The organism is Terrabacter sp. 2YAF2, assembly GCF_052114705.1.
Lineage (GTDB): Bacteria > Actinomycetota > Actinomycetes > Actinomycetales > Dermatophilaceae > Terrabacter.
In genome coordinates this window covers 1-43,270 of record NZ_JBFRFG010000028.1, presented here as the reverse complement: position 1 = coordinate 43,270, position 43,270 = coordinate 1, and the positions used below count along the sequence as shown (strand labels likewise).

Genomic DNA, 43,270 nt, shown 5'->3' with positions numbered 1-43,270 from the left:
TACTCCTCGGCGGGGGAGACCCATGTGAGTGTCGATGAGCTGGCCGGGGTCACCGGGGTCGACACGAGCGCGGGCGCGACCGGGACCGGGACGGCCTTCAGTTCCGGGTCGGTCACCACGGCCCAGCCGAACGAGATCCTGTTCGGGGTCGTAGGGGTGGAGTCTGCTGCGACCGTGCCGGCCTGGGCGGCTGGCTGGAGTGGGCTGCCGAACCTGAGCGTGTCCACTGATGACCTGGCGACGGCCTTCCGCGTCACGACCGCGACGGGTGCCTACACCGCGTCGGGCACCAGCGGAGGCCAGTGGATGGCCGCCATCACCGCCTTCAAGACGAGCTGACCTGACACCAGGTAGTCCTTCTTCCGGTGACGAAGGGCCCGGGCGGCGTCCCGTCCGGGCACTTCATTGCTGCCGGCTCGAAGTCGAAGACCTACGTCTCGGCCGGAGAGTCGAGGATCTCTAGTCGATCCGGGCGATCGGAGCTCCCTGCACCACGCTGGCCTCCTCGTCGACGAGCAGATGGACGACGCCGGCCACCGGCGCGATCACCTCCGCGGCAACCTTGTCGACCTGCACCTCCGCGATGAGCTGGGCGGCCGAGACGGTCGCGCCCTCCAGCACGAACCACGTGGCGAGCACCCCCACGGCCTGCGGCGACTCCTTGGACAGGGCCGGGAACAGGACGTCGGTCATATGGCCACCGCGCGGCGCACCGCCTCCTCGATCCGCTCCGGCCGCGGCAGCACGGCGTACTCGAGCACGTGGGCATACGGGATCGGGACGTCCGGCACGGCCACCCGCTGCACGGGGACCCGCAGCAGCGTCGGGTCGTGGTCGGTGACCGTGGCCACGACCTCACCCGACAGCCCGAACGAGCGGTAGTCCTCGTCGACGACGACGAGCCGGCCGGTCTTGGACACCGACTCGAGGATCGCCTCGCGGTCGAGCGGTACGAGGCTGCGCAGGTCGACGACCTCGACGTCGATCCCGTCGGCGGCGACCTTCTCGGCCACGTCGAGCGCGTGGTGCACCGACAGCGAGATCGTCACGACCGTGACGTCACGGCCCTCGCGCGCAACGGCCGCCTTGCCGATCGGCACGACGTGCTCACCTTCGGGCACCTCTCCGATCGAGCGGGCGTTCTTCGCCATCCAGGGCAGACCCATGACGCCCTTGTGGAACATGTAGACGACAGGGTTGTCGTCGCGGATCGCGGACGTCATGAGGCCCTTTGCGTCGGCTGGGTTGCTCGGCACGACGACCTTCATCCCGGGCAGGTGCGCGAACGTACCCCAGAGGCACTGCGAGTGTTGGGCGCCGTCGGAGTAACCGCCGCCGACGGCCGTGGTCAGCACCATCGGCACCGTGACGTGGCCGCCTGACTCGAAGTGGATCTTGGCCATGTGGTTGTAGATCTGGTCGAGGCAGACGCCCATGAAGTCGGCGAACATCAGCTCGACGATGGGTCGCATGCCCTCGACGGCGGCGCCGATGCCGAGCCCGATGAAGGCGCTCTCGGAGATCGGGGTGTCGATGATGCGGTCAGGGCCGAAGCGGTCGACCAAGCCCGTCGTCGAGCTGAAGATGCCGCCGTAGGCGCCGACGTCCTCGCCCAGGTAGACGACCGCGGGGTTGCGCTCCATCTCCTGGGCGATCGCCTCGACCATGGCCTTTGAGGTCGTCAGTCGGCGGTTGGTCGCCGGGGTGGGGGCAACGGGGGTGTCAGTGATGGTCATCGTCGTCTCCTCAGGCGAACACGTGGGACGTCGCCGACGCGGCGTCGGGCAGCGGGCTGTTCTTGGCGTAGGCAACCGCGTCCTCGACGCGTTCGCTGGCCGCGGCCCGGATCCGCTCCACGGCGTCGTCGTCGAGCAGCCCGGCATCGCGGAGCCGGCGCTCGTAGCGGGGGATGGGATCGTGCTCCGGCACCTCGGCCAGCTCGGGCCGGTAGCCCTGCGCGTCGCCCTCGAAGTGCCCCCACATGCGCAGGGTGTGCACCTCGATGAGGCTGGGGCCGGCACCGGATCGGGCACGAGCGACGGCCCGCTGCGCGGCGGCATACACGGTCTCGACGTCGTTGTCCTCGACGCGCTCACCAGGTATGCCGTAGGCCGCGGCGCGGTCGGCGTTCGACGGGATCGCAGTGGCCACGTCGCGGGGCACCGAGATCGCCCAGTCGTTGTCCTCGACGACGAAGACGACCGGCAGCGACCATCGCGCCGCGAGGTTGAGCGACTCGTGGAAGGCGCCCTGGTTGGCGGCCCCCTCGCCGGTGACCGCTACGGCGATCCGGTCGGTTCCCTTGCGCTGGAAGGCGAATGCCTGGCCGAGAGCAGGCGGGTAGCCCTCCGCGATGATGCCCGAGCAGGAGAAGTGGGTGGCGGGGTCGAAAAGGTGCATGTGACCGCCGCGCCCACGCCCGAGGCCGGTCTCGCGCCCGAAGATCTCCGCGGTCATCCGATGCAGGTCCATGCCGTGAGCGATCGCGAGGTGGTGGGGGCGGTGCGTCGCGGTCACCGCGTCGTCAGTGGTCAGATGGGCGCAGACCCCGGCAGCGACAGGCTCCTGGCCGGCGGACAGGTGCATCTCGCCGGGCACGAGCCCCTTGCCGATGTCGAAGCCGGGCCCCTTGTCGGCGTGGTACTCGCGAAGGATGGCTTCCTCGTAGGTCCGGCACAGGACCATCGTCGAGTAGAGCCCGAGACGAGCCTCAGCGTCGAGCGTGTCGCCGGGAGCGAGCTCGTCGGTGGGGGACGGGGGTTGGGCGTGCGTCGTCATGACGACCTCCAGATGCCCGGGCGATGGTGGAGGGATGGCGCCTCGGGGAGTGGGGCGACGAGACCGGCGCGGCCGTCCCGGGGAACCGGCTGGCCACTGTCCAGCGTAGGCATCCTGCGCGCCGCCGTTGAGCAAAGCGGAGGATTCTCAGGCAGGCTACGGCGCTGCCTTTCACGCGCGAGCCCGTGCACAGGGTGCGTCGTGGTCCCGCGTAAAGGCTTTGCGCCCCAGTGGAGTTCATCGCAGTGGCGCAAGGCTGTGAGCCCGGTCCAAGTCTTCGTATCGAGCACTTTGTCGGTGGATTCGGCGTAAACGTGTCTTCTCGTTCTTTGCCTTCGGGCCGTGCCGCGCCGGTCCTACAGTGGTCTGTCCCCCCGGCCGCTTTCGGCCGTGACCGGAAGCGCGCCACTCACCCACGGGCCGAGGAGGCCTGGCATGAAGAAATCCCGTTTGTCGCATCGAATCCGGTTGGTGGTCGCCGCTCTCTGTGCCGCGGCGCTGGCCCTGTTCCTGGTTCCTGGGGTCGCCGCCCAGGCCAGAACGAGTACGGATCGTGACGTCCGCACCTGGAACGTGCAGGTCGGTCAGGAGTCGCCCGACGACGCCATCCAGGGAATGGCGTTCCTTCCGGGCACGATCTGGATCAATGTCGGAGACCGGATCACGTGGACGGCGATGGCAGGGGAGATCCACACGGTGACGTTCCTGGCGAAGGGCCACTCGCTGACGCCCTTCGACCCCTCGGACCCGACCATGCTGTTCCGTCAGGGCGGCCGGCACTATGACGGCGTCTCCTACTACAACTCGGGCATCATGACGGACGAGTCCGATTCGGGCTTTTCGGCATCGCGCACCTACACCCTCACCTTCGACAAGGCCGGCACCTTCACCTACTGGTGCCTCGTCCACGGCACGATGATGAAGGGAGTGGTGAATGTCCGAGCTGCCGGCACGCACTACCCCTACTCACAGGCGCAGTACGACCGGTCGAGCGCCGCGCAGGCTGAGCGGATCCTCGCAGACGGCCGGAGGCTCTGGTCCAAGACGGCGGCACTCGCCACGAACCGGACGGTCTTCGCCGGCGCCGATGACGGCGTGGCCATGGTCATGCGGTTCATCAGGCCGACGGTGCACGTGCGCGTCGGCCAGAGCGTCACGTTCCGCAACGTGGGCATGGCGGCGCCACACACCGTCACCTTCGGACCGGAGAAGGCCAACATCTTCGTTCCGTATGGCGACCCCACCCACTTCAGGGGTGCTCAGCTGAACTCGGGCATCATCCCGCCCGGTGGGTCCTTCACCGTGACGTTCACCAAGGCCGGCACGTACGCCTACATCTGTGCCCTGCACGACTATCTGGGCATGACGGGCACCGTGGTGGTCAGCAACCGGTAGACGGCTCACCACTGAGCCGCGCACGGGCCACGCGCCCACGGCGGACTCAGCGCCGGAGAGGGGCTCGGACTCGTTCGAGCCCCCCTCGCGATGGCGAGCAGTTCACGCAACGACGCTTGCAGCCGTGAACTGGTCCGCGGGCATGGGCGTTCGAAGTCGCCACGTGATGGCGATGGGCCGCTCGCCCCTATGTTCCACGTAACTGGCCTCGCCGAGGAAGAGGTACGGTGCGCCGCCGCCGAAGTCGGTCACCTTGGACTCTCGGACGAAGAGCAGCACGTGCGAGCCCTGTCGCTCATGGTTGAGGTAGCGCTGCCCCGTCTTCGACGCCACGGTGGTGCCTGACTGCGACTCCCAGTGGAAGAGCGTCGGGCTGATGGCGTAGTCGCGATACATCGTCGTGGGGGAGTAGTCGGCTTCGGACTTGTTCAGGGTGATGAAGAACGCGTCCGCGTCGGCGGCCGCCGAGAACAGCACTCCTTCGCGGAAGCTGTTCGGCTTGCGGCCCTCGAGAGCGACATAGTCAAGGGCTGCCACAGCCTCTTCACGGGTGTAGCGGGCGTGGACGCGAAGGGGGCGTGGCGCGAGGTCCCCGGTGAGGGTCCCAGTCACGTGCGAGGCGCGCTGCAGCCCGAGTTCCACCACTGCCCTGAGGTCCTCGAGGACGGCGCGCTCGTGATGCAAGGCGTGGAACGCCTCGTCGTACGACCCGAAGCCGCCACCGTCGGGGAAGAGCGAGAAGAAGAGCATCCGGGCGAATGCCTGTAGCTGCGGGTCAGCATCGCCATAGGTGTGCGCGTCATCGGACAACCACCAGAGGTACGCACCAGCGCGGCTGGGGTCATCGACGTGGGTGAGGGTGCGCACCCGCTTCAGCAGCGTGGTCTCGAGCGCGCCGCCCTCAGGTACGCCGACGCCTGCCTCGCGGCGCAGCCGCGTCCACGACCGGTCTGACCTCACGACATCCGCCAGCTCGACTCCGGAATCAGCGAGGAAGACGCTGAGGTCGGTGGTCGGGTGGGCGCGTAGTTCAGCGGTGATCGCGGTCCATCGGTTGGACGCCTGTTCGCGGATGTTGCGAAGGACGAGCTCCTCGCTGAGTCGGTCGAGGACGAGCTGGGTGCCGGCCGGCAGGAACGGGAAGCCCTCCTGGATCTCGCGCGCGAGCTGAGTGCGAGTGGCTCCTGTGATGGCGCGGAACCTCTGGTCGAAACGGAACTCCTTGCGGTGGTGTCCCACGAAGTCCACGGCTGTCAGGACTGCTTTTCCCGGGGCCCGTCGCAGGCCACGCCCGAGCTGTTGGAGGAAGACCGTCGAGCTCTCCGTGGGACGCAGGAACAACACGGTGTTGATCGAGGGAACGTCGACGCCCTCGTTGAAGACGTCGACCGTGAAGAGTGCCTGAACCCGTCCAGCCCGCAGGTCCGCGACATGGCGCTCACGCTGGGCTGCCGGGGTGTCGCCCAGGACTGCAGCCGACGCGATGCCAGCTCGGTTGAAGACATCAGCCATGTAGCGTGCGTGATCGCGGCTGACGCAGAAACACAGAGCGCGCATGCCGTCGAGGTCCAGCACCTTGTCGCGAAGAGCCTTGAGGATCAAGCGGGCTCGCGCGTCGTTGCCGGTGAACAACTGCGACAGCGACTGGACGGCATACGCGCCGTTGGTCCAGTCGACAGAGCGCAGGTCGGTGCCGTCGGCGACCGCGAAGTAGTGAAAGGGCGTGAGCAGCTCTGCCTTCAGGGCGTCCCACAGTCTCAGCTCCGCGGCGACCCGGCCGTCGAAGAACGCCCGCACGTCGGTGCCGTCACCGCGCTCCGGCGTCGCGGTGAGGCCGAGGAGCTCGTCGGGCCGGAGGTGGTCGAGGATCGCCTTGTAGGTGCGAGCCTCTGCGTGGTGGAACTCGTCGATGACGACGACCGAGTACGCATCGGCTGGGAGATTGGTGATGCCGTATGCCGTGAGCGACTGGACGGATGCGAAGACGTGACCCCATCGCTCAGGGCGGGCGCCGCCGACGTAGAGCTCACCGAAGTCGGCGTCGTTCAGAACCTCTCGGTACGTGCGCAGGGACTGTTCGAGGATCTCTCGACGGTGAGCGACGAAGAGCAGTGTCGGTCGGTTCCCTCCTCGTTCGCACAGGCGTCTGTAGTCGAGGGCGGCCACAACGGTCTTGCCGGTTCCCGTTGCTGCGACAACGAGATTCCGATGCCGACCGTGCACGATGCGCTCAACGTCCAGCTACTCGAGCATCTCGGTCTGGTGGGGATAGGCGCGCACCTCGAGACCAGAGAGCGACAGGGTGACGCGGTCGTGGGTGCGGCGACCCGAGGCCTCGGCCAGCGCATCGTCGAGGCGGTCCCGGTCGCGTTCGGGGTCATAGCGCTCGAAGGTCGCGTCGTGCCAGTAGCTGTCAAAGGTCGCCCGGAACTTCTCGATCAACGACGGAGTGGCGATCGCAGAGAGTCGAACGTTCCACTCCACTCCGTCCAGCAGGGCCGCACGCGACAGGTTGCTCGATCCGACGTAGGCCGTGTCGAAGCCGGTGTTGCGTCGAAACAGCCATGCCTTGGCGTGGAGGCGAGTCCGCAGTGCGTCGTACTGGACCCTCACCTCCGCGCCGAACTCGCTGACGAGGCGGTCCAGGGCCGCTCGCTCCGTGGCCCCCATGTACGTCGTGGTGATGATGCGGAAGGGCACCCCACGATCGCGGAGCTCACGCAGCTGGGTCTCGATCACGCGAATCCCGTGCCACTTGACGAAGGCCATGATGACGTCGACGCGATCTGCGGTCGGGATCTCCGCTCTCAGCTCATGCCCGATCCCCGGCTCGCCTGAGGCATTGGTCAGGAGAGCGGCGTCTGACAGCGGCGTGGCCGGTCGGAGAGTCGACCGGTGCGGGTGATGGTTGCCCGCGTAGGACACGGTCAGCAGCTGGCGCGATGTGTCAACGACCGCGTCCTCGTCGGAACCGAGAACGCCCAGCACTCGGTTGACCAGGCTCACGCGAAGCTCCGGGTTTCGCTCACTGCGCAGAACGCGGGCCACCGCCTGGGCCACGTGCCGGCTGAGGACCTCCGGCTCATCTGCGTCGGCCACCGCTGCCCGCGGTGCGTCGACGTCTCCAGCCTCGTCGAGGCGCTTCTGGAGATGAGCCGTGATGAGACTCTCGTAGACGCCCTCGAGCAGACTTCCCCCGTCACTGGTCATGGCGGGCAGCTTGCCACGGCAAGGGGCGCAGAGCGGCTCGCTCGGGGCCGTGTCGAAGGGGTCGACGTCGAGCGGCTACGAGACGCTCAGACCCCTGGTGCGCAGGGACCCTTTCCGAGCGCGGCGAGCCCTGCCCTGTCCCCGGCGCCGAGCTGGCCCGCGAAGAGCGGGCCCGAGGGACCGCCACGACTCGGGGTGCGCTCACCCCCGAACATCAGCTGTGCAGGGTCGGTGACGTGAGCCGCTCCGAGGACGTGACCGAGCTCGTGCATGATCACACCGCGGGCACCGTTCGAGCTGCCGGCGGAGACTCCTGACATGAGGGTGGGAGTGTCCAGCCAGACGGTGCCGGTGACGTAGGTCAGGCGTCCGTGCGTATCGCGCCATGGGCGGCCGCCACCCAACCCCGCCACGCGCCCGGCGAGCCCAGGAGACTCGCTCTCGTCGCTCCACGCGATGAGGACAGGCGCCCAACGCTGTCCATAGCGTTCTGGCTGGAACGCCTGGCGCTGCTCGGAGGGTGCTTCGTCGGTGAGGCCGTCGTTGACGAACTTCAGTCCCGTGGCCGCCGATATCTGGGCAACGGCCTCGTCGACGAGGCGGGCGCCCCCTGGACCCGCGGCGGCTGTGCGCGTCACATAGTGGATCGGGCGACAGGGATCGAACGTGACGGGCTCGTCAGTACCCGTCTGCATCATGGAGAAGCCATACGTTTCGCTACCGGCGGGTGCTGCGTGCACAGGTGGCAGGAGCCGCGTCCCGGCGAACTCGACACCCGCCGGCGGGATGCCCTCGCCCATCGGGCGCTCGGCCCGAGCCGGGAACAACCGGGCGACGTTGGCGGGACCCCACAGGGCCGCGACCACGATGAGCACCACGACTCCCGTCCCCAACCGCGGATGCCGAAGCCACCACGGACCGGTCGCGGCTGCCCGTCGTCCTGACCTCTGAGCTGTCGGCGTCCAGTCACGGGGTCCGACGGCTGAGCCGGCAGACGAGGGCCACAGCACGGCGCCTCCGTCCGAGGTTGCGTCGAGCCGATCCAGGCGTTCGAGTGCCTTGGTCATGCGACGTCGCCGTCGCCCCGGTCCACCCGTCAGCGCGTCGACGTGACGACGCCACCCCCCTGAAGCCATGTCGGCAGGCTAGGCACCTTTGAGACGAATCGCGCCGGTTTCGGTAGAAGTGCCCCGTACGTCCGTGGACGGTCGCGCCCCACCAGCCGCGACGGGATCGAGCACGTCGTGGGCGTCGACGTCGGCAGAGCCGCGGCAGCGCTGCTCGTCGTGGAGGAGGAGGTGGTCGTGGAGGCCGACGAGCTGCTCGACGAGACGCTCGCACCGGACGCGGTCGTTGCGGGGGGAGCGGATCCGCCTGACCCACAGGCGCCCAGCGTCGTGGAGACCGTGGCGGCGACGGGTGAGCATGCGCAGCCGCCCGATGCTGCTCGTCATCCTCCCTCCCCTCCACGTGAGCCTCGATTCCATTGGACGGCCACCCGCTCGAAGCGGAGCGCCGATGTGCCCGACCTGACAGCTCCGTCGCGCGGTGGCAGCCGCCTCACGACATCGGCCAAAGCCTCGACGCGAGCAGTCCGCGGCGGGAGCATGGAAGCATGTCTCGTCTCCGGACGGTGACGCGTCGCCTCCCTCTGACGAGCACCCTCGTGGTCGCCGTCTTCGTGCTGTCGCTGTGGTCTCGAGCCCTGTGGAGTCCCCTCCGCGGTCAGCCGTTGCGCGACTCGGCGACCTACGGTCTGCCGGCCCTCCACCAGGGCTCGTGGTGGACCGTCCTCACAGGCGCGTTCTTCGCCGTGGAACCGCAGCAGTACGTGCCGATCCTGCTGGGGCTCATGATCTTCGGAGGTTTCACGGAGTGGCGGCTCGGGACCTTGCGGTGTGCGGTGGCCCTGTTGTCCTGCCACGTGGTCGCCGTCGTGGGTGCGGCAGTCCTGCTGGAGGTGACCCGAGACCACGGCTACGAGTGGACCACCGCGCTCTCCCTGGTCCGGGACGCCGGTCCGTCGGCGGGTTTCCTCGGCGCGGCCGCTGCCGCCTCCGTCACCCTGACCCCGCCCTGGCGCGGGCGCGTCCGCACCCTGCTCGTGGCGTACGTCGTGCTCTTCGTCATCCACATGGGGGCGTTGGCCGACCTCGAGCACGTACTGGCAGTGGGGTTCGGCCTGCTCCTCGGTCCGTTCCTCGTCGGCCGCGCGCCGTCGCTGACCTTCAGGCACCTGACCCGCCGGGACTTCCGGCTGCTCGCCTCCGGCTTCTTCCTCGTCGCTGCCGCCGAGGTCCTCCTGCGGCCCTTCACCACCGCCGACGGTCCGTTCGCGGTCACCATGACACCGGAGGCGCGGGCCGAGCAGCTGACCCAGACCGACATCGTGCTCGGCGTCGTCCAGGCCGTGCTCTGGCTCTGGCTCGCCCGGTCGCTCTACAAGGGTCGGCGCTGGGCCTGGCGCTGGGCGGTGGGGCTGCTGGTCGTCGTCATCGTCATCCAGATCCTCAACCTCGGCTACATGGTGGTGGTCGGGGAGCGAGGCCTGCTCGCCGCCGGCTGGGAGCTCCTCGGCAACGCGCTCGGCCTCTCGGTCTGTCTCGTGGGCCGCCACGCCTTCCGCAACCCGTCCGTCCGCCGAGCGCGTCGCACCAGTGGCAGCCTGGTGGCGCCGGCGGACGACGACCAGCGCTCGCGGGCCACGCGGCTGTTGCGGGAGGAGGGCACGGTCAACCGGCTCGCGTGGATGACGACCTGGCCGGAGAACCGGTGGTTCGCGCCGCCCTCGATGCATGGATACGTGGCGTATCGCGTGCACGCCGGCGTCGCCCTCGGCCTCTGCGACCCCGTCGGCTCCTCCGAGGAGGAGCGGTCGGAGCTGCTCGGCGAGTTCGCGAATGCCGTGCACGGGCAAGGCCTGGTGCCCTGCCTCTTCACCGTGACCGCCGAGACCTCGCGCCACGCGCGCGCCCAGGGCTGGCACTCGCTCCAGGTGGCGGAGGAGGCGTGGATCGAGCTGCCCACCCTCGACTTCGTCGGCAAGTCGTGGCAGGACGTCCGGACGGCCATGAACCAGGCCGCCAAGCTCGGGATCCGCTTCCGGATCGGCCCGCTCGCAGACATGCCGCGTGGGATCCAGATGCAGGTGAAGGCCATCTCGTCCGAGTGGGTCGAGGACAAGGGCCTGCCCGAGATGGGTTTCACGCTCGGCGGGGTCGACGAGGCCCTCGACCGCAGTGTCCGCGTCGGTCTCGCCATCGACGGGGACTCGACGGTGCACGGCATCACGTCGTGGATGCCGTTCCATGCGAGCGGAGGGGGTGACCCCGCCGGCTGGACCCTCGATGTCATGCGGCGACTGCCTCGTGGCTTCCGCTACTCCATGGAGTTCCTCATCGCGTCGGCCTGCGTGACCTTCAAGGAGGAGGGCTGCCCCGTGGTCTCCCTCTCCGGAGCGCCCCTCGCCCGCACCTCTCCGCCTGCCGGTGAGGAGTCCCTCGACCGGGGCACGCTCGACAGCTTCCTCGACCGGCTCGGTGCGTCTCTGGAGCCCTACTACGGATTCCGTTCCCTGCAGGCCTTCAAGTCGAAGTTCCAGCCGCGCTACGAGCCGCTCTACCTCGTCTTCCCCGACGAGGCAGCGCTCCCGCGCATCGGACTGGCGCTCAGCCGCGCCTACCTGCCGGACGCGGGGATGCGCGACTTCGTGACCCTGGCACGCTCGAGTCGAGGGTGACCGGCACCGGCGACGCCGGACGTGCTCAGGCGCCGTGGGGCTCGACGAGGCCGCTCTCGTAGGCCAGCACCACGAGCTGCGTCCGGTCACGAGCCCCGAGCTTCATCAGCAGCCGGCTCACGTGCGTCTTGGCGGTCGCCGGTGTCACGAAGAGCTGCTGGCCGATCTCCTGGTTCGACAGGCCGCGCGCGACGAGGACCAGCACCTCCTTCTCTCGCTCGGTGAGGCCGTCCAGGGACCCCATCGCTTCCCACCGCGCCACGCCGGGCGACGCCTGCCGGCGCACGAACTCCGCGATGAGCTGCCGCGTGACGCTCGGCGCCAGCAGCGACTCGCCCTGTGACACCACCCGGATCCCGTCGAGCAGCTGGGCCGGTGGAGTGTCCTTGAGCAGGAAGCCGCTGGCTCCTGCGCGCAGCGCCCCGAAGACGTAGTCGTCGAGGTCGAACGTCGTCAGCACGAGGACACGCGTCCCCACGCCGAGTCCAGCGATCGCGCTCGTTGCCTCGAGCCCGTCCATGACGGGCATCCGGATGTCCATGAGCACGACGTCGGGCTCGAGCTCGCGCACCAGCGCCACGGCCTCCGCGCCGTTCTCACCCTCGCCGACCACCTCCAGGTCGGGCGCGGAGTCCACCAGCAGGTGGAAGGCGCCCCGCACGAGCGCCTGGTCGTCCACCACCACGACCCGCACCGGCGCGCTCACGACGACCCCCCGGCATACGGCAGCCGGGCCCGCACCCGGTAGCCCCCACCCGGACGGGGTCCCGCCTCGAACTGCCCGCCGTAGAGCTCCACGCGTTCGCGCATCCCCAGCAGACCGTGTCCCGACCCACCGCTCTGCGGCGGCCCGAGGTGCTCCTCCGGCCGGCCGCCGTCGGTCACCTCGACCTCGACCCCGTTCTCGCCACAGGAGATTCGCACGTGCGCGACTGCGCCGCCGTGCTTGATGACGTTCGTCAGGGACTCCTGGACGACTCGGTATGCCGCCAGGTTGACGCCCGCGGGCACGTCGGCGACGGTGCCGCTCGACTCGAGGGTCACCCCCAGCCCGGCCGCCCGCGTCTCCGCGACCAGGCCCGGGATGTCGGTGAGTCCGGGCATGGGACGCGTCGCGGCGACCTCGTCGCCCCGGCGAAGCACCCCGAGCATCCGGCGCAGATCGACGAGCGCGTCGCGGCTGGTGGTCTCGATGACCGCGAGAGCCTGTCCGGCAGCCGCCACGTCGGTGTCGATGACATGACGCCCCACGCCCGCCTGGACCGCGACGACGGACATGGAGTGGGCGACGATGTCGTGCAGCTCGCGCGCGATGCGCAGCCGCTCGGCCGCCACCGCCGCACGGGCGCGGTCCTCCCGCTCGCGCTCGAGCAGCCGGGTCCGCTCCTCCATCGCCGTCCAACGCAGACGCCGCTGTCGCAGGTTGTCACCGGCGAGCCAGGCGACCGCCGTGGCGAGCAGCGTCGACACGACGTCGCTGGGCGTGACCACGCCGGCCGGCTGCGCGGCGAGGGCCACGACGAAGGCTGCCACCGACGCCGCGAGCGCGACGAGCGAGTCCCGGCGACCGCCGTGCAGGGCGAGCCCGAACAGGAGCACGAAGACGCTCACCCCCGGGAACGCCGCGTAGTGCAGCAACGAGAAGGCGAGCAGAGCTGCCAGGACCACCGCGAGAGCCCCCCACGGGTAGCGGCGGTGCACGGCATACGGCGCCGTCAGCAGCAGGGCGAGCGCCCACGCCCAGACGTCCGCCGGCCGCTGGGCAGCGCCTGGGGTGGCGCCGAACGAGAGGACCAGCACGACGAAGAGCCCGACGGCCACGACGGCGTCGGTCAGCCGCGGGTCGAGGCCTCGCCGAGGTCGGGGCATGCGCCACTCCATACCTGCACAGTAGGGAGCGACCGACCGCGTGGGATCGGCTTCGGGGCGTACGCCTGAGGGTGTATGCCGTCGTGCCCGCCGTCCTGCAGCCATCCCCGAGGTGCAGGCGGAGGATCGGCCGCCCGGCCGACGACTCGGGCGACCCCCGGACCGGATCGTTGGTGTCAGCCACACCGGCACCGAAGACAGGAGCTCACCACCATGCCCACCCTCTCGTTCCACCAGCTCAGCAAGCAGTACGGCTCGGTCACGGTCCTCGACCGCTTCACCGCGACGGCGTTGCCCGGTCGAGTCACCGCGTTCCTGGGCGTCAACGGCGCGGGAAAGACCACCAGCATGCGGATCATGCTCGGCCTGGCCGAGCCGACCAGCGGGACGGCGACCATCGACGGGGTCCGTTACAGGGACCTGCCGCACCCGACCCGCGTCGTCGGCGCGGTCCTCGACCAGGGATTCCATCCGAACCGCTCGGCCCGCAACCACCTGCGCCTGACCGCGAGGCAGGCCGGAGTGCCTGCGAACACAGCCGATTCGCTGCTCGAGCGTTTCGGTCTCGGGGCTGCGGCGGCCCGTCGGGTCGGCGGGTTCTCACTGGGGATGCGCCAACGGCTGGCCCTCGCCTCGGCGCTCGTGGGTGACCCGTCGGTCCTCATCCTCGACGAGCCGCTCAACGGTCTCGACCCGGACGGCATCCGCGAGATGCGTCACTTCCTCCGGTCCTTCGCGGACGCGGGCGGCACGGTCTTCCTCTCGAGCCACCTGCTCACGGAGGTGGCAGCCGTCGCCGACGACCTCGTCGTCATCCACGGCGGCACCCTTGCCGCAGCCGGGCCGGTCGACGCACTCGTCACCGACGACACGGACCTCGAGTCCGTCTTCCACACCCTGATCCACCCCACCGACACGCAGGAAGTCTGGTCATGAGAAACCTTGTCTCCCTAGAGCTCTACAAGCTCCGAACGACCCCCGCAGCCTGGGTCAGCCTGGCCGTCACCCTGGTGCTCGGCACGGCATCGGTCGCGTCGAACGCGCTCGTTGCCAGCCCGGGCGGGCCGGCTTTCGGCTCCACCGACCACGTCAACCACGCGCTCTCCGTCTCGGCGCTCACCTCCATGGTGATGCTGGCGGTCGGCGTCCTCATCGTCGCTGGGGAGTACCGCCACCGGACGGTCATGCAGACCTTCCTCGCCGAGCCACGCCGGATGCGGGTGCTGGCGGCCAAGGCGGCGACCGCCCTGGGTCTCGGCGCGATCCTCGGCGCGGGCACGTTCGGCATCGCCTACGGGGAGGCCCTGGCGATCTACGGCGCTCGTGGCGTTCACTCGCTGCCGGTCGACGTCGCCCAGCTGTGGATCGGCGTCACCGTGGCCACCGCCCTGTACGGTCTCGTCGGCGTGGCCCTCGGTGCGCTCACGCGAAACACCGTCGCTGCCATCATCGGCGCCATCGCCTGGGTGATGGTCATCGAGGCCGGCATCCTCGGCAGCCTCGTCCCGGACGTCGCCCACTGGCTGCCCGCCGGCGCTGCCATCGCCCTGACGAGCGTGGGCACGGCAGCCCAGGGCGCACTGAGCCCGACGGCTGCGGCCCTGGTGCTCGCGGGATGGGCGCTGCTGATCTCGGGGATCGCGGCGCGGTTCAGCCTCCGGCGCGAGGCGCACTAGCAGCTCCCTCCAGCACGCCACAGCACCGCGCAGCACCGCACAGCACCGCAGGGACCGTGCACCACGTCGATGGTCGACGTTGTGCACGGTCCCTTGCCGTTGCGGGTGGAGGATGAGGCATCGGCAACGTTGCATCGCGCGAGAGGACTGTCATGGCCATCCCGAGTCCCGGCTACTCGATCACGGTCCGGGTCGAGGTGCCGGCCGCGGCCAACGCGACCGCGGCCCTCACGACAGCCGTCGCCTCGACGGGTGGCGCGCTCACTGCCCTCGACGTCGCGGAGAGCCGGACCGATCGCCTCGTCGTCGATGTCACCTGCGACACGAGGGACGAGGCCCACGGGCACCTCATCACCGATGCGATCGCGGCCATCCCCGGTGCCGTGGTCCGCAAGGTCAGTGACCAGACGTTCCTGCTCCACCTCGGCGGCAAGATCGAGGTCAACCCCAAGGTGCCGCTCAAGCACCGCGACGACCTCTCGCGCGCCTACACGCCCGGAGTCGCGCGCATCTGTCTGGCCATCGCCGAGCACCCCGAGGACGCCCGCCGCCTGACCATCAAGCGCAACACCGTCGCTGTCGTCACCGACGGGTCGGCGGTGCTCGGTCTCGGCAACATCGGCCCGCTCGCAGCCCTGCCGGTCATGGAGGGCAAGGCGGCGCTCTTCAAGCAGTTCGGCGGCGTCGACGCGTGGCCTGTCTGCCTCGACACCCAGGACTCGGACGCCATCGTCGCCACGGTGCAGGCGATCGCGCCTGTCTACGGCGGCATCAACCTCGAGGACATCTCTGCGCCAAGGTGTTTCGAGATCGAGGCTCGACTGCGGGAGCTGCTCGACATCCCCGTCTTCCACGACGACCAGCACGGCACGGCGATCGTCGTCCTCGCGGCCCTGAAGAACGCGCTCCGGGTCGTCAACAAGTCCATCGACGACGTGCGCATCGTCGTCTCCGGCGTCGGCGCGGCCGGTCACGCGATCATCCGCCTCCTGCTCACCCAGGGCGCGCGCGACATCGTCGCGTGTGGCCGCACGGGTGCGGTACACAACGGCGGAGAGGGGATGGAGCCCTTCCGCCAGTGGATCGCCGACCACACCAACCCCCGGCGTCAGAGCGGCACCCTCAAGGAGGTCCTCGTCGGCGCCGACGTCTTCATCGGCGTCTCGGCGCCGGACCTGCTCACCGGCGACGACATCGCGACGATGGCGCCGGACGCGATCGTCTTCGCCCTCGCCAACCCGGTCCCCGAGGTCGACCCGATCGCCGCCAGCGAGCACGCGGCGGTCGTGGCGACCGGTCGCTCCGACGCGCCGAACCAGATCAACAACGTCCTCGTCTTTCCCGGCTTCTTCCGCGGGCTCCTCGACGCCCACGTCTCCGAGATCACCGACGCGATGATGGTCGCGGCTGCCTCGGCGATCGCCGACTCGGTCCATCCCGGCGAGCTCAACGCGAGCTTCATCATCCCGAGCGTCTTCGACGCCAGCGTCGCCCCGGCGGTGGCGGCCGCCGTGCTTCGTGTGGCGGGTCCGGCCCGGCTCTGACCATGCAGACACGTCAGCTCGGTCGCGCCGGTCGTCAGGTCTCCGTCGTCGGTCTGGGCTGCTGGCAGCTCGGCGCCGACTGGGGCGACGTCGACGAGTCCGACGCCATGGCCGTCCTCCACGCGGCGGTCGATGACGGCGTCACCTTCCTCGACACCGCGGACGTCTACGGGGACGGCCGCAGCGAGACGCTCATCGGCAGGCTCCTCGCCGAGCGCCCCGACGCAGGGCTCACAGTCGCGACGAAGATGGGCCGCCGGGCCGATCCCCACGTGCCCGAGGCATTCACGATCGAGGCCTTCCGGGCCTGGACCGACCGCAGCCGTCGCAACCTCGGCGTCGACCGCCTCGACCTCGTCCAGCTGCACTGCCCGCCGACACCGGTCCTCTCCGACGATCGCGTCTACGATGCCCTGGACACCCTCGTCGACGAGGGTGCGATCGCGGCATACGGCGTCTCGGTGGAGACGTGCGACGAGGCGCTCACTGCGGTCGCCCGACCCAACGTCGCGACCGTGCAGATCATCCTCAACGCCTTCCGGCGCAAGCCGCTCGAGCAGGTGCTGCCCGCTGCTGCGGCCGCCGGGGTCGGGGTCATCGCTCGCGTGCCGCTCGCGAGCGGGCTGCTGTCGGGCAGGTACGACGAGAGCACGACCTTCGCGCCCGGGGACCACCGGACGTACAACCGTGGCGGTGACGCCTTCGACGTGGGGGAGACCTTCGCCGGCGTGCCGTTCGAGGTCGGAGTGCGGGCCGCGCGGCGGGTGACGGCACTGGCGCTGCCGCACCCTGCCGCCCAGGTGGCGCTGCGCTGGATCCTCGACCAGGCCGGCGTCAGCACCGTCATCCCCGGCGCCCGCAATGCGGCACAGGTGCACGGCAACGTGGCTGCGGCGACCCTCGACCCGCTCGGCGACGAGGTCCTCGACGGGCTGCGGGACATCTACGACGAGGAGATCCGCGAGCACGTCCACAGCCGCTGGTGACCTGGTCGGGTCGTCACCGCGCTCTCAAGAGGTCGATGAGCGACCGTGCCTCCTCGTCGCAGGCGGCACACCCGCGCAGGTGCGTGGTCATCGCATCGTCGCGGTGCTGCGGGTCGTGGACCGACGCCTCGGCATAGGTGTCCATCTGCTCGAAGCACTCCTCGCACGAGAGCCAGGGCGTCGTGTCCTGCAGGAGCGACTCGACCGCCTGCTCGGTCAACGCAACGGGTCGCGGTCGGGGGCGGGGTCGGGGTGTCTGGCTCATCGCGTGCCTGCCGAGGGGGTGGGGTCGTGATCTGTCTGGGGAGTCCGGGGTGAGTGTGCCTGTGACGCAAGGAGATAGCCCTTGGCGGTGAGCTCGCGTCGGAGGCGGGAACGCACGTCGTGGAGTGTCTTGTAGAGGGCCCCGCGGCTGGTGCCGAGTCGTTCGGCGAGGACGTCGATGGGGACTGCATCGACGAGGAGCGCGACCGCGATGCGTCGTTGGTAGGGGGTGAGGACCCGGCTCATCGCCTGGGCCACTGCGCCCGCGAGGTCGGTGCCTTCCGCGGACAGCTCCGGACCGTCGTGTGCAGGTGACGGCTGCTCGAGGTCGCGCAGCTCGACCTCGCGGTGCTGCCACTGCAGGCGCCGCACCTCGGTCGCCGCCTGGAGGATGGCGAACTTGAACGCCCACGTCGTGAAGCGGCTCCTGCCCTGGAAGGTGTGCAGCTTGCCGAGGAGCGCGGTCATGGCCTCGTCCGCCGCCTGGTTGACGATGACGTCAACCGCACCGGGCGAGGGGTCGGGCAACGCTGCCCGCATGCGCCACACCTGGTGACCGGCCGCGCGGATCATCAGCGAGTGGAGCTCGCGCAGCGCCGACACCTGGCCAGGACCGGTGCCGCCGAGCGCGGCGACCCAGTCCACGGTGTCCGCCTCGCCGATCCGAGCGCCGGCAGAGTCCCCGTCCGACGATGAGCGGACGCCGACGGAGGACGGGTCGTCCCTTTCCACGGCCGTCATCAGCTCGCCCTCGGCTCGTCGATGTGTACAGCGGCGTCCACGTCGTCGAGAGGCGAGAGGATCCGTGCCGCGAGCTCGGGCGGGCAGCCGGCGTCGACGAGCTCGAGCAGGGCGTGCAGGTCGATGTGCTTGCCGGCCAGCGACCTGGCCAGGGCGGCCGGGAACCCGGCCTCGCGCAACCGGCACCAGCGCCACTGGGCGACGTCGAGCGGGGGCCCTGACGAGCGGCAGGGCGCCGGTGATGGGCGGGGGCGGAACTGGTCGGTGATCATGCTCTGTTTGCCGCCGCGAGCGGCTCCCGTCTTACCGGCGACGGACCTCGCACCGCCGGTAAGACCTGTGGTCCCTGACCGCGCTAACACTCCGTCAGCGTCCCACCGTCGCGCCTCGATGTCCTCGATGTCCTCGAGAGCGGCAGGTCGGACACCGCGTCACCTGTCCAGGAGGACACATGGTCACCATCGGAAGCCACCGCTCGATCCTCGAGCGCCAGGCACGCACCCCATCGCAGGGCAGCGACCCGGCATACCAGGCGTACGCCGTTCTGCGGACGGCCTTCGTGGTCGCGCCGATCGTCTTCGGACTCGACAAGTTCGCGAACGTCCTCGTCGAGTGGGACCAGTACCTCGCTCCCGTCCTCTCGCGGCCACTGCCGGTCACGCCACACCAGGCCATGTATGCCGTGGGCGTCGTCGAGGTCGTCGCCGGCCTCGTGGTGGCGTTCCACCCTCGTCTGGGCGCTCTCGTCGTGGCCGCCTGGCTCGGCGGGATCATCGTCAACCTGCTCCTCCTCCCCGGCTTCTACGACGTGGCGCTGCGCGACTTCGGGCTGCTGCTCGCGGCCGTGGCGCTGCAGCGGCTGGCCACCCGCTTCGACCCGCGGCCCCTGACGTGGCCGCTGCGCCGCGGCTGAGCCGTCATGCCCGCACCCCAGGAAGGACCCATCCCGTGAATCCGTCACTCTTCCGGCCAGAGGCCACGCCCCCGGCGCACCAACGCACTCGCACATGGTCGGGCACCGGCGCCGTCGCGGAACCGGACCTCGAACGTGCAGCGGCCGGAGCGCGCATCCTGTTGGAGGCCCTGGGCGTCGACCTCGACAACGAGTCCTTGGCCCGCACGCCGGAGCGGATGGCGGCCTCCCTGGCCGAGCTGATGAGCCCCAGACCCTTCCACCTGACGACGTTCCCCAACGACGGCGGCTACGACGAGCTCATCGTCGCGAGAAGCATTCCGCTCCGATCGCTGTGCGAGCACCACATGCTGCCGTTCGTCGGGACCGCCCACATCGGCTACCTGCCGGGCACGCGCATCCTCGGGCTGTCGAAGCTGGCTCGGGTCCTCGAACACTTCGCCTCGCGCCCGCAGGTGCAGGAGAGGCTGACGGTCCAGGTGGCCGACTGGTTGAGCGCCCAGCTCTCACCCGTCGGCGTCGGCGTGGTCATCGAGGCCGAGCACCTGTGCATGACCCTGCGGGGCGTGCAGGCTCCGGGGACCACGACCATCACGTCGAGCCTGCTCGGAGTCCTGCGTGAGGACTCCCGCTCCCGCGCCGAGTTCCTCGCCCTGACCCGGTCGCCCGGCTGAGCGGCATACGGATCGACGCAACCGGCTGACCGCGTATGCCGTCCGGTGGCAGCCTGAGGGGGACGCGAGGTCCACCCGCGCCGCGTGTCCCGCGCCAAGGGGCAGTCCCGGAAGGACAACGGCCATGATCGCGGTCATCGGCGGCACCGGCCGCCTCGGTCGTCTCGTGTCGGCACGCCTCGTCGAGGCAGGTGAGCACGTCCGAGTCGTTGCGAGGTCGGCGACGAGCACCGCGGTCCCGGGGATGGAGTTCGTCGCCGCCGACCTGCGCGACCCGTCGACCCTGGCGCCCGCGCTCAACGGCGTCGACACGGTCGTGGCGGCCGCCCACGGCATGTCGCCGGCCGCGGGGGAGTCGCCGGCCGAGGTCGACCGCGACGGCAACATCGCCCTCATCGAGGCATCGAGGACGCGTGGAGCCGATGTCGTCCTCGTCTCCGTCGTCGACGCGTCGGCGCACCACCCGATGGAGCTCCACCGGATGAAGTGGGCGGCCGAGCAGCACCTGCGGGCGAGCGGCGTCGCCTGGACCATCGTGCGAGCGTCGGCCTTCGCCGAGATGTGGATCGAGATGCTCGCCGAGACGGCGGCCGGTGGCAAGGGGCCGCAGGTCTTCGGCGACGGGACCAACCCGATCAACTTCGTCAGCGTCGAGGACGTCGCTGTCGCCGTCACCCGTGCGGCCACGGACCCCTCCCTGCGCGGGCAGGTGATCGACGTCGGGGGACCTGACGACCTCACCCTGAACGAGCTCGCAGGGATGGTCCGCCCAGACGTGGCTCCCCGTCACCTGCCACGTCTGGCGCTGCAGGTCATGGGTCAGGCCGCCCGACCCGTCCGACCGTCGATGGCCCGTCTGGTGCGCATGAGCCTGGCCATGGATCGCGCCGACCTGCGCTTCGACGCGTCAGCCGGCCACGCGGCATACCCCTGGCTGCCGTGCACCCCGGTGCACGACCTCGCGCACGCAGCGACCGGCTGAGACCGGGGTGAGCTCAGGCCGCGTGGCGGCGCGGGGAGCTCGAGCGGACGACAGCACCAGGTCGAATGACGTCGTCGCTGTCGACGCGCGCCCCGTCCCAGACGTGCGCGTCGGCGCCGATCTTGGCACGCGCACCGATCCGGGCGTCCCGGCCGATCACCGCGCCGGGAGCGACGTGCGCGGTGGTGCCGACGCTGGCCCCGTCGTGGACGACCGCGCCGCGGTCGATCCAGGCGCCACCGGCGATACGGGCGCCCTCTCCGACGACCGCTCCACGGTCGACGTAGGCGTGCTCGCCGACGAAGGCCGTCGGGGCGACGTGGGCGTGCGACTCGACGAATCCGCCACCGTTGTCGTGGCGGGCGTAGCGCAGCATGGTTCCGTTGTCCTCTTCGAACTCCTCATACTTCCTTCGCCTCATGGTGCACCCCCTTCTGGTCCGGGCATGAGCACTCTGCCCACGCGTTCCTCGTGCGGATCAACGTTCAAGTAAGAATGAAGATTCCGCGGTCACCGGCGCTTCTGCACCGGCTCTCGATCAACGTTCTTACCCGCACCGACAGTTCCAGCCACGCCCGATTCGTCCCGTCTCACCAGGCGACCAGGCGCCTCTGGCGGTGTCGGCAGGGCGGCATACGGTAGACGAATGAACTTCCGATACCTCGGCAACAGCGGACTCAAGATCTCCGAGATCACCTACGGCAACTGGCTCACGCACGGCTCGCAGGTCGAGAACGACGTGGCCACCAAGTGCGTCCGGGCCGCGCTCGATGCCGGCATCAGCACCTTCGACACCGCCGACGTCTACGCCAACACCAAGGCCGAGAGCGTCCTCGGCGAGGCCCTGAAGGGCGAGCGGCGCGAGAGCCTCGAGATCTTCACGAAGGTCTACTGGCCCACCGGCCCCGGCGGCAAGAACGACACCGGGCTGTCGCGCAAGCACATCATGGAGTCGATCAACGGGTCGCTCGAGCGGCTCCAGACCGACTACGTCGACCTCTACCAGGCCCACCGCTACGACACCGAGACGCCGCTCGAGGAGACGATGCAGGCCTTCGCCGACGTCGTCCGCCAGGGCAAGGCGCTCTACATCGGCGTCAGCGAGTGGACGGCAGACCAGATCCGCGAGGGCGTCACTCTCGCGAAGGAGCTCGGCTTCCAGCTCATCTCGAGCCAGCCGCAGTACTCCATGCTGTGGCGCGTCATCGAGGACGAGGTCGTGCCGACGTGCGAGGAGCTCGGCGTCAGCCAGATCGTGTGGAGCCCCATCGCGCAGGGCGTCCTGACCGGCAAGTACCAGCCCGGCCAGCAGCCGCCGGAGGGCTCGCGTGCCGCCGACGAGAAGGGCGGCGCCGACATGATCAAGCGGTTCATGAACGACGACGTGCTGACCCGCGTGCAGAACCTCAAGCCGATCGCCGACGAGGCCGGCCTGACGATGGCCCAGCTCGCCGTCGCCTGGGTGCTGCAGAACCCGAACGTCGCAGCCGCGCTGGTCGGCGCCTCGCGTCCCGAGCAGGTCGCCGAGAACGTCAAGGCCGCCGGCGTGAAGCTCGAGCCCGAGCTCATGACGAAGATCGACGACGTCCTCGGCGACATCGTCGAGAAGGACCCGGGCAAGACGAAGGAGACTGCGCCGCAGCAGCGCGTCGCCTGACGCTCGCTCCCTGAGCAGGGCATCACCACCGAGGGCGTATGCCGTCCGCCGCGTTCCGCTGGGACGCGCCGGACGGCATACGCCCTCCGTGTCACCCCGAGCGGCTAGCGTCGCGCCATGGTCAGGGTCACGGGGGAGACACCGCGCTTCGCGCACGAGTCGGAGCGGGTCGTGTGGGACCTGCTGCAACGGCAGAAGGACGCCGACTGGATCGTGCTGGCCAACCAGCGGCTGACGACCGCGAAGAAGGACCATGAGCTCGACCTCGTCGTGCTCATGCCAGGCGAGGGCGTCGTCGTCGTCGAGGTCAAGGGCGGGTCGGTCTGGGTCGACGAGCAGGGGCAGTGGCGCCAGGGCAACCGGCGGGACAACCTCGTCCATCCCGTTGACCAGGCCCGCGACGGCAAGTACGCCCTGCGTGAGTACGTCGAGCGCGACCCCCGGTGGCGCGACTCGTCCCGTCGGCGCATCCGGTGGGGCCACGCGATCGTCTTGCCCTTCAGCGATCTCGCGGACGACTTCGCCACGCCGGACTGTCCTCGGTGGACCATCTCGGGCAGGGGCGACCTCGACCACCTCGCCGAGCGACTGCGCGACGTCGTGGCTCGGCAGGAGACCGCGTGTCGTCGCCCGGATGAGGACGACCTCGACCTCGTCGTCGAGATCCTGGCCGGACGGAGCCTCCCCCTCCACGACGTGGCCGCCGAGGCCGACGACCGCGAGGCTGTCGCGGACCGCCTGACGCAGGAGCAGGCCGCCCTCCTATCGGTGACCCGGCTCATCAACCGGATGGAGATCCGCGGGGGAGCCGGCAGCGGCAAGACGATCCTCGCCCTCACCCAGGCCAAGGACCTGACCCGCGGGCAGGGAGAGCGCAGGTCGCAGCGTGTCGCTCTCGTCTGCTACTCGATCGGGCTCTCGCAGTACTTCAAGCGACAGCTCGCCGGGGTGCCGCGCCACCACCGACCCGCGTTCGTGGGGTCGTTCGAGGACCTCGCCAACGAGTGGGGCATCGACACGGCGTCGCACGACCGCAACGACGCCGTCTTCTGGGAGCGAGACCTGGCGGCGCGCATGACCGAGATCGCCGCAGGCCTGTCTGACGGCAAGAAGTTCGATGCCGTGATCGTCGACGAAGCACAGGACTTCGCCGACCACTGGTGGCACCCGCTGATGAAGGCGCTGCGCGACGAGGACGAGGGCGGCCTCTACGTCTACTCGGACGAGAACCAGCGGATCTTCGCCCGTTTCGGTCAACCACCGGTGCCGCTCGTCCCGCTGGTGCTCGACCACAACTTGCGCAACACCCAGCAGATCGCTCGGGCGTTCGGGCCGCTCGCCCCCATGCGGATGCACCTGCGCGGGGGGCCGGGCGCCGACGTCCGCTTCGTGCCGTGCGCTCGCGAGGATGCGATCAGCAGCTCCGACGACCAGGTGGACCTGCTCCTCGAGGAGGGCTGGCAGCCGCAACACGTGGCGCTGCTGACCATGGGATCACGCCACCCCGCGCAGGTCGAGCGGCAGGAGGCCGACGGACACGTCGGCTACTGGCGCTCCTTCTGGGACAACGACGATGTCTTCTACGGCCACGTCCTCGGCTGCAAGGGCCTCGAGCGTCGGGCCGTCGTGCTCTGCGTCAACGCGAAGAACACCGATCGCGCACGCGAGATGCTCTACGTCGGCATGTCCCGTGCCACGGACGAGCTCGTCGTGGTCGGCGAGCCCGGCTTCATCCGCGAGATCGGCGGCGACCAGGTGGCGCACCGACTCGGCATCTGCTGATCTTCGTCGTCGAAGCCTGAACAGGCTGGGGACAACTTCGACGGGCCGGCGGCCCACCGGACGACCATGGCGGCCATGACCTTCGAAGACCTGCCCCCTCGGGCCAACGAGATCCCTCTGACCAACCGACGCGTCGCAGCGGACGTCATCGACCTCATCATCAGCGACGCGGACCGGGCAGCCGGGTGCGTCGCCGTCATGATCTGCGACTCCGAGGACCGAGGCATCCAGCCGGTCGTGCTGCATGACGTGCCGCCCGATGCCGAGGCCGGCGGCTTCGCCCAGCTGCTCGACATGCTGCTGCCGCTCGTGGCCGGGAACGACGGCGCGGTCCTCATCGGCCGAGGGCGACCGCATGGGACCGCGCCGAACGACACCGATCGAGCGTGGCACCAGATGGCGATCGACCGGTGTGCCGACCATGACGTCGACCTGCTCGGCTACTACCTCGCGACGGCCGATGGCGTCTTCAGGCTCCCCGAACCGCTCTCGGCGGTTTCCTGACGCCGAAGGGGATGGTCAGAAAGGCGGGTGATCGTTCCCCAGAGACCTCGACGATGAGGTACTGCCCTTCCGGGTGGAGGGCGCCCTTGCTTCGTCGCGGACCGCCTCGAGCCAATCCTTCGGGCAGGTGTCGTAGATGCGGGCGGCCTTGGTGCGCCATCGAACTCGATCGCCGTCGCGCCCCACGAACCAGTGCCCGTTGGTGTGCAGGTTGTGGTGCGCCCGGTGCTTGCTGGTGAGGTTCGCGACCTCTGTCGGGCCGTGTGGCCATGGGATGTCGTGGTCGAGGTCGCACCGAGCGGCTGGGACCGTGCAGCCTGGCGCGCGGCAGGTGCCGTCGACCGCCTCGACGTGCGCCCGCATCGCCGCAGTCGGCCGGTAGGCGCGCGTCTGGAGGTGCAGGGCGGCTCCAGTCTCGGCGTCGACGCGGAGGCGGCGCCACGTCGAGTCGTCGTTGAGCATGATCTGACGGGCATGGTCGGCTGTGACCCATCCGTGGCCGACGACCTCGCAAGGCGCACCGGTGAGGCCGACGGCCGTCGTCCACGGGATGACGAGCGTGATGGCGGCCGCCGGCCGCCGCCCCAGACGGGTGAACCACTCACTGACGCGTTGGGACGCGTGGTCGGGCCCGGCCGGCGAACCCGGAGCCGCACCGGGGACGGCGGCGCTCTCGGGCCAGCCGAACATGAGGATGTCGGTGATGACGTCGGCGCGGAGCGAGTCGAGGTCGCGGGGATCACCTGCCTGTCGGGCGGCGCGGGCAATGGCGTCGACGCGCTCCATCGCGGCGATGACCTTGTCCGCGTCGTTGACGAGGTTGAGCACCCCGAAGCCGTCGCGGTCGATCTGCGCGTGAGCACCACGCCGGCGCCGCGCCCTGCGTCGGCGGTCGGCAGCCTCGCGGTCGGCAGCCAGGCATGCGCGGGTCAGTCGCTGACGGAAGAGAGTGGGGGAGGGCGGCGCACCGTCCTTGGGCCGAAGGACGGCGTCGACGACGTCAGGGCCGCACTCGACGGGCAACGCGGCGATCTCGGACTGGATCGTGCAGGCGCGGTGGAGAGTCACCGCACCTCGCTGAAGACGACTCCGCAACGATGCGGCACCCGGCGTGCCCGCGGTGGCGAGGGCCAGGCGCGCGCGCACGTCATGCGTGCCGAGCCCGGTCGCCGTGCAGACCTCCATGGCCGTCAGCTCGTCGGCGTCGATCCATCCGGGCGGTTTCGTCCGACCGAGATCGGCGAAGCGCGCCAGCTCGCTCGACTCGATGGTCGAGCGCAGGCGAGCCAGGGCCTCCAGGCCGACGGCGTCCAGGACCGCCTTGCACCGCTCGACCGACTCGACGACTCGCAGCTCGGCATCAGCCTCGGCCTCGAGCTCTGATCGAGCCTCGTCCGGGGCAACGGATGTCAGGTCGTCGGCGACGGCCTCGAGCAGCTCGCTCACGAGCGCCGGCATCACGTGGGTGAGCAGGGACTCGGCCACCTGCTTGCGCAGGGTGCGCTCGAGCAGCGGGAGGTCGCGCTGCCGAACCGGGGTGCGACTCTCTGCGCGGATCCGGAACAGGCCGGCGAGACGGTCGAGATCGACGACTGCCTCGCCCGTGTGGGCGGCGCCGAGCGACGCCATGCCCGCCACTTCCCCTGTCCCGTCCATAATCCATTGTAGAACACATGTTCGACTAAATGGTCAAGCGTTCCCAGGTAGATTCGCGGCCCGGTCTGGGCGGCGAACGGGACGACCCTCCCAGCCTCAAGGCGCGCCCGCCTCTTGCGTCTGCCCGGAGCTGCGGAGGAGCGTGCGGGAGATGGACGTTGACCTGCACCAGCTCTTCACTCGCGCTGCCGCCGAGGCCGCCCGCCACCGAGCCGCGGTGGCAGACCGGCCGGTGCACCCTTCGCCCGATCAGGGATCGCTCGATGCGGCCTTCGGCGGCCCGCTACCGACTGGGCCGACCCACCCCGATCGCGTCGTCGGCGCCCTCATCGCTGCGGCGAGTCCTGGTCTCGTCGGCACCGTCGGGCCGCGGTTCTTCGGCTTCGTCATCGGAGGCGCATCGCCCGCTGCGACCGCGGCCGACATGCTCGCCGCCGGCTGGGACCAGTGTGCGTACAACGAGGTCCTGTCACCGGCTGCCGCGGCCGCGGAGCGAGCCGCAGCAACGTGGACGAAGCAGCTGCTGGGGCTACCCGGGTCGGCATCCGTCGGCTTCGTCACGGGCGCCCAGGCTGCCAACACGGTCGGCCTCGCGGTCGGACGTCAGCGCGTGCTCGCTAACGTCGGATGGGACGTCGCGCGCGACGGTCTCTTCGGGGCACCACGAGTCGCGATCGTCGCGAGCGAGGATCGGCATGCGACGATCGACCGCGCAGCCCGGCTGCTCGGCTTCGGCACGCGCAGCATCGAACCCGTCGCAGCCACCGCGCAGGGCGCCATCGACGTGGACCGGCTCCGTACAGCTCTCGACTCCCTCTCCGGGCCCGTCATCGTCTGTCTCCAGGCGGGCAACGTGAACACCGGCGCCTGTGACGACCTCCGGACGGCCACGACGCTGGCCCACGAGCACGGAGCGTGGGTCCATGTCGACGGCGCCTTCGGACTGTGGGCGGCGGCGAGCCCTCGGACCGCCCATCTCGTCGCCGGCATCGAGCTCGCCGACTCCTGGGGCACGGACGCCCACAAGTGGCTCAACGTCCCCTACGACTGCGGCCTCGCGTTCTGCGCGGACGCGTCGCTGCATGCCGCAACGATGTCGTATGCCGCGGCGTACCTCACCGGGTCCGGCTCCGTCTCCGACCCTGTTCTGGGCGACCTCACGCCCGAGTCATCCAGGAGGGCAAGGGGATTCGCGGTGTGGGCCGCGCTGCGTGAGCTCGGTTCGGACGGCCTTACCGAGCTCGTGGACCGTTGCTGTGACCTTGCCCGTCGGATGGCCCGTCGGCTCGAGTCCGGTGGCGCGACGATCCACAACGACGTCGTCCTCAACCAGGTCCTCGTCAGCATCGGGGACCCGGCACGCATCGATGGGGTGATCGACGCCGTCCAGCGCGACGGCACGTGCTGGGTCGGAGGCACGACCTGGCACGGCCGCCGGCTGATCCGCATCTCGGTGTCGAACGCCACGACCACCGAGTCCGACATCGACGTCGCCGCCGCCGCGATCCTCGCCGCGGCCACTGCTGTGGAGCAGTCCGCCGGCTGACCGCCGGACGGCTCACTCGACGAGTGAGGCCAGCCCTTCCCGAAGGTGTGCGATGAGCGGTGTGTCGTCGGGCACCACCTCGGGATCGGTGACGACGGTGATGCCCAGCGTCCCGGCATACGAAAGGACGTCGAAGGTGACGGCGACGTTTCCGGGGGTCACGGCGACCGGGACCAGCCGGCTGACGGTGCACCCGCAGAAGCGCCACGGCGTCGCAGGGCCGCGGACGTTCGTGACGAACGAGTTGACGAGTCTCTGGTGGTTCACGAACCACTGGAGGGCGCCGAGCCTGGCGAGGCCCCGGAAGGCGACACCGAGCGGAGCGGCCGAGGCTGCGCGCGGACGCGAGCGCTGATCGCGCGACAGGCGTGCAACCGTGTCGAGCCGGGTCTGCACGTCCACGTCGAGCGGGATGCGGAACGGGACGACTCCGCTCTCGTTGCCGAGCCGAGTGGCCTGCGCCGACGAGCGCGCCGAGTAGGGCACCGACAGGACCAGCGAGTCGACGTGTTCGTCGCGCTCGGCGAGGGTGGCGCCCATCGCCTCGGAAACGGCCGTCAGGACGATGTCGTTGACGGTGACGCCGCGCCGGTGGGCGGCGCGGACCACAGTGGTCACGGGCACCTCGACCAGGGAGAGCCGCCGATGCGGTCCGGTGGGGCGGTTGAGGGACGTCCTCGCGCAGAGGCGGGGGCGGGTGCCGCGTAGGCCCAGGTCGCGCATCCCGGCCCGGGCCGAGCGGGCGCGCGCGACCAGGGACGGCACGGAAGTCACGGCGGCCAGGTGCGAGCCCCAGGCCTCGGCGGCCAGGGCGCGTCGCGTGTGGGCGGTGCTGGTCGGCAGCGGGTTTGGACGGGTCAGCCCACTCGTGGCGTCCGTGATCGCGGCCAGCGCCGCGAGGCCGCCGATCCCGTCGGCGAGGACGTGGTGAGCCACCAGGACGAGGGCTGCCCGGTCAGCCGCCAGGCCGGTGACCCAGTGAGCGCCCCAGAGCGGACGGTCGCGGGGGAGCCTGCGGCACACCAGGTCTCCCGCCAGCTGCCAGAGCGCGTCATCGGTGTCGACCCGGCTGAAGCCCAGGTGCCGGTCGACGCGATAGTCGTCATCGCGGACCCAGTACGGCCGGCCGCAGAGGAACGGCGCAGGACGCAGGCGCTCTCTCAGCCGTGGCACCGCTGCCGCGCCGACGTCGATCGCTCGGGCCACCTCAGCCTTGTCCAGGAGCGACCCACCGTCGACGACGAGGACCGCGGCGATGTTCATCGGCACGGCCCCTCGGTCGCTGGCCAGGGTGGTGAGATCGTTCGGAGTGGCCCGCTCGACACCGCCGGCCCGAACCCGTCCAGGGCTCCGAGACCGCGTCTCCATGGTTCGACGCTAGGCGGTTGCTCGCCCGCGCGGGCCGGCTTGCGGCGGACTTGGCGCCACGGGCTCAGGCACCATCCAGCCGACTCCCAGCCTCTCCTGACCGACTCTTGACCTTCCGGTCCGTAGCCCACCCCGGACCCGACTCGTTGAGCCGTCGAGCGAGGACGCCTGTCGTCGCTCGACGGTCATTCGACCCGATGTCTCGGGGTGTCCTGCTGTACCGGATCCAGGAGTTGCGCACATGCTGCCGACCTTGTTGAGAAGAACCCGTTCACGAGCTCTCCCGCTCCTCACCGCGACCGCCCTGGTGGCGGCTGTCGGAGTGGCAGCTCCCGCCCTCGCTGCGACGCCGACCTCGGGGACGGTGTCCGACACGAGTACCTCCGTCCAATGGGGCGCGGGTCCCTTCGTGGCCCCCAACGTCACGGGGGCGACGGGGGGCGTCACGTGCGGCCCCGACCTGTGCGACGACTTCGCGCTGCACGTCGCGACCCCGGCCGGCTACGGCGACACGCATCAGCTGACGATCAAGGTCGGCTGGCAGAACGCGGCGGCCGACTTCGACGTCTACCTCCTGGACCCGACCGGCGCGGTCGTCGCGTCGTCCGCCTCGAGCTCGGACCCCGAGGTCATCGTCACCGCCCCGACGAGCGGTGACTTCACCGTGCGGGTCGTGCCCTACGCCCCACTCGGGGAGTCCATCACCGGGACCGCCACCCTCACGGACGTGCCCGCGAACCCCGCTCCGAGCACCGCGACGCCGCCCACGTTCAGCCAGTACGGCGCACCGTCGTCGTTCGCCCGCGCCCACGACGCGGGTGAGCCGTCGATCGGCAGCAGCCACTCGACGGGGTCGACCTTCTACCAGGCTCTCTACGACACGTACAAGGCCACGTGGGACGACAGCGTCACCCCGTCGAAGGTCACGTGGTCCGACGTCTCGGCCAAGCCCGCCAACGGCTGCGCCACGGGCGGCTCGACGTCACTGGACCCCATCGGGTTCACCGATGCCAAGACCGGTCGCGTCTTCGAGAGCCAGCTCGCGGGCAAGATCTCACTCATGTGCTACTCGGACGACGAGGGCAAGACGTGGTCACCCAGCCAGGGCGGCGGCCTCAACTCCGGCGTCGACCACCAGACGGTCGGCGGCGGCCGCTACTCGCCCAACGGCGTCGGCGCTCTTCCCACGTCGACCTACCCGAACGCCGTCTACTACTGCAGCCAGGACATCGCCGACGCCAACTGCGCATCGAGCCACGACGGCGGCGTGACCTTCGGACCAGCCATCCCGATGTACTCCCTCCTCGACTGCGGTGGGCTGCACGGGCACGTCAAGGTCGCCCCGAACGACGGCACCGTCTACGTCCCCAACAAGTCGTGCGGCGGCAAGCAGGCCGTCGCCGTCTCGGAGGACGGTGGCACGACCTGGTCCGTCCGCAAGGACCCGGCCAGCACGGCGGGTGACTCCGACCCGAGCGTCGGCGTCGGCGCCAAGGGCACCGTCTACATGGGCTACCAGGCCGCGGACGGCACGCCCCGCGTCGCCGTGAGCCGCGACAAGGGCAAGACGTGGACGGACGACCAGAACGTCGGTGCGAGCCTCGGCGTGCACAACACCGTGTTCCCGGTCGTCGTGGCCGGTGACGACGACCGCGCCTCGTTCGCCTTCATCGGGACGACGACGCCCGGCAACTACCAGGACGCGACGAACTTCAAGGGCGTCTGGCACCTCTACGTCTCGACGACCTACGACGGTGGCAAGAGTTGGGCCACGGTCGACACGACGCCGAGCGACCCGGTCCAGCGCGGCTCCATCTGCACGGGCGGCACGACGTGCGGCAACGACCGCAACCTGCTCGACTTCATGGACGCCACCGTCGACCGGACCGGTCGGGTCGAGGTCGGCTACGCCGACGGCTGCACCGGCGCCTGCACCCAGCCCGGCGGTGCCCAGAACTTCGACGCGTACGCCACCATCGCCCGTCAGCAGTCGGGCAACACGCTGTATGCCGCCTACGACGCCCTGCCCAACCTGACCCCGACGACGGTGTCTGTCACCCGGTCGGGCGGGCTGTACGCCACGTCGACGACGGTGGCGAACACCGGCAAGGCGTCGGCGCGAGGGGTCACGACCCGACTCCTCGTCGACGGCGTCAACGTCGCCACGGCTGCGCCGGTCGACGTCGCGGCCGGCGGGTCGACGGCTGTCGCCTTCCCGGGGGTGCGGCTCGGCAAGGGCACTCACACGGTGGTCGTCGTCGCCGACCCGGACGGACGCATCCGCGAGTCGAACGAGTCCGACAACCGTCGGCAGACGCAGGTGGTCCGGTGAGCGGCCCGAGCCGGGGAGCCGCACCACGTGCGGCTCTCCTCGCCGTGACCGCGCTCGGGGCCTGTGTCGCTCTCGGCGGGTGCGGCACGGACGAGATGGAGGCTGCGATGGCGGCGCCCGGCTCGAGCGCGACGTCGGCGGCTGTGGTGTGCGCCAAGGATGCGAAGCCGGTGGACCTGCCGGCCTCCTTCCCGGTGCAGGCCACGGTGCCTGACGGGTACGTCGTGACCGGTGTCGAGGCCCGGAGCGCTGGGCGGACCGTCGTCACCGCCGTCTCCTCCAAGCCGTTCACGCAGACGCTCGCCGACATGCAGCGCGCCTACTCGACCCGCGGGTGGACGGCCTCGGAGGGTGAGGTCGAGCACCGCGACGCCGAGTCCAACTTCGCCGGCAACGGGCTCCGCGGCCGATGGGCCATCCGCGAGATCCCCGAGTGCACCGACAACACGTCAGTGAGCGTGCTCATCGGCAAGTGACGCCTGCCCGACGTTCGACCTGACACCCCACCTGACACCCCACCTGACATCAGACCGATGGCGGGGCCGGACCCGGCCCCGCCATCGGCCTCTCCGAACGGGCTGTCCGGGCAGGCTGTCTGGGCTGTCACAAGTCGCCCCCGAATGCGCCCTGGCGCGGGACGATGGAAGGGGCCCGGTACATGCGGCCCCGACCGCACGGGAAGGGGAGAGCGATGAACGCCGCAGTCAGCGGGGCGAACGAGACCACGAGCCACGGGATCGTCGTGGGCTACGACGGGTCCCCGGGGTCGCGGCTGGCCCTCGACTGGGCCATCGAGACCGCGAAGCGCGACGAACGCCCGCTCACCCTGCTCCACTGCGTCGGCCTGAACATGACCCCGACCTTCCGCGCCTACGACCCGGGAGTGCAGGCGCACGCGTACGACGAGATGGCGCGCGGCGTCCTGGCCGAGGCCGTCGACATCGCTGCGAAGACGTTGGACCGCGACGACGTCCGCCCGCTCAGCGTCATCGGGAGCGCAGCCGCGGAGCTCGTCGGCGCGTCGTCCCAGGCTGATCTCGTCGTGACCGGCTCCCGCGGGCACGGCGCCATCTCCGGTGGCCTGCTCGGCTCGACCTCGTATGCCGTGACCGCCCACGCCCGATGCCCCGCGGTCGTCGTCCGTGGCGACACGGTCGTCCACGCGGGTCCTTCGCATCCGATCGTCATGGCCTTCGACGACTCGAAGAGCTCCCAGAAGGCGCTGGAGACCGCCATCCAGGTCGCTGCCGCCGCGCAGGCGCCGCTGCACGTGGTGGCGGTCGACAACGTCGGTGGTCTGGAGGCGTGGCCGGAGTCCGACACGATTGTGGGACGTGAGGAGATGATCGACGAGATGCACCGTCACGTCGGTCAGACGCTGCGAAACGTCGCCGACGACGCACGGCGCGCACACCCCGGTCTCGACGTGCACACGAACGTCCTCGGCGGCGGGGCCGGCGTGGCAATCGCTGCCTACGCGGTCGACGTCAGGGCCGGCCTCGTCGTGATGGGCTCGCGCGGGCACGGCGGCTTCACGGGGATGCTCCTCGGGTCGGTCAGCCATCGTGTGGTGCACGACGCTCCGTGCCCGGTCATGGTCATCCACTGATCTCGAGCTGGGCCCGATTCGACTGGCCCCACAAGGTTTGCGATGCACACTCCGAGCTCCGCCGGTGGTCAGATGGTCGTGGGCTACGACGGTTCGGCCGCCTCCCAGCGAGCCCTCGTCTGGGCCGCAGCCGTCTCCCACGCCCTCGGTGACGGCCTCAAGATCGTTCACGCCGTCGACCTGGACGTCGTGCGCAGACGTCGAGGCTCCGCGCCGCGACCGTTGAGCCCGTCGCTCGAGATGGTGGCGGAGACGATGGTCGGCGGTCCGTCGACGTGGCCCGGTCGACCACTGGCTCGATCGCAGGTCCGCGCGGTACACGCCTTCGGTGGTCCGGTGGGCGAGCTGGTCGACGCGTCGATGACAGCGGACCTCGTCGTCCTCGGCACCCGGGGACGGGGCCGGGCCCGAAGCGCTCTCATCGGCTCGGTCTCGTCCGGGGTGGCCGCCCGCGCCTACTCCCCGGTGGTCGTGCTCCACGACCTCGGGCACTCGGCTCCCGGGACTCGCCGCGACGTCCCGGTGCCGGGGCCGGAGTGCGAAGTCGTCTGCGCCCTGACCCAGGGCACGGGCGAGGCCCACGCGAACCGGATGGAGCGGATCGTCTCTGCCGCAGCGAGGATCGCTGCTGGTTGCTCCGCGCGGCTACGCCTCGTGACCGTCCTGCCGCCGGACGCAGCCGGTCCCTCGGACGGCGCCGAGCCCCCGACGAGTCCGTATGCCGTCGCCGCCTTGGGCCTGACGCACCCGGACCTGGCCGTTGCGACACAGACGCTGTACGGCGACCCGGTCGACGCGCTCACCGGGACGAGCCGCGACTGCGGGCTGCTCGTCATCGGGGCTCCCCACCGGGGCTGGGTCGGCGCTGTCCTGGTCGGGACCGCGCCGTACCGGATCGTCCACGACGCGACCTGCCCGGTCATGCTCGTCCACTGACCCGCGCCCGATGACTCACACCCGTGATCCACGCCCGGTCGGGTCTCGGGCCGAATCCGCGGCAGCTCGCAGGGGATTCGGGTCCCGAGACCGGGCCACACGGCATACGACCGCGGTGCGCGGAGCGGAGCGTCAGGGCGACGGCGGGTGCTGGAAGCCCGGTCTTCCTGCGGTTCCCGCGGCGCGCTCGACCGAATGACCCAACCGACTGGCGGCTGCGCCGAATGCGCTCGAGCTTCGGCCCCCCAGCGCAGGCGGCACGACGACGACGGGACAGTGCGAGGCCCGCGCGAGCCGGCTGCCGAGCCAGCGCGCCCCGACCTCGGTGGACCGGCCGGCATCGATGACGATGAGATCGGCCGAACGGCTCTCTTCGGCAAGGACCGCGCGCCGCTTTCCCGCGACGACGCGCGTCTGGACGAGGTGGTCGTGGCCGAGCACGTGCGCGACGTCCTCGGCGAGCCTCGACTCCTCGACGCCCCGAGCGCTGTCGTCCGAGACGACGGACGGCACCCGACCGCCGGTGGCGGTCTCGGGGGCGTGCGGCCGCCAGGCACGCACCGCCACCACGCGCCCACCGCGCAGGGACGCCTCTTCGACCGCCCAGCGCAGGGCGCCGGGGGAGCCGCTGGTGGGACTCACCCCGACGACGATGGTGTGGGCCCGGCCGAGGTCCGCGACGTTCACGCCACCGCCCCCGACTCCTCCGAGACCTTGCTCAGCGGGTCCGCGACGTCCTCGAGCGACTTGCGTTCAGCGTCGATGCCGATCACCAGGGCCACGATGCCGCCGAAGATCATGATGACGGCCCCGGCGACGTAGCCCCAGGTCAGCGGCACCCGGTCCTTGCCGTCCCCGATGAGGGCGCCGTAGAGCACGGGCGCGATCGCCCCCGCGCACTGGGCGACGACGAAGAAGTAGCTGATCGCCTGGCCGCGTACCTCGAGCGGGAAGATCTCGCTCACCGTGAGGTACGCCGCGGACGCGCCGGCCGAGGCGAAGAAGAACGCCACGCACCAGAAAATGGTGTGCGTCGTCGCGTTGAGGATCTCGGCGTGGAACGCCCAGGCCGACGCGAGCAGCACGACCCCGGCGATCGTGTACGTGCCGAAGATCATCTTGCGACGACCGATCGTGTCGAAGAAGTGGCCCAGCAGCAGCGGCCCGAGCAGGTTGCCGAGCGCAAACGGCAGGAAGTAGAGCGAGGTGTTGGCCTTGCTGATGCCGTAGAAGTTCGTCAGGACGAGCGCGTAGGTGAAGAAGATCGCGTTGTAGAGGAACGACTGCGTCACCATCATCGTGAGGCCGAGCACCGTGCGGCGACCGTACCGGTGCACGAAGACGTCCCACAGCACCTTGGCGCCCATCCGGTCCTCGGCCTTGACGAGGATCGCCTTGCTCTCGTCGACCTCCGGGATCTCGCCGCCCTCGCGGCGCACGCGCTCCTCGATCTCGTCGACGGTGCGCTCCGCCTCGTCGCCGCGCCCGTGGGTGAGCAGCCAGCGCGGGCTCTCCGGGATGTGCCGGCGCAGCCAGATGATCGACAGACCGAGCAGCGGGCCGATGAAGAAGGCCAGACGCCAGCCGATGTTCTCGGCGACGTTGTCGGGGTTGAGCAGGTAGAGGTTGGCGAGGGCGCCGAAGAACGCGCCCAACCAGTAGGTGCCGTTGATCGCGATGTCGACGCGGCCACGGAAGTGCGCCGGGATGAGCTCGTCGATGGCCGAGTTGATCGCGGTGTACTCGCCGCCGATACCCATGCCGGCGACGAACCGGCACACCCAGAGGAACCACATGTTCGGGGACAGACCGGCCAGGCCCGAGCCCACCAGGTAGATGACCAACGTGATGATGAAGAGCTTGCGGCGCCCGAGCCGGTCGGTGAGCCGACCGAACGTCAGCGCTCCGACGACCTGGCCGACGAGGTAGACGGTGCCGGTGAGTCCCACCTGGGCGGCCGACATGCCGAGCGACTTCTGGAAGCCGGACTCGGACACGATCTGGATCTCGAGCCCGTCGAGGATCCAGGACACCCCGAGCCCGAAGACGACCGACCAGTGGAACTTCGTCCACGGGAGCCGGTCCATGCGGGCGGGCACCAGACTCCTGATGGCGCCGTCCGTGCGTTGTGCGACAGCTTCGCTCATCCCAACTCCTTCGATCCGAATCGCTTGTGAACCGTCGGGTCAGGGCGTGCTGCGTGGCTCACGTCCTCGTGCGTCACGTCCTCACCGCGTGAACTCGTACCCCCTCGGGCACGACGCGCAACACATCGGGAGCAATCAGACGTTGTCGGGCTTCACCGTGGGTACGTTGCCACTGCACGCGCGGCGAATGGGTGCCGCGCGAGAAGCCGAGGAGGCTCGTCATGCCTGCACAGAAGCGTTCGACCACGCCGTCGAGGACCGAGCTGTTGTCCACCCTCGAGCGGTCGTCGAAGAAGGCGCAGGAGACGTGGCTGGCCACGCATGACTCCGCGGTCGAGGAGTACGGCGAGGGCGAGCGTGCCCATCGGACGGCCTTCGCCTCCCTCAAGCACTCCTTCGAGAAGGTCGGAGACCACTGGGAGGAGAAGGACCACAAGGGCCCGAGCGACCCGCAGGCAGCCCGTAGGGGAGCGGCGGCGCGCGCCGGAGGCGACGGTGACTCTGCGGGAGGTGTCGACGCGAACGCGTCGAAAGCCCACCTGCTCGACGTCGCGAAACGGCTGGACGTGCGCGGGCGCTCGCGGATGACCAAGGGCGAGCTCGTCGAGGCGATCCAGAAGGCGAACGACAGGGCCACCGCTGCAGCGCGGAAGAACGACGCCTAGCGGCCACGAGCCACGACGCCGTCGGGCCCCTGTCTGAGTGCTCACAAACCGACCCCGTCACGTTCCCCCTGGCGGGAGGATGGAGATGGCCGGAGCAGTGGCCCGGTCCCGGGACCCAGTGAAGGGGTGCACGATGAACGCCCAGGCACCGACCACGTACGGCATCGTCGTCGGCTACGACGGTTCGGTGGCGTCACAGCTCGCCGTCGGGTGGGCCGCAGAGACGGCACGTCAGCAGGGCAAGCACCTGACCCTCGTGCACAGCGTCAACCTGGCCGGCACTCCGGGGTTCCCGGCGATGGACTTCTCCGAGCTCGAACCCTCACTCGAGCATGCCGCCAAGGCGCTCGTGGATGAGGGTGCGGAGCGTGCCAGCACGACGCTCGACGCCTCGCAGGTCGAGACGCAGTACTGGCTCGGGAGCGCCGCAGCCCAGCTCGTCGATGCGTCGCGGGACGCCGAGCTCCTCGTCGTCGGCAGTCGCGGACGCGGCCGCCTGCTCGCGGGGCTGCTCGGCTCCACGTCGTATGCCGTCGCGGCGCACGCCCAGTGCCCCGTCGTGGTCGTGCGTGGGCCGGGGGGTGAGACGCCCGACGACGTGCCCATCCCGCCGCGGCCCGGTCGCGGGCACGACGTCGTCGTCGGCGTCGACGACTCGGATGCCTCGGTTCGGGCCGTCGACGCCGCCGTCGAGGTCGCCGAACGCGAAGGTGCCGTGCTGCACATCGTCCGCGTCGCCCACTCGCCGTCGATGGAGGCCTGGACCTACGCCGAGACCGCCAAGGGTGGCACGGAGGAGACCCACGCGATCCGGGACCACGCCGAGCAGTCGGTGACGCGCGCGGCCAATCGCGTCCGGGCGCTGCACCCGAAGGTGATCGTCACGACCGAGGTGCTCTACGGGTCCCCGGGACAGTCGCTCGCCGACCTCGGGGCGACGGCAGGGCTGATCGTCGTCGGATCCCGCGGGCACGGCGGCTTCACCGGCATGCTGCTCGGGTCCGTCAGCCACCGCGTCATCCACGACGCAGAGTGCCCGGTCATGGTCGTGCGCTGACCACGGTTTCTGCTGACGAGAGCCCTGTGAGGAGAGACGAACTCACCAGGGAGCCAAGGAATCAGGCAAGCGTCTGGGCAAAGCGTCCGAGGGCGGCGTCCCAGCGCGACTTGTCGCCGGCGCCGTCCTCCGCGATGCCCTCACCCTCGTGGTAGAGGTCGACGCGGGTGCCGTCTCCGTCGGGCCTGAGCTGGAGGTCGAGGATGCTGAGCGGACCGTCCTCATGGGGGTGCCACGACACGCGTACCTGTTCCATCGGGTGGTAGCTGCGGACGACCCCGTGCGTTCCGTCGGTGCTGTGCCACGACTCACCCTTGCTGCCCAGGGTGACGCCGGGGCCGAGGAGGGCTTCCGTGCCGCGGGGGCTGATCAGGTGACGCCAGACCTGGTCGACCGGCGCACCGACGGTCAGCGTCGAGTGCACACCCGCAGGAGACCCCTCGAGCTCGGCGTCCTCTGCGTTCTCGGGGATCGACTGCGTTGAACTGCTCATGGGCACCTCCGGGTCGTGCGGACCGGCCCCTGATGGGCCGGACCCACCACAGACAGTCGACCAAAGACTGGCCCGGATGACAATGCCTCGGCGCGACCTCTTCCCGCCTACGCTCGGATGATGATCGACCACTTCGGCATCAACTGTGCGGACTTCGACGCCAGTGCCCGCTTCTACGACGCGGTGCTCGGTGTCCTCGGCTACAGCCGGCAGATGGACGTCGGGATGGCCATCGGATACGGGTCCGACGGGCACCCCGACTTCTGGATCACCCGGTGGGAGGGGGGCGGACCCAACCGCGAGATGCACTGCGCCTTCCAGGCCGAGAGCGTCGAGGCGGTGCGGGCCTTCCACGCCAAGGCGCTCGAGCTCGGCGCCGAGTCGCTGCACGAGCCGCGGCTGTGGCCGGAGTACCACCCCGGCTACTACGGCGCCTTCGTGCGCGACCCCGACGGCAACAACGTCGAAGCAGTCTTCCACCGGGCCGGCCCCGACGACTGACTCCCGCCGCAGAGCGGGAGGTGCCGGCCCGTCAGCGCAGCACCGTCGGCGTCTCGACGACGACGTCGAGGGCCGCGATGTCCGTGAGGGCCACGTCGCAGTAGAAGTCGTCCCCGGAGTAGGCCGCCGGTGTCGTCACCCCTGGTAGCCCGCTCGTCGGAGAGCCTCGGCCATGGCGCCGCTGGCGGGCGCCTCGACTCGGCCGGCGCGGTTGCCCTGGCCCGCTGAGCCCTGGCTCCCGCGAGACTGGCCGCCACGTGCCTGACCGCCCCGGGACTGGCCTCCCCGGGACCGCCCACCCGGTGCACCCTGTCCGCCGCGCTCCTTGGGCCCACCCGACGTCACCTCGTCGTCCAGACGCAGGGTGAGGGAGATGCGCTTGCGCGGGATGTCGACGTCGAGCACCTTCACCATGACGACGTCGCCGGGCTTGACCACCTCCCGCGGGTCACGCACGAAGTTCCTCGACAGTGCCGACACGTGGGCCAGCCCGTCCTGGTGCACGCCGATGTCGATGAAGGCCCCGAATGCTGCGACGTTGGTGACGACGCCCTCGAGCGTCATGCCCGGCTTGAGGTGCTTGATCTCCTCGACGCCCTCCTTGAAGGTGGCTGTCTTGAAGGTCGGTCGCGGGTCGCGCCCCGGCTTGTCGAGCTCGCTGATGATGTCGGTCACCGTGGGTAGGCCGAAGGTGTCATCGACGTAGTCGGTCGGCCGAATGGCCTGCAGGGCAGTCGTGTTGCCGATGAGCGACGTGAGCTTCTGCCCGGTCGACTCGAGCATCCGACGCACCACGGGGTAGGCCTCCGGGTGCACGGCTGACGCGTCGAGGGGGTCCTCGCCTCCCGGGATGCGCAGGAAGCCGGCGGCAAGCTCGAACGCCTTGGGTCCGAGGCGCGGCACGTCCTTGAGCGCCTTGCGCGTGCGGAAGGGCCCGACCGCGTCGCGGTGCGCGACGATGCTGTCGGCGAGACCCGGGGTGATGCCCGAGACGCGGGTCAGCAGGGGAGCAGAGGCGGTGTTGACGTCGACGCCGACCGCGTTGACGCAGTCCTCGACGACGGCGTCGAGGGAACGCGAGAGGGCGGTCTGGCTGATGTCGTGCTGGTACTGCCCGACGCCGATCGACTTCGGGTCGATCTTGACGAGCTCGGCGAGCGGGTCCTGCAGGCGCCGGGCGATCGAGACGGCGCCGCGCAGCGACACGTCCATCCCCGGTAGCTCCTGGGAGGCGAACGCCGACGCGGAGTAGACCGAGGCGCCCGCCTCCGAGACGACGGCCGACGTCAGCTTGAGCTCCGGGTGGGCCTTGATGAGGTCGGCGGCGAGGCGGTCGGTCTCGCGCGAGGCGGTGCCGTTGCCGATGGCGATGAGGTCGACCGAGTGCTCCTTGGCCAGGCGGGCCAGTGTGGCGAGCGAGCGGTCCCACTGGTGCTGCGGGACGTGCGGGTAGATGACCTCGGTCGCGACGACGCGGCCCGTCCCGTCGACGAGCGCGACCTTGACTCCGGTGCGGAAGCCCGGGTCGAGGCCCATCGTGGCGCGTGCGCCGGCGGGGGCAGCGAGCAGCAGGTCGCGCAGGTTGGCGGCGAACACGCGTACCGCCTCCTCCTCGGCGGCGCGGCGCAGCTGCATACGGGCGTCGATGCCGAGGTGGACGAGGATCTTCGTGCGCCACGCCCAGCGCACGGTGTCGGCCAACCACTGGTCGGCGGGGCGCCCGGCGTTCTCGATGCCGAAGCGGCGCGCGATGGCGCGCTCGTATGCCGTGGGGCCGGGCTGCTGCGCGGCCGCCGGGTCGTCGGGGACGATCTCGAGGGAGAGGACGTCCTCCTTCTCCCCTCGGAAGAGGGCGAGGATGCGGTGGGACGGGAGCTTGGAGAGCGGCTCGGAGAAGTCGAAGTAGTCGGAGAACTTCGCGCCCTCCTCCTCCTTCCCGGAGCGCACGTGGGAGCCGATGTGCCCCTGCCTCCAGACGCGCTCACGCAGGTCGCCGATGAGGTCGGCGTCCTCGGCGAAGCGCTCGACAAGAATGGCGCGGGCTCCGTCGAGCGCGGCGGCAACGTCTGCCACCTCGCGGCCGGCGTCGACGAATCCGGCTGCGGCAGCTGCTGGTTCGGTGTCGGGTGAGCCGAGGAGAAGGTCTGCGAGCGGCTCGAGGCCTGCCTCCCGGGCGATCTGGGCCTTGGTCCGGCGCTTCGGCTTGAACGGCAGGTAGATGTCCTCGAGGCGTGCCCTCGTCTCGGCGGCGAGGATCTGCGCACGGAGCGCGTCGTCGAGCTTGCCCTGCTCCTCGACGGATGCCAGCACGGCCGCGCGCCGCTCCTCGAGCTCGCGGAGGTAGCCGAGGCGCTCCTCGAGGGTGCGCAGCTGCGCGTCGTCGAGGCCGCCAGTGACCTCCTTGCGATAGCGCGCCACGAAGGGGACGGTCGACCCGCTGTCGAGCAGTCCGACGGCGGCGGTCACCTGCCCGTCCCGGACGCCGAGCTCCTCCGCGATGCGGTGCTCGATCGACGGCGCCTTCACCAGCCCGCTCACCTCCATGCTCACTGGGTTGTTCTCCTTGTCGTCGACGACGGACCGAGCCACACATTCTGCCGTGCAGCTGATCCAGACCTGCAGGCAGTCCCGCCTCGGATGGATCGGACCATTCCCTGTGCCTGTGGTTCGACGATGGGAGTTCTTCTAGTTCTGAACGGCGCGTCTCATGCCTACTGCGAGCCGTGGCTGTCACGATGGCGCGCCGCGAACGGCAAGCCTTTTCAGGGTCGCATCAAAAAGAATTCAGGGGAGAATGGCTCATCACAATTCAGGGTGTAGTCGGCGTCTGAATCCGCCTGCTTCTAGGAGGCATCGGGCGATGTAGTTGGTGAGGTTGCGGAACCCCAGGGCTGAGCCGCGGAGGTGTTCGAGGCGGCCGTTGATGGCCTCGGTCGGGCCGTTGCTGGTGCCGGGCCGGTCGAAGTAGGCCAGCACGTCGGCGGCTCTCTTCCTCAAGGTCCGCCCGAGGGTGATCAGCTCGGTCAGCGCGGCGGGAACGCCGGCGCTGAGGGATGCGATCAGTGCGGTCATGAGCTCGCGTCCTCGGGTCCGGTCGGGCTCGCGGTAGGCACCGATCATCCGCTGGTAGATGCCCCACGTGGCCTCGACCTCGACGTGCTCCGCGACCGCGAACAGCGCTGAGAGCCGGTCCTGCTGTTTGTCGGTGAGCAGACCGGACCCGGTGTGCAGGGTCCGCCGGGCGGCGTAGAGCGGGTCACCGGAGCGGCCGCGGTGACCATGAAGCTCTTGCTGGACCCGGCGGCGGCACCGGTCCARGGCGTCACCGGCCAACCGGACGACGTGGAAGGGGTCCATCACGGCGACCGCGTCGGGCAGCTCCTCGCTGGTGGCGGTCTTGAACCCGGTGAACCCGTCCATCGCGACGACCTCCACCCGGTCACGCCAAGCCTGTGGCCGGTCGGTCAGCCACTGCTTGAACGCCTGCTTCGAGCGGCCCAGGACCATGTCGAGCAGCCGTGCCGGCCCGGTCCCATCACGGATCCCAGTCAGGTCGATGACCACGGTGACGTATTTGTCGCCGCGCCTGGTGTGGCGCCACACGTGCTCATCGACCCCGACGGCCCTCACGCCCTCGAATCGGGCCGGGTCCGCGATCAGGACACGCTGGCCCTCGGCCAGGACCGCGTCGTTCGCGGTGTTCCACGCGACCCCGAGCCCTTCAGCGACCCGGGCCACGCTCAGGTGCTGACACACGATCGCCTCCAGCGCCCACCGTAGCCCGCGACGGGAGAGCTTGGCCCGCGGCTGCGCCGCCGCCGTCGTGTCCTGGCGCCACACGTGCCCGCACCCGGTGCACCGGTAGCGGCGGAGCGTCACGAGCAACGTCGTGGGCCGCCAGCCGAACGGCTCATGCGCCAACTCCCTGGTCAGGGTGTCCCGGGGCGCCCCCTCGCACCCGCAGCGCCGGCACCACCGATCCAGCTCGAGAACCCGGCAGGCCAGCACGGCCCGGTCAGGCTCAAGGCGTTGACCGGTCACCTCCAGCCCGAGCTCCTCGAGACGGCAGAACGAGGTCAGGTCAGGACGGGCGAAGCCCGCCGGCGCGGTAGCGTCAGGCACGTCGAGGTCTTCCGGATGAGGCGTGTAGGAACCTTCATCCTCGGGAGACCTCGACCCCTATCCAGTCACCGACGCGCCGACCACCGCACCGTGCCTTACACCGTCGATTGTGAAGAGCCAGTTA

39 protein-coding genes and 1 pseudogene are annotated in these 43,270 nt (G+C 70.2%); 21 read left to right on the top strand and 19 right to left on the bottom strand.

The annotated features are described in order from the left end of the window. Positions 1–339, top strand: a 339-nt coding sequence (locus tag AB4030_RS20845) for a hypothetical protein (protein ID WP_442281114.1), incomplete at its 5' end; no start/stop codon positions are given. 120 nt (positions 340–459) lie between these two features. Here AB4030_RS20845 and AB4030_RS20840 read toward each other — a convergent pair. Genes AB4030_RS20840 through AB4030_RS20830 form a run of 3 tightly spaced genes read right to left on the bottom strand, consistent with a single transcriptional unit; the run spans position 460 to position 2,778 of the window. Further along, positions 460–693: a lipoyl domain-containing protein gene (locus AB4030_RS20840; protein ID WP_442281113.1), complete on the bottom strand. Its 234-nt coding sequence runs from the start codon at positions 691–693 to the stop codon at positions 460–462. Beyond that, positions 690–1,736, bottom strand: coding sequence for an alpha-ketoacid dehydrogenase subunit beta (locus tag AB4030_RS20835; RefSeq protein WP_442281112.1), 1,047 nt, complete (start codon positions 1,734–1,736; stop codon positions 690–692). The genes AB4030_RS20840 and AB4030_RS20835 overlap by 4 nt, the downstream gene beginning before the upstream one ends. Positions 1,737–1,746: 10 nt before the next feature. Further along, a complete protein-coding gene (locus AB4030_RS20830; RefSeq protein ID WP_442281111.1) occupies positions 1,747–2,778 on the bottom strand; it encodes a thiamine pyrophosphate-dependent dehydrogenase E1 component subunit alpha in 1,032 nt (343 codons plus the stop codon). A gap of 342 nt (positions 2,779–3,120) precedes the next feature. Here AB4030_RS20830 and AB4030_RS20825 point away from each other — a divergent pair, with 342 nt between their 5' ends. Further along, on the top strand, positions 3,121–4,173 hold the full coding sequence (locus tag AB4030_RS20825; protein ID WP_442281110.1) for a cupredoxin domain-containing protein: 1,053 nt from the start codon (positions 3,121–3,123) through the stop codon (positions 4,171–4,173). 102 nt (positions 4,174–4,275) lie between these two features. On the opposite strand, the pseudogene AB4030_RS20820 reads toward AB4030_RS20825, so the two are convergent. The 3 genes and pseudogenes from AB4030_RS20820 to AB4030_RS20810 all read right to left on the bottom strand — a co-directional run bounded on the left by AB4030_RS20820 (position 4,276) and on the right by AB4030_RS20810 (position 8,837). Then, positions 4,276–7,383: pseudogene (locus AB4030_RS20820) on the bottom strand (DUF3427 domain-containing protein). 86 nt (positions 7,384–7,469) lie between these two features. Next, positions 7,470–8,261 (bottom strand): hypothetical protein, encoded by a 792-nt coding sequence (locus tag AB4030_RS20815; RefSeq protein ID WP_442281109.1) that lies wholly within the window; start codon positions 8,259–8,261, stop codon positions 7,470–7,472. Positions 8,262–8,528: 267 nt separating this feature from the next. After that, positions 8,529–8,837, bottom strand: coding sequence for a hypothetical protein (locus tag AB4030_RS20810; RefSeq protein WP_442281108.1), 309 nt, complete (start codon positions 8,835–8,837; stop codon positions 8,529–8,531). A gap of 161 nt (positions 8,838–8,998) precedes the next feature. On the opposite strand from AB4030_RS20810, the gene AB4030_RS20805 reads away from it, so the two are divergent. Next, positions 8,999–11,122: a bifunctional lysylphosphatidylglycerol flippase/synthetase MprF gene (locus tag AB4030_RS20805; RefSeq protein WP_442281107.1), complete on the top strand. Its 2,124-nt coding sequence runs from the start codon at positions 8,999–9,001 to the stop codon at positions 11,120–11,122. 25 nt (positions 11,123–11,147) lie between these two features. On the opposite strand, the gene AB4030_RS20800 is transcribed toward AB4030_RS20805, so the two are convergent. Then, entirely contained in the window at positions 11,148–11,828 is a 681-nt protein-coding gene (locus AB4030_RS20800) for a response regulator (protein ID WP_442281106.1), read from the bottom strand. Continuing rightward, positions 11,825–12,991 (bottom strand): sensor histidine kinase, encoded by a 1,167-nt coding sequence (locus tag AB4030_RS20795; RefSeq protein ID WP_442281105.1) that lies wholly within the window; start codon positions 12,989–12,991, stop codon positions 11,825–11,827. The genes AB4030_RS20800 and AB4030_RS20795 overlap by 4 nt, the downstream gene beginning before the upstream one ends. Positions 12,992–13,204: 213 nt before the next feature. Here AB4030_RS20795 and AB4030_RS20790 point away from each other — a divergent pair, with 213 nt between their 5' ends. The 4 genes from AB4030_RS20790 (at position 13,205) to AB4030_RS20775 (ending at position 17,197) form a co-directional block, all read left to right on the top strand. Beyond that, on the top strand, positions 13,205–13,927 hold the full coding sequence (locus AB4030_RS20790; RefSeq protein WP_442281104.1) for an ABC transporter ATP-binding protein: 723 nt from the start codon (positions 13,205–13,207) through the stop codon (positions 13,925–13,927). Beyond that, positions 13,924–14,667, top strand: a complete 744-nt coding sequence (locus tag AB4030_RS20785) for an ABC transporter permease (RefSeq protein ID WP_442281103.1) — start codon at positions 13,924–13,926, stop codon at positions 14,665–14,667. Before AB4030_RS20790 ends, AB4030_RS20785 begins: the two co-directional genes overlap by 4 nt. 152 nt (positions 14,668–14,819) lie before the next feature. Further along, positions 14,820–16,211 (top strand): NAD-dependent malic enzyme, encoded by a 1,392-nt coding sequence (locus AB4030_RS20780; protein WP_442281102.1) that lies wholly within the window; start codon positions 14,820–14,822, stop codon positions 16,209–16,211. Between the two features lie 2 nt (positions 16,212–16,213). Further along, positions 16,214–17,197: an aldo/keto reductase gene (locus AB4030_RS20775; protein ID WP_442281101.1), complete on the top strand. Its 984-nt coding sequence runs from the start codon at positions 16,214–16,216 to the stop codon at positions 17,195–17,197. A 13-nt stretch (positions 17,198–17,210) separates the two neighbouring features. Here the strand turns inward: AB4030_RS20775 and AB4030_RS20770 are convergent, their stop codons facing one another. From AB4030_RS20770 to AB4030_RS20760, 3 genes are read right to left on the bottom strand one after another with little or no spacing between them, the layout of a single operon-like run. Continuing rightward, positions 17,211–17,462 carry a hypothetical protein gene (locus tag AB4030_RS20770; protein ID WP_442281100.1) on the bottom strand — a complete coding sequence of 84 codons (252 nt, stop codon included), beginning with the start codon at positions 17,460–17,462 and terminating at the stop codon, positions 17,211–17,213. Then, a complete protein-coding gene (locus AB4030_RS20765) occupies positions 17,459–18,202 on the bottom strand; it encodes an RNA polymerase sigma factor (RefSeq protein ID WP_442281099.1) in 744 nt (247 codons plus the stop codon). Before AB4030_RS20765 ends, AB4030_RS20770 begins: the two co-directional genes overlap by 4 nt. Beyond that, positions 18,202–18,474: a hypothetical protein gene (locus AB4030_RS20760; RefSeq protein ID WP_442281098.1), complete on the bottom strand. Its 273-nt coding sequence runs from the start codon at positions 18,472–18,474 to the stop codon at positions 18,202–18,204. The genes AB4030_RS20765 and AB4030_RS20760 overlap by 1 nt, the downstream gene beginning before the upstream one ends. A gap of 179 nt (positions 18,475–18,653) precedes the next feature. Between AB4030_RS20760 and AB4030_RS20755 the strand changes: the two genes are divergently transcribed. From AB4030_RS20755 to AB4030_RS20745, 3 genes are all read left to right on the top strand, one after another. Continuing rightward, on the top strand, positions 18,654–19,115 hold the full coding sequence (locus AB4030_RS20755) for a hypothetical protein (RefSeq protein WP_442281097.1): 462 nt from the start codon (positions 18,654–18,656) through the stop codon (positions 19,113–19,115). Positions 19,116–19,150: 35 nt separating this feature from the next. After that, complete coding sequence (gene folE, locus AB4030_RS20750) at positions 19,151–19,789, top strand: GTP cyclohydrolase I FolE (RefSeq protein WP_442281096.1); 639 nt, start codon at positions 19,151–19,153, stop codon at positions 19,787–19,789. 124 nt (positions 19,790–19,913) lie between these two features. Next, entirely contained in the window at positions 19,914–20,771 is an 858-nt protein-coding gene (locus AB4030_RS20745) for an SDR family oxidoreductase (RefSeq protein ID WP_442281095.1), read from the top strand. Between the two features lie 13 nt (positions 20,772–20,784). On the opposite strand, the gene AB4030_RS20740 is transcribed toward AB4030_RS20745, so the two are convergent. Continuing rightward, positions 20,785–21,192: a transferase gene (locus tag AB4030_RS20740; RefSeq protein ID WP_442281094.1), complete on the bottom strand. Its 408-nt coding sequence runs from the start codon at positions 21,190–21,192 to the stop codon at positions 20,785–20,787. Positions 21,193–21,417: 225 nt separating this feature from the next. Here AB4030_RS20740 and AB4030_RS20735 point away from each other — a divergent pair, with 225 nt between their 5' ends. The 3 genes from AB4030_RS20735 to AB4030_RS20725 all read left to right on the top strand — a co-directional run bounded on the left by AB4030_RS20735 (position 21,418) and on the right by AB4030_RS20725 (position 24,714). Continuing rightward, complete coding sequence (locus tag AB4030_RS20735; RefSeq protein WP_442281093.1) at positions 21,418–22,428, top strand: aldo/keto reductase family protein; 1,011 nt, start codon at positions 21,418–21,420, stop codon at positions 22,426–22,428. A 117-nt stretch (positions 22,429–22,545) separates the two neighbouring features. After that, the gene (locus tag AB4030_RS20730; protein ID WP_442281092.1) at positions 22,546–24,210 is read left to right on the top strand and encodes an NERD domain-containing protein; all 1,665 of its coding nucleotides are present in this window, start codon (positions 22,546–22,548) and stop codon (positions 24,208–24,210) included. 75 nt (positions 24,211–24,285) lie between these two features. Further along, entirely contained in the window at positions 24,286–24,714 is a 429-nt protein-coding gene (locus AB4030_RS20725) for a hypothetical protein (RefSeq protein ID WP_442281091.1), read from the top strand. A gap of 15 nt (positions 24,715–24,729) precedes the next feature. Here AB4030_RS20725 and AB4030_RS20720 read toward each other — a convergent pair whose 3' ends face one another. Further along, complete coding sequence (locus AB4030_RS20720) at positions 24,730–26,343, bottom strand: HNH endonuclease signature motif containing protein (protein ID WP_442281090.1); 1,614 nt, start codon at positions 26,341–26,343, stop codon at positions 24,730–24,732. 178 nt (positions 26,344–26,521) lie between these two features. Between AB4030_RS20720 and AB4030_RS20715 the strand changes: the two genes are divergently transcribed. Further along, a complete protein-coding gene (locus AB4030_RS20715) occupies positions 26,522–27,916 on the top strand; it encodes a pyridoxal phosphate-dependent decarboxylase family protein (RefSeq protein WP_442281089.1) in 1,395 nt (464 codons plus the stop codon). 12 nt (positions 27,917–27,928) lie between these two features. Here the strand turns inward: AB4030_RS20715 and AB4030_RS20710 are convergent, their stop codons facing one another. Continuing rightward, positions 27,929–29,284 (bottom strand): wax ester/triacylglycerol synthase domain-containing protein, encoded by a 1,356-nt coding sequence (locus tag AB4030_RS20710; protein WP_442281088.1) that lies wholly within the window; start codon positions 29,282–29,284, stop codon positions 27,929–27,931. Positions 29,285–29,693: 409 nt separating this feature from the next. Here AB4030_RS20710 and AB4030_RS20705 point away from each other — a divergent pair, with 409 nt between their 5' ends. The 4 genes from AB4030_RS20705 to AB4030_RS20690 all read left to right on the top strand — a co-directional run bounded on the left by AB4030_RS20705 (position 29,694) and on the right by AB4030_RS20690 (position 34,161). After that, positions 29,694–31,616 (top strand): CARDB domain-containing protein, encoded by a 1,923-nt coding sequence (locus AB4030_RS20705; protein ID WP_442281087.1) that lies wholly within the window; start codon positions 29,694–29,696, stop codon positions 31,614–31,616. Further along, entirely contained in the window at positions 31,613–32,092 is a 480-nt protein-coding gene (locus tag AB4030_RS20700) for a hypothetical protein (protein ID WP_442281086.1), read from the top strand. Before AB4030_RS20705 ends, AB4030_RS20700 begins: the two co-directional genes overlap by 4 nt. 215 nt (positions 32,093–32,307) lie before the next feature. Further along, positions 32,308–33,225: a universal stress protein gene (locus tag AB4030_RS20695; RefSeq protein WP_442281085.1), complete on the top strand. Its 918-nt coding sequence runs from the start codon at positions 32,308–32,310 to the stop codon at positions 33,223–33,225. 42 nt (positions 33,226–33,267) lie between these two features. After that, positions 33,268–34,161 (top strand): universal stress protein, encoded by an 894-nt coding sequence (locus AB4030_RS20690; protein WP_442281084.1) that lies wholly within the window; start codon positions 33,268–33,270, stop codon positions 34,159–34,161. Positions 34,162–34,293: 132 nt separating this feature from the next. On the opposite strand, the gene AB4030_RS20685 is transcribed toward AB4030_RS20690, so the two are convergent. Together AB4030_RS20685 and AB4030_RS20680 are read right to left on the bottom strand one after the other, a co-directional pair. Beyond that, on the bottom strand, positions 34,294–34,848 hold the full coding sequence (locus tag AB4030_RS20685) for a universal stress protein (RefSeq protein ID WP_442281083.1): 555 nt from the start codon (positions 34,846–34,848) through the stop codon (positions 34,294–34,296). Beyond that, positions 34,845–36,308, bottom strand: coding sequence for an MFS transporter (locus tag AB4030_RS20680; RefSeq protein ID WP_442281082.1), 1,464 nt, complete (start codon positions 36,306–36,308; stop codon positions 34,845–34,847). Before AB4030_RS20680 ends, AB4030_RS20685 begins: the two co-directional genes overlap by 4 nt. 221 nt (positions 36,309–36,529) lie before the next feature. On the opposite strand from AB4030_RS20680, the gene AB4030_RS20675 reads away from it, so the two are divergent. Together AB4030_RS20675 and AB4030_RS20670 are read left to right on the top strand one after the other, a co-directional pair. Next, positions 36,530–36,973 carry a ChaB family protein gene (locus AB4030_RS20675; RefSeq protein ID WP_442281081.1) on the top strand — a complete coding sequence of 148 codons (444 nt, stop codon included), beginning with the start codon at positions 36,530–36,532 and terminating at the stop codon, positions 36,971–36,973. Between the two features lie 133 nt (positions 36,974–37,106). After that, entirely contained in the window at positions 37,107–38,030 is a 924-nt protein-coding gene (locus AB4030_RS20670) for a universal stress protein (RefSeq protein WP_442281080.1), read from the top strand. 61 nt (positions 38,031–38,091) lie between these two features. Here AB4030_RS20670 and AB4030_RS20665 read toward each other — a convergent pair whose 3' ends face one another. Further along, entirely contained in the window at positions 38,092–38,523 is a 432-nt protein-coding gene (locus tag AB4030_RS20665; protein ID WP_442281079.1) for an SRPBCC family protein, read from the bottom strand. A 120-nt stretch (positions 38,524–38,643) separates the two neighbouring features. On the opposite strand from AB4030_RS20665, the gene AB4030_RS20660 reads away from it, so the two are divergent. Then, the gene (locus AB4030_RS20660; RefSeq protein WP_442281078.1) at positions 38,644–39,024 is read left to right on the top strand and encodes a VOC family protein; all 381 of its coding nucleotides are present in this window, start codon (positions 38,644–38,646) and stop codon (positions 39,022–39,024) included. A gap of 135 nt (positions 39,025–39,159) precedes the next feature. On the opposite strand, the gene AB4030_RS20655 is transcribed toward AB4030_RS20660, so the two are convergent. Then, positions 39,160–41,568: a Tex family protein gene (locus AB4030_RS20655; RefSeq protein ID WP_442281115.1), complete on the bottom strand. Its 2,409-nt coding sequence runs from the start codon at positions 41,566–41,568 to the stop codon at positions 39,160–39,162. A gap of 258 nt (positions 41,569–41,826) precedes the next feature. Then, on the bottom strand, positions 41,827–43,146 hold the full coding sequence (locus AB4030_RS20650) for an ISL3 family transposase (protein WP_442281077.1): 1,320 nt from the start codon (positions 43,144–43,146) through the stop codon (positions 41,827–41,829). Positions 43,147–43,270 lie beyond the last annotated feature (124 nt).

Bases quoted from the DNA above. Each gene is read 5' to 3' on its own strand.
- AB4030_RS20755 (WP_442281097.1), top strand. From the start codon at position 18,654: ATGGTCACCATCGGAAGCCACCGCTCGATCCTCGAGCGCCAGGCACGC.
- AB4030_RS20660 (WP_442281078.1), top strand. From the start codon at position 38,644: ATGATCGACCACTTCGGCATCAACTGTGCGGACTTCGACGCCAGTGCC.
- AB4030_RS20670 (WP_442281080.1), top strand. From the start codon at position 37,107: ATGAACGCCCAGGCACCGACCACGTACGGCATCGTCGTCGGCTACGAC.
- AB4030_RS20695 (WP_442281085.1), top strand. From the start codon at position 32,308: ATGAACGCCGCAGTCAGCGGGGCGAACGAGACCACGAGCCACGGGATC.
- AB4030_RS20790 (WP_442281104.1), top strand. From the start codon at position 13,205: ATGCCCACCCTCTCGTTCCACCAGCTCAGCAAGCAGTACGGCTCGGTC.
- AB4030_RS20665 (WP_442281079.1), bottom strand. From the start codon at position 38,523: ATGAGCAGTTCAACGCAGTCGATCCCCGAGAACGCAGAGGACGCCGAG.
- AB4030_RS20740 (WP_442281094.1), bottom strand. From the start codon at position 21,192: ATGAGGCGAAGGAAGTATGAGGAGTTCGAAGAGGACAACGGAACCATG.
- AB4030_RS20775 (WP_442281101.1), top strand. From the start codon at position 16,214: ATGCAGACACGTCAGCTCGGTCGCGCCGGTCGTCAGGTCTCCGTCGTC.
- AB4030_RS20735 (WP_442281093.1), top strand. From the start codon at position 21,418: ATGAACTTCCGATACCTCGGCAACAGCGGACTCAAGATCTCCGAGATC.
- AB4030_RS20805 (WP_442281107.1), top strand. From the start codon at position 8,999: ATGTCTCGTCTCCGGACGGTGACGCGTCGCCTCCCTCTGACGAGCACC.
- AB4030_RS20720 (WP_442281090.1), bottom strand. From the start codon at position 26,343: ATGGCGTCGCTCGGCGCCGCCCACACGGGCGAGGCAGTCGTCGATCTC.
- AB4030_RS20710 (WP_442281088.1), bottom strand. From the start codon at position 29,284: ATGGAGACGCGGTCTCGGAGCCCTGGACGGGTTCGGGCCGGCGGTGTC.
- AB4030_RS20810 (WP_442281108.1), bottom strand. From the start codon at position 8,837: ATGACGAGCAGCATCGGGCGGCTGCGCATGCTCACCCGTCGCCGCCAC.
- AB4030_RS20690 (WP_442281084.1), top strand. From the start codon at position 33,268: ATGCACACTCCGAGCTCCGCCGGTGGTCAGATGGTCGTGGGCTACGAC.
- AB4030_RS20765 (WP_442281099.1), bottom strand. From the start codon at position 18,202: ATGACGGCCGTGGAAAGGGACGACCCGTCCTCCGTCGGCGTCCGCTCA.
- AB4030_RS20680 (WP_442281082.1), bottom strand. From the start codon at position 36,308: ATGAGCGAAGCTGTCGCACAACGCACGGACGGCGCCATCAGGAGTCTG.
- AB4030_RS20780 (WP_442281102.1), top strand. From the start codon at position 14,820: ATGGCCATCCCGAGTCCCGGCTACTCGATCACGGTCCGGGTCGAGGTG.
- AB4030_RS20785 (WP_442281103.1), top strand. From the start codon at position 13,924: ATGAGAAACCTTGTCTCCCTAGAGCTCTACAAGCTCCGAACGACCCCC.
- AB4030_RS20725 (WP_442281091.1), top strand. From the start codon at position 24,286: ATGACCTTCGAAGACCTGCCCCCTCGGGCCAACGAGATCCCTCTGACC.
- AB4030_RS20830 (WP_442281111.1), bottom strand. From the start codon at position 2,778: ATGACGACGCACGCCCAACCCCCGTCCCCCACCGACGAGCTCGCTCCC.
- AB4030_RS20675 (WP_442281081.1), top strand. From the start codon at position 36,530: ATGCCTGCACAGAAGCGTTCGACCACGCCGTCGAGGACCGAGCTGTTG.
- AB4030_RS20715 (WP_442281089.1), top strand. From the start codon at position 26,522: ATGGACGTTGACCTGCACCAGCTCTTCACTCGCGCTGCCGCCGAGGCC.
- AB4030_RS20760 (WP_442281098.1), bottom strand. From the start codon at position 18,474: ATGATCACCGACCAGTTCCGCCCCCGCCCATCACCGGCGCCCTGCCGC.
- AB4030_RS20835 (WP_442281112.1), bottom strand. From the start codon at position 1,736: ATGACCATCACTGACACCCCCGTTGCCCCCACCCCGGCGACCAACCGC.
- AB4030_RS20795 (WP_442281105.1), bottom strand. From the start codon at position 12,991: ATGCCCCGACCTCGGCGAGGCCTCGACCCGCGGCTGACCGACGCCGTC.
- AB4030_RS20655 (WP_442281115.1), bottom strand. From the start codon at position 41,568: ATGGAGGTGAGCGGGCTGGTGAAGGCGCCGTCGATCGAGCACCGCATC.
- AB4030_RS20730 (WP_442281092.1), top strand. From the start codon at position 22,546: ATGGTCAGGGTCACGGGGGAGACACCGCGCTTCGCGCACGAGTCGGAG.
- AB4030_RS20770 (WP_442281100.1), bottom strand. From the start codon at position 17,462: ATGAGCCAGACACCCCGACCCCGCCCCCGACCGCGACCCGTTGCGTTG.
- AB4030_RS20745 (WP_442281095.1), top strand. From the start codon at position 19,914: ATGATCGCGGTCATCGGCGGCACCGGCCGCCTCGGTCGTCTCGTGTCG.
- AB4030_RS20840 (WP_442281113.1), bottom strand. From the start codon at position 693: ATGACCGACGTCCTGTTCCCGGCCCTGTCCAAGGAGTCGCCGCAGGCC.